Below are 57,671 nucleotides of genomic sequence, written 5' to 3' on the forward strand. Positions count from 1 at the left end.
ACCGCGTCGATCATCTACTTCGACGCGCGGATGATGCCGAACTATGGCCTCGACCCGGTGGCGCTGCTCAAGTCGCTGCTCTTCATTCCGACCCAGAACCCGGCCGGCTTCGGTTTCTATCCGATCCTTCCGGTGGGCTGGACGCTGAACTTCGAGATGATGTTCTACGCCCTGTTCGCGCTCTCGCTGCTCGCCGGGCGACGGCACCGGGTATGGATCACGACGCTGCTGGTGGTGCTGCTCGGCGGCTGGCTCGCCCACCAGCCATTCATCTCGAGCTTCTACACCAACCCGGTGATCTACGAGTTCCTGCTCGGCATCGGTCTCGCGTTGATCTACCGTCGTGGCTGGCTGCCCGCCCTGTCGGGCTGGGCCTTGCTGGTCCCCGCGGCGATCGCCGCGGGCGCTGTAGCGATGATCCTGCAGTTCGACGACCAGCATCCCTATCGCCTGTTGACCTGGGGCCTGCCCAGCGCCGCACTGGTCGCCGCCTTGATCAGCATGGAGAAGCTGTTCGACGGCAATCGCGTGCTCAAGCACCTCGGCGACTGGTCCTACTCGGTCTACCTGCTCCACGTCATCGTGCTCTGGTGCGGCGCTTACTTGCTCCACCGCCGGCTCGGCCTCGACCCTTACCTGACCCTGGCGCTGTGCCTGCCGGTGATCGCCGTCGGCTCCTGGCTCAGCTTCACCTACGTCGAGATGGCGCTGTCGCGCCGGCTCAAACGCAGCCTGGGGCTGTCACGGCGCCCGCCGCGGGCTGAAGAGCGGCTCGAGCCGAACACTTGAAGCGCGAGTCCCACCGATCGAGGGTCATTGAACGCGCGATCCGAGACGACCGCGGCACGGTGCATCGAACGCCAAAGCGCCCGGCGAAATCAGCCGGGCGCTTCAGTGCTACCGGGTCGGATCATCAGCCACAGTCGAGGCCGTTGATCACGCCCTTGTCGTCGGTGCGGATGTTGAGCCGGTCATCACGATAGTCCATGGTCGCCGCGGTGTGCGGCGCCAGTACGCGCTGCTGGCGCGCACCGCTGAGTGCGAGGAGCTCCGCGTAGAGCGCATCGCTACCGGTCTGGCCAACATAGCTCTCGACCCTGCCGGCATCGCACTGCTGGTCGGGCGCGCCGGTCTGCGTCTGCTGCGTATCGCTCGGCTGTGCGCCGCTGGCACCCGTGCCCTGGTGCTGGTTCGATGGGGAGAGATACTCGACGCCGGGAGGCGCGCCTGGTATCTCCTGCTCGGGGGTGGAAGAACAGGCGCTGAGCGCCATGGCCAGCACCACGCCACCTACGAGGGTTCCTTTCATTCCTTGCCTCCTTGTTCATGGCCGGGCGCTAATGGCGACACCGGCCGACCCTGCCCAGCTTAGCAGCGGATCACCAAACCAGCGCGATTCAGCGGCGCGCGGCGCGCACGCCCTCGGCGAGCTCACGGGTCAGCCGGCTGATCTCGGCCACCGCTGTGGCGGTGTCGACCGCGCCTTCGATGCAATCGACCAGGGCGGAGCCCACCACCACCGCATCGCTGAAGCGAGCGATCTCCTCGGCCTGTTGCGCTCGACGAATGCCGAAGCCCACCGCCACTGGCAGCTGGCTGTGCTCTTTGATTCGCCCTACCGCACGCTCGACATCGGCCGGCGTAGGGGCGCGAGCGCCGGTAACGCCTGCGACCGAGACGTAGTAAACGAAGCCCGAGGTGTTCTCGAGCACCTTCGGCAGCCGCTTGTCGTCGGTGGTCGGGGTGGCGAGGCGAATGAAGTCGATGCCCGCCTCCCGGGCCGGCAGGCAGAGCTCGGCATCATGCTCGGGCGGCAGGTCGACGACGATCAGGCCATCGACCCCGGCGGCCTTGGCATCGACCAGGAAGCGCTCGACGCCATAGCGGTAGATCGGGTTGTAGTAGCCCATCAGTACGATCGGCGTGGTGGTGTCGCGCTCACGGAAGCGCTTCACCATTTCGAGCGTCTTGATCTGGGTCTGGCCGGCGGCGAGCGCGCGCAGCGCGGCTTTCTGGATCGCCGGGCCGTCCGCCATCGGGTCGGTGAACGGCATGCCGAGCTCGATGATGTCCGCGCCGGCCCCGGGCAGCGCCTCGAGGATCGCAAGCGATGCATCGAAGCTCGGGTCACCAGCGGTGACGAAGGTCACCAAGGCGGCGCGGTTTTCCTGCTTGAGCGCGTCGAAGCGCGCAGTGATCCGCGAACTCATCAGTGCGTCTCCCCTTGGTTGGATCCCTGGCCGAACTGCAGGTCGTCGACATCGCGCGCGTCTTCGGCAGTATCGGGCAGCACCTCGGTGTCACCGCGCTTTTCGAGATAGGCAGCGACGCTCGCCATGTCCTTGTCGCCGCGCCCGCTGAGATTGATCACCATCAGGTGATCCCGCGGAAGCCGCGGTGCCAGCTTGACCGCATGGGCGATCGCGTGGGCCGATTCGAGCGCCGGGATGATGCCTTCGAGATGACAGCAGGTCTTGAACGCATCGACCGCTTCATCATCGGTGATCGAGACGTACTCGACCCGCCCGGAGGAGAAGAGGAAGGCGTGCTCCGGGCCGATGCCCGGGTAGTCGAGCCCGGCCGAGACCGAATGGGCGTCCTTGATCTGGCCGTCCTCGTCCTGCAGCAGATAGGTGCGATTGCCGTGCAGCACCCCCGGCACCCCACCGTTGAGGCTCGCCGCGTGCTCGCCGGTCTCGATGCCGTGGCCTCCCGCCTCCACGCCGATCATTCTGATCGCCTCGTCCTCGAGCATGGGGTGGAACAGGCCCATCGCGTTCGACCCGCCACCGATGCAGGCCACCAGCGAGTCGGGCAGGCGCCCCTCCTTGTCGATGATCTGCTCGCGGGTCTCGCGGCCGATCACCGCCTGGAAGTCGCGCACCATGGCGGGATAGGGATGAGGCCCGGCGACGGTGCCGATGATGTAGAAGGTGTCGTCGACGTTGGTGACCCAGTCACGCAGCGCCTCGTTCATTGCATCCTTGAGCGTGCCGGTGCCGGCGGTAACGGGGATCACCTGCGCACCGAGCAGCTTCATGCGGAACACGTTGGGCTGCTGGCGCTCGATGTCGGTGGCGCCCATGTAGACCACGCACTGCATGCCGAAGCGCGCGGCCACAGTGGCGGTGGCGACACCATGCATACCCGCACCGGTCTCGGCGATGATCCGCTGCTTGCCCATCTTCTTCGCCAGCAGGATCTGGCCGATGCAGTTGTTGATCTTGTGCGCACCGGTGTGATTGAGGTCTTCGCGCTTGAAGTAGATCTTCGCCCCACCGAGGGCTTCGCTCAGCCGCTCGGCGTGGTAGAGCGGGCTCGGACGGCCGACGTAGTCGCGCTGGAAGTAGGCCAGCTCGCGACGAAACTCAGGGTCCGTCTTCGACGCTTCATAGGCTTGCTCGAGCTGGAGAATCAGCGGCATCAGCGTCTCGGCGACGAATCGGCCACCGAAATCGCCGAAGAAACCGTCGGCGTCGGGGCCGGCGCCGCTGCGTACGGGCGTGGCGTTGGTGGTCATGGCGATTGCCTCTCGGAAGGGCTGCGCGAATACGCGCGAGCATGTCTCGACATACGCCCCGGCGATGGAAGCTCGGAGCGAAGAATGATCCCACCTTAGTGCAGCCGGGCGGCGATGAAAATCGATAAAAATGGGCGTGCTTGTGAGTTATGCTCACAAGCACGACCCGTATCGGTACCCCTTCGCTCGAGACGCTGCCACCATGCCCCGCGACGACCTTCCCTCGCTCACCGCCCTGCGCGCCTTCGAAGCCACCGCCCGCCTGGGCTCGGCGAGCGCGGCGGCACAGGCGCTCAACATCACCCATGGCGCGGTAAGCCGCCAGCTCAAGGCGCTCGAAAGCGAGCTCGACACGCAGTTGTTCATTCGTCGCGGCCGCAGGCTCGAGCTCACCGCCCAAGGCGAGACCTTCGCCTACGCCTGCTCCGATGCTTTCGAGCGGCTGCGCGAGGCGCGCCGGGCACTGGAGCGATCGCGCGCGCGTGCGCCCTTTGCCCTGGCCTGCCCCGGCAGCCTGCTCGCGCGCTGGCTGATCCCGCGCCTCGACCGGCTCAATCAGGCCCTGCCCGAGCTGCGCCTGCAGGTGGTATCGAGCGAGCATGGGTTGGAACCACTGGGGGATGGCGTCGATGCGAGCCTGCTGTTCGCCTCTCCCCCTTGGCCCTTCGAGACCGAAGCGCGAGTCCTCGCACCGGAGTGGATCGGCCCGGTGCTCGCCCCCGCCGGCGCAGAGCGCATCGGGATCGCTGCCGGGCAGCGGGCGCCGCTGGAGCGGCTGCTCGACCAGCCGCTGCTGCACACCGCCTCCCGGCCCCAGGCATGGCCGCAGTGGGCGGCGGCGGTCGGGCTCGATGCCGGGCGGCTGACCCTGGGGCAGGGCTTCGAGCATCTCTACTATCTGTTGGAAGCCGCCGAGGCCGGGCTCGGGATCGCTATCGCACCGCGGCTGCTGATCGAGGAGGCGTTAATCCAGAAGCGGCTACTCGCCCCCTGGGGGTTCGTCGCCACGGGGGCCAGCCTGGCGCTGTTCCAGCGGCGCGACGCCAGTGCAGCCGAGCACCGCAGGACGAGTGCGCTGGGGGATTGGTTGGAGGCTGCGCTGGGCGAAAACGGGTCACCGGCAAAGGATTGCAACCAAAGGTAACCGAAGGAATGCTCCCGGCCTGCTATGGTAAAGGGAGTCGTGCTGGAATCGCGACATTCACCAGAAAAAGGAGAATGGACCTCATGATCAAGAAATATCTCGCCCTCGCCTGCCTCACCCTGCTCGGCACCGGCGCACTGGCCGGCTGCAACACCATGGACGGTGCGGGACAGGACATCGAAAGGGGCGGAGAGGCTATCCAAGACGCCGCCCAATAAGGCTCACCGAGCCTTCGAAAAATGCGCCCCGGGGAATTTTCCCGGGGCGTTTTCGTTGCCGCCACGCTCAAGCGGGGCGCAGCGCCTGGCCTGCCGCCGCGAGGGAGAGATGCAGCTGCGCGCTGCGTTCCCGGCCACGATCCGCTTCGATCCATCCCTTCTCGGCCAGCGCAACGGCTGCGCGTAAGACCAGCGCGTGCTCCAGTTCGAGATCGCGTGAAATTCGACCGCTGGTCAATCCGCGCTCAGCGGTGAGCAGCCGGGCGAGCACCGCGGCTTCGAGCGGTGCCAGAGAATACGGCGGCTCGATGAGGCGGGCGAGCCAGGCATCGAGCGCGGCCTCGAACGAGGCATCGCTCATCCCAGCTCTCCGCTGAGCAGTACCAGCCTTTCGCCACGATGGCAGTGGATGAGCTGAAGCCCGCACAGACGCGCGGTCTCCACCGCCAGGTCGGAAGGCACCGAAAGCGTGGCGAGCGCGGGAATGCCCGCGCGCACCACCTTCTGCACCAGTTCGAGGCTGCAGCGGCTGGAGAGCATCACCAGGCTCGGCATCGGCCGCTGATCGAGCATTGCCTGGCCGATCAGCTTGTCGAGCGCGTTGTGGCGACCGATATCGACCCCGACGCCCAGGCGTTCGCCCCCAGCGCCGAGCCCGAGCGCCACGTGCAGCCCTGTCCTGCGCTCCTGCTCGAGCCATTCGAGCGCGGCCTCGAGCACCGCGACATCGGGAGCCACGCTCGGCGCCAGCCGGTGCAAGCCGAGCATCATCGACGCCTCGGAGGCGGAACCGCAGCGCCCGCAGCTGCTGGTCGAGGAGCCCACCCGGCGCTGCTCCTGGGCGCGCTGCTCGATCCGCCCGCCGACGGTAAGACGCACGAGAAGCCCGTGGCGCAGATGATCGATCTCGATCTTTTCGACTTGATCGCGGCGGTCGATCAGTCCCTCGCCATAGCTGAAGCCGAGCGCCCATGCCTCGAGCGACGTAGGCGTCGCCAGCACGCTGGCGTAGTCGATCGCGCCGAAGGCCAGGGTCACCGGCAGCTCGGCCGGCCCGGCGACCCGCGCGGTCGCCTCCTGGCTTCGGTCCTCGAGCCGTCTTCCAGCGTTCATCACTCGACCGTCCCCCCAAGCCGCTCACGCTCGATCCAGTCGAGCGCGGCGGGCAGGCCGTCGGCGATGAAGCTCGCCTCGCCGAAGTCGTGATCGCGGGAGTAGTCGTTGGGTATCGCCACCACCTCCAGCTCGGCGGCGTCCGCAGCCTGTACCCCATGGCAGGTATCCTCGATCGCGAGCGCCGCCGAGGCAGGCAGCCCGAGCAGCTCGAGGGCCCGCAGGTAGCTTTCGGGGTCGGGCTTGCTGTGCGCTACGTCATCGCGGGTCACCACGCATTCGAAGAACCCGGCGAGACCATGGTGATCGAGGGTAGGGGTGAGCTCGGCGCGAGCGGTGCCAGTCACCAGGGCGAGGCGCAGCCCACGGCCGCGCGCCCATTCGAGCGCCTCGCGCGCATGCGGCATCAGCTCGACCGGGACGCTCGCGAACACCTCGGCGGTCAGCCGGGTCTTGCGCTCGATCAGCTCGAGCTCGTCGACCGCGAGCCCCCGCGCCTTGCGGACCTTGTGCGCGCCAGCCGGCACTGGCAGTCCGGCATAGTCGCGCTTGTACTCCTGTTCACCCAGTTCGGTGCCGTAAGCGGCGAGAATTCGGTTCCAGACCCCGCGGTGCGCTTCCTCGGAGTTCGCCAGGGTGCCATCGAAATCGAACAAAATGGCCTTGAGCGTCATTCGCGGGCTCCTCGAAGCAGGCAGAAAATGAGGACGTATCGGGTCGATGAGGCGACTGATCCCCCGCACGTCGATCGGACTAGTCTATCAGCCAGGAGAAAGCCGCCGCGAGGTTTGAGTGGCGCGCTTTGATAAGCTTTCTCAACGATAGTACCCTACCTCCCCGCTCGGCCTCTCCCATCTCCCGGAGCCCTCTTGATGCAACACCTCCGTCGCCCTGCCGGCTCTCCGGCACCGCGCAAGAAACGCGCCCCCAGCATGTTCGAGGTGCTGCGCACCGAGCGATTGAGCCCGAGGATGATCCGCGTGGTGCTTGGCGGCGAGGGGGTCGATGCGTTCGACGAAAACGCCTACGCCGCCCACATCAAACTGATGCTGCCCCGTCCCGGCCAGCGCGAGCCCAGCCTGCCGACGCTCGGCGAGCAGGGGCCGGTCTGGCCGCCGGCCGACCAACGGCCGATCGTTCGCACCTACAGCGTGCGTGGCTGCGACCGGGAAAAAGGCGAGCTGGTCGTCGACTTCGTCGCCCACGGCGATGAAGGGCCCGCCTCGCGCTGGGCGCTCGCTGCGCGCCCAGGCGATCGGATCGGCATCGCGGGCCCGGGCGGGCCGATGCCGATGCTGAAGCCGGCCGATTGGACCCTGCTTGCGGGAGACATGACCGCGCTGCCGGCGATCGCGGCGATGCTGGAGCGACTGCCCGAAGACGCACGCGGCTGCGCGCTGATCGAGATCCCCGACCAGGCCGAGCGCCAGGAGCTGCGCCATCCCAGCGGCGTGGAGCTGCGCTGGCTGGTGCGCGCAGCCAAGAGCCCGAGCGAATCGCGCTTGCTGCTCGACGCGGCGATTGCGCTCGACATCCCATCGCAGGCGTCGCTGTTCGCCTGGGTCGGCGGCGAGAACGCAGCGGTGATCGCGCTGCGCGATCACCTACGCGATCGCCATGCGTTGAGCAAGCCGATGCTCTATGCCGTGCCCTACTGGAAGTACACCCTTGATGAGGAAACCTATCACCAGGAGCGACACCGGGTGATGGACGAACTCTGAGCCACTCCCCCGAGCCTCCCCTGCGGGTGACGGTTGTGGATGTTCGTTCGCGCGTACCGACTGGATCGCAAAAACTGATCGCGAGCAGCGGAATTTGATTGTTTATCCACCCCCTTCATTGCCCTAGCCTCGATAGCGATCCCCGCCGCTGCCCTTTCGGAGGCCACATGTTGAACCAAGCGCAGATCGATGCCTTTCATCGCGATGGCTATTTGATGGTCGAGAACGTACTGGACAGCGGCCAAATCGCTGAACTGCAGCGCGAGTTCTCGACCTGGGTCGAACAGAGCAGAGAGCACCAGGCTGCCTACGGCAGCACCCTGGACGGACGACCCCGCTTCGATCTCGAGCGCGATCACGCCTTCGATCACCCCTCGCTGCGCCGGGTCAGTTCGCCCACCGAGGTCTCGCCAGCCTATCTCACCGCCGCCTTCGACTCCCCCATGGCGGCGATGGTCGGCCAGCTGATCGGTGCGGGAGGGGTACGCTTCCATCACAGCAAGATCAATTCGAAGCTGCCACGAACCGCCACCGAGGTGAAATGGCACCAGGACTTCCTATTCACCCCGCACAGCAACGATGACCTGATCACGGCGCTGCTGATGATCAGCGAGGTCACCGCTGAGAACGGCCCGCTGCAAGTGATCCCGGGCAGCCATAACGGGCCGCTTCACTCCCACTGGCGGGGAGATCGCTTCACCGGCGCGGTGGATGAAGAGGTCATCGAACGAGAGTGCGCCTCGCCGGTCGAGTGCCTCGGTCCGGCGGGATCGGTCTGCTTCATGCACACCCGGCTGCTGCACGCCTCCAAGCCCAACGACTCCGACCTGCCACGCACGCTGTTCATCACGGTCTATGCCGCGGAGGATGCCTTGCCGTACGGGGAGAACCCACTGCCGAGCCAGCACCAGGGGGTGATCGTCAACGGCGAGGAGAGCGGCACGGTAAGGACCACGGCAAACGTGCTGAAGCTGCCGCAGAAACCGCGCGGCGCCTCGTTCTTCGTTCAGCAGGCGGGAAAGGACGTCGCCTCGGCCTGAACGACCGGCGGCTTACGGGAGCGCTTGGACGCTCGGTGGCAACGACGACGCCCAGGCCAAAGCCTGGGCGTCGTCGTTGCATCGGCCCGGGGGCCAGGCCAGCCGCGCTTAGAACTGATAGCGCAGCGAGGCGACCACGTTGCGAGGCGCGCCGTACATGTTGAAGGTGCCGAAACTACCGACCCGCTCGTAGTACTTGCGGTCGAACACGTTGTTGACGTTGAGCTGGCCGCGCAGGTTCGGGGTGAAGTCGTAGGCCGCCATGGTATCGACGGTGGCATAGCCGGGTGCATCGATGCCCTGGGACGAACTGAAGCTGCTGGCCGCGGTGACCCCGCCACCGAAGCTGAACTTATCGAGCATCCCGCCCTGGAAGGCGTACTGGGTCCAGAGGTTGACGGTATTCTTCGGCATCAGCAGGAAAATCGCATCGCTCGAACTGGCTTGCTTGATCTCGGTATCCATGTAGGTGTAGCCGGCGATCACCCCCCACTGCGCGGTAATGTCCCCAGAGACCTCGAGTTCCGCCCCCTGGATCCGGGTCTCGCCCGCCGCTGCGTTGCGATCGTCGACATCGGCGGAGGCGACCACGCGGTTACTGTCGTAGAGGCGGAACAGGCTGGCGCGCGCGTTGAGCCGGCCATTCATGTAGCTGCCCTTGATCCCGGTCTCGTACTGGTCACCCTCACGCGGCTCGACCAGCCGGCCGCTAGCGTCGAGATCGGTCTGCGGCTTGAACACCTGGGAGTAGCTTGCATACAGCGAGTGGTGATCGTCGAGATCGAGCACCGCTCCCGCGTAACCGGTGAACTTCGCATCATCGCCATAGGTATCGCCCTGCCCTAGCGTGCGTTCGTAGGCATGGACATCGTAGGAGCTGACCCGGCCACCGGCGATCAACGCCAGGCGCTGGATCGGCCGGAAGGTGATCTTGGAGTAGAGACCGTACTCTTCGACGGAAGAGCGCGTGTTGGTGTAGGTGTAGCCGCTGACGCCGTTGCGGCCATTGCCCAGGATATCGACGTAGGCAACATCGTTGATGCCATCCACGGAGACGTTGCTATAGAGCGCACGCGCAGCGGAGCGCTCGTAGTCCTGCTCGAAGCGCTTGTAGTCGGTACCGACGACGAACTCGCTGACGTTGCCCAAGGCCTCGAACGGCTGGCTGTAGCTTGCGTCGATCGCAAGCGAGCGTTCGTCCACCTTGGCGCCGAGGCCGGTGACGGTGATGGTGTCGCTGGCCGAGACCCCGCTGCCACCGTAGGCGTAGTTGAAGTCAGCGTTGCGCGTGGAGTAACGCGCGGCCACTCGGCCGTAGCCGCCATTGTCGAATTGGTGGGTCAACTCGGCGATCCAATCGTTGGACTGGCTCTGGAAAGCGTTCCAATCGGCGCCGAAGGCGGTATTACGGGAGTAGTCGAGCAGATTGCCGCTGGTATCGGTAGCGACCCCATTGTTGACGTCGATGTCATAGCTCTGACGCAGGAACGCCAGCGAAAGCTCGGTGGCTTCATCGAGGTCGATGTCCAGCGCGCCGTAGAAGCTGTTGGCTTCGTTGTCGTTGTTGTCGACGAAGCCGTCGGAGTCGGTGTTGGAGATCACCATCCGCCCGCGCACGCTGCCGGAGGCATTCAGCGGCCCGGAGATATCGCTTTCGAGATAGCGCTGGTTCCAGCTGCCGTAGCTGCCAGTGAAGCTGCCCTGGAAGTCAGGGGTCGGGCGCTTGCGCACCAGGTTGACGATCCCACCCATTTCGCTGGTGCTGTTGAATAGCCCCGAGGGACCACGCATCACTTCGACCCGGTCGAAAGCGCCGAGCTGCGGCACCGAGCCTACAATGCTCGCCATCGGCGCCGGCAGGCCATCGATGCTGTATTCGTCGTACTCGTAGCCGCGCGAGTAGATCGACGAACGCCCGTTGTCATTGTTGAGCACCCGCATCCCAGGCGTACGCCGCGCCATTTCGTCGAGGGTGTGGAAGTTCTGGTCCTCGATCGCCTCGCGGGTCACCACGCTGATCGACTGCGGGATGTCGCGCAGCGCCGCCGGGGTCTTGGTACCGACGGTGGCGGAATCGACCGCGTAGCCCTTGGTTTGCTCCGAGGGCGCCATGTGATAGAGACGGTTGCCCTGCACGGTGATGGTATCCAGCCGGCTGCCATTCTGGGGCGACGCGACCACCGCCCCGGACTGCTCCGCGGTGTCGCCATCGGCCTGCTGGGCCAGCACCAACGGCGAGGCGTGCATCACCATGAGGCCGAGTGCTACTCCCGATAACGCATGCCCCTTACCAAGACGTGAATCTCTCATTGCTCGCATTCCCTTGAGTCTCTTACCGGACAGAATCGATCGGCTGATCGTCGGACCAGGGCGCCGCCGCTATGCTGCGGCTTGTCATCCCCAAATGAAACTGAAGATGAATTAGACCGCAAATGATAAATCCTATCAATTTGATCCCGCCAAACCACGTTCTTTTCACAATGCGTTGGTCAGAATCCGAAAGGTGAACCCGCCTCCGGCCGGGTGAGCGACGCCACCAGCAGCAGCGAGCCGAGCAGGCAGAGCACCACGCCTCCCGCCATCGCAAGCCAATGGGAGAGCCGCAGCATGCGAGTGCCGTTACGCACGCCGAGGCGCAGCACCAGGTCACGGGCGTAGACGCTGAGGATCGCCAGTGCGGCAACGGTCAACCCGGTGCCGAGCCCCATCGCCAGTACAGCGAGAACACCCGCGAGCCACTGTCCCAGCAGCGCGGCGACGCCGAGCACCAGCAGCGCTCCGCTGCACGGGCGCAAACCGATCGCGAGTACCGCCGCGGCGTCGTCGCGCCAGTGCCCTTCGAGCCGGGCGGGATCGATGTGATGGCCTGCCCCACAGCAGGCGCACGCGTCGCCGTGCTTAGCGTGCGCCTGTGGCGCAAGCCCTATGCCGCTGCGTGCCGCAAGCGTCGGCGGGACGGGCTGGAAACCGGCGATATCGCCCAGCGGCTGCGGCTCGATGGCTTGGACCCGGGGCTTTGCGCGGTGCAACCGCCAGAGGCGAAGCCCCGCGCGAGCCGCAAGCCACGCACCGAGCGTCGCCACCATGGCGAAGCTCGCCGCCTCGAGGTAGCGGCTACTGGCCACCGCCTTCGAGGCCAGCCAGCCGAAACCGAACACCAGTACCGCGACGGTGATGATCGCCACCAGCGCCTGGGCGGCCGCCGCCAGCATCGAAAGCGCGATGCCGCGACCGAGCCGGGTACGCTGGGTCACCAGGTAGCTCGCGATCACCGCCTTGCCGTGCCCCGGGCCCGCGGCGTGGAAGATGCCGTAGGCCAGGCTCAGCGCCATCATGCCCCACACCATCTCGCCACTGGGCCGCTCGGCCAGCGAAGTGAAGGTCTCGACCAACTGACGGTGGAAGTCCCGCTGCCAGCCGAGGATCCACACGATCAGGCTGCCGTAGGCGCGTTCGAGCAGCGAAAGCCACCATGGCATGCCGATGACCAACGCCAGCAACAGCAAAGCCCAGGGGCTCAATCGGCGGAGCATAGGATCTCTCCGGTATCGGTGAAGAACCGGCCAAGCCCTTCGGGCGCCTGGCCATCGACGTCGATCATCGCGGCCTGGGCGACCAGCGAGGGGTCGGGATCGGCCGGAATTACCCGTGACTCGCAGCCCTCGGGTGCGTCGATCAGCGAGATCGCCACATCGTCGGGATCGTGGAGAAATTCGATGTAGTAGGAGCTATCGAAGATCTGATAGCGCAACGGCCGTTGCTCGGTCGGGCGCAGCGGCTCGGCGAGCGGGAGTTCGAAGCTGACCAGGATGCGGCTGCCCTCGCGCTCGACGTGGACCTCGTCGACCTCGCCCTGGCCAAGCTCCGGGCCCGCATCGACATCGCCGGCATAGAGATGGGTCAGGTAGCGCCCGGCGGCGAGGGTCTCGGTGATATCCTGGTCGAGTTTCAAGCGGCCGTCCTCGTCGGTGCCGGCAGCCTCCATCTCCTCGATCAGCGTCAAACTGTAGAACGGATCCATCCTCCACACCTCGCGCAGGGCCACCACTCTTCCCTGGTCGTCGAAGCGCACCTCGACACGGTAATCGACCCAGCCGTGGGGATGGGCCTGGACCACTTGGCTCAGTGCCAACAGCGCGGCCGCGAGCAATGCCGACCAAGCGGTGCGGCGGTACAGGGAAAGCGCTTGCGATGACAGCGGAAACACCCGAGAAACTCCTGGCGCGATACGCGACCGATGAACGAAGAGCGCGACATTGCGCCACTTTCAAACTCGTAGTCTTTTAACCACACTACGAAAACGGTTATACCTAGGGCCCAGCTCAGCCGGCCTGCGGGCGAATCATTCGCAAACAAGGAATCCGCTCATGCAAGTCACCGTCTTCAGTGCACACCCCTACGACCAGAATTCACTCGACACGGTGGCTCAGGAGCGACTCTCGCATCGGCAAGTCACGCTGGTCTACCAGACGGCGGCCCTGTCGCGCCAGACGGTCCCGCTCGCCGCCGGCAGCGACGCGGTCTGTGTGTTCGTCAACGACCAGCTCGACGCCGAGGTGCTCGAACAGCTCGCCGCCAGCGGCGTCAAGGCCGTGCTTTTGCGCTGCGCCGGATTCAACAACGTCGATATCGCCGCGGCCGAGCGCCTGGGGCTGTTCGTCGCACGGGTGCCGGCCTATTCCCCGGAGGCGGTCGCCGAGCACACCCTGGCACTGGTGATGACCCTCAATCGCCATACCCATCGCGCCTACAACCGGGTTCGCGAGGGCAACTTCATGCTCGACGGCCTGCTCGGTGCCACTCTGCACGGCAAGACCGTCGGCATCATCGGCACCGGCAAGATCGGCCTCGCCACCGCGCGGATCTTCAAGGGCCTGGGCTGCCGGGTGCTGGGCTACGATCCGTTTCCCGCCGACGCATTCCGTCAACTCGGCGAGCTGGTCGAGCTGGATCGGCTGCTCGCCGAGGCGCACGTGGTCAGCCTGCACTGCCCGTTGCTCGATGCCACTCACCACATGATCAATGCAGATTCGCTCGCCAAGATGAAGAAGGGCGCGATGCTGGTCAATACTTCACGCGGCGCACTGATCGACACCCGCGCGGTGATCAGCGCGCTGAAGCATCGCCACCTCGGCGCGCTGGCCATCGATGTCTACGAGCAGGAGGGGCCGCTGTTCTTCCAGGATCGCTCGGCGGAATTCATCGATGACGACGTGTTCGTGCGACTGATGACCTTTCCCAACGTACTGATCACCGGCCACCAGGGGTTCTTCACCCACGAGGCGCTGCGCGAGATCGCCGAGACCACTCTCGGCAATCTCGAGGACTTCCTCGACGGTCGCGAAAGCCCAAACGCGGTTAGAACCGGGCACTGAGCCCTGCGCTTCGACACGCTCCTCCGACAACCGGGACAAGGAACCTTCGCATGTGGCAGCATCTTTATGATCCCATCGGCAATGCTTATGTCTCGGCCCTGCTCGCCGCGATACCGATCATCTTCTTCCTCGCCAGTCTCACCTTGCTCAAGCTCAAGGGGCTCAATGCCGCGCTGCTGAGCCTCGGTCTTTCGGTGGTGGTCTCCATAGCGCTGTTCGGCATGCCGTTCGAGAAGATCGCCTCCGCCGCCTTCTTCGGCATCCTCAGCGGCATGTGGCCGATCGGCTGGATCGTGCTGATGGCGGTCTGGCTCTACAAGATCGCGGTCAAGAGCGGCAAGTTCGAGGTAATTCGCGGCAGTATCGCTTCGATCTCCAATGATCAGCGCGTCCAGGTGATCCTCATCGCCTTCTGCTTCGGCGCCTTCCTCGAGGGCGCCGCGGGCTTCGGCGTACCGATCGCGATCTGCGCGGCACTTTTGGTCGAACTCGGCTTCAAACCGCTCAAGGCGGCGATGCTCTGCCTGGTCGCCAACGCCGCTTCAGGCGCCTATGGCGCGATCGGTATCCCGGTGCTGGTCGGTGCCCAGCAAAGTGGCGTGCCGCTCGATGCCTTGGCACTGATGATGATCGCGATCATCCAGCTCAGCACCCTGTTCGTGCCGGCGCTGCTGATCGTGATCCTCGATGGCATGCGTGGCCTGCGCGAGACCTGGCCGATACTGCTGCTGATCGGCGTGCTGTTCAGCGCCAGCCAGTCTTTGATCCTCTATCTGCTCGGTCCCGAGCTGGTCGACGTGATTCCGCCGGTGCTGTCGATGGGAGCGCTTGCGCTGTTCATGCAGTACTGGACACCCCGGCGCATCTACCGCGAGGAAGGGGCGCCCGAGATCAGCGACAAGCGCTGGTCGCTGCCCGAGGTAATCCGCGCCTGGTCGCCTTTCTACATCCTCACCGCAGTGATCCTGACCTGGAGCCTGCCTGCATTCAGGGCGCTGTTCGCCGCCGGTGGTCCGCTCGCCTTCACCACCATCCCGTTCGCAATGCCGGCGCTGCACCTGCAGATCGAGGAGCTGCCGCCGATCGCCACCGCGGCGCGGGCGCTGCCGGCCATGTGGAACCTCAACCTGATCAGCGCCTCGGGCACCGCGATACTGATCAGCGCGCTTCTGACCACCGCTTTCTCGTCGTCGATCACCCTGCGCCAGAGCGCGGGCCAGCTGCGACAGGCGTTTCTCGAGCTGTGGAAGCCGTTGACCATGATCTGCCTGATCATGGCAGTGGCCTACATCGCCAACTTCTCCGGCGCCTCCTCGACCATGGGCTTGGCACTGGCGGAGTCGGGTCAGGTGTTCCCGCTGTTCTCGCCGGTGATCGGCTGGCTCGGGGTATTCATCACCGGTTCGGTGGTCAACAACAACACCCTGTTCGCCCACCTCCAAGCGGTCACCGCCCAGCAGATCGGCACCTCCCAGGCGCTGCTGGTCGCCGCCAACACAAGCGGCGGGGTCATGGCCAAGCTGATCTCTCCGCAGTCGATCGCGATCGCCGCGGCTGCGGTCAACCAGGTCGGCAAGGAGTCAGAGATCATGCGGATCACGCTCAAATACAGCCTGGGCCTGCTGGTCTACGTCTGTATCTGGACACTGATCCTGTCGTTCTTGCTCTGAACCGGCAGCAGCGTGGCAGGCGGCGAAAGGCGCCGCCTGCCACGCGCATTCTTAACCCTACCTTTACAAGCTTCCTTTCCCGCTGAATTATCACCACCCGCCGATTTCCGGCTACAGCGCCCGCCGTTGAGCCATCCCTACTACGCTTGAATCGATGCGCCGCGCCGGCACAGCAAAGAGGCGGGAATGACGTTGGCGTATCCGGCCCCTAGAATGATTCGGTTTTCGTCAATTCACCGAAGGTGGGGCGAACATTTACTTGGGCGGTCTCGCCATTAGATGCCGGTAGCACCGTCCAGGCTCCGTGCCCCGCTGGAATGCACAAGGAAAAGTGTATGGCCGATTCATCCTCACCCAGGAGTTCGATCAACCCACCCGTGTTCTACAGCTCCGCCCTGGTCATCCTCGCTTTCGTTCTCTTCGCAGTGATCGCGCCCGAGTTCGCGGGCAACGTGTTCGGTGCAGTGCAGAGTTGGATCACCGACACCATGGGCTGGTTCTACCTGCTGGCGATGGGCGTGTTCCTGATCTTCTGCTTCGTCGTCGCCTTCACCCGCTACGGCAAGGTCAAGATTGGTCTCGACCATGAAGAAGCCGAGTACAGCTATGGTTCCTGGTTCGCGATGCTGTTCGCCGCTGGGATGGGCATCGGGATCATGTACTTCGGTGTCGCCGAGCCGGTATCCCACTATCTCTCGCCGCCGACCGGCGAGGGCTCCACTCCCGCCGCGGCCCGGCTGGCGATGGAGTCGACTTTCTTCCACTGGGGGCTACATCCCTGGGCGGTCTACGCCGTGGTCGCGCTGGCACTCGGCTATTCGCACTTCCGCCATGGCTTGCCGCTGCGGATAAGCTCCGCGCTCTACCCGCTGATCGGCAACCGCATCTATGGCCCGATCGGCAATGCGGTCGACGTCTTCGCCGTATTCGGCACCATGTTCGGTCTCGCCACCTCGCTCGGCCTCGGGGTCCTGCAGATCAACTCGGGCCTCACCCACCTGTTCGACCTGCCCAACAGCCTGCTGATCCAGCTGGTGCTGATCGCGCTGATCACCGCCGCGGCGACCGCCTCGGTGGTTGCGGGGCTCGACAACGGCATACGCCGGCTCTCCGAGCTCAACCTATGGATGGCGATCGCGCTGCTGCTGTTCGTGCTGGTCACGGGTGCGACGATGTTCATGTTCCAGACTTTCGCCCAGAACGTCGGTAACTACCTTTCAAGCGTGGTCGAGCGCAGCTTCAACATGTACGCCTACGACCAGGATGCGACCTCCGAGGGCTGGCTGAGCGCCTGGACCATCTTCTACTGGGGCTGGTGGATCTCCTGGTCTCCGTTCGTCGGCATGTTCATCGCACGGGTGTCGCGCGGCCGTACCATTCGCCAGTTCATCATGGGGGTGCTGTTCGTTCCCACCGGGTTCAACTTCATCTGGATGACCGTATTCGGCGATGGCGCGCTGCACATGCTGATGGTCGATGGCTTCACCGACCTGGCCACCGCGGTGCAGACCGATACCTCGCTCGCGCTGTTCGCCTTCCTCGATCACCTGCCACTCTCGAGCGTCACCTCGATCGTTGCGCTGGTGCTGATCGCCACCTTCTTCGTCACCTCGGCCGATTCCGGCGCGCTGGTGATCGACATGCTGACCACCAAGCACGGTGAGGAGTCGCCGACCTGGCAGCGGATATTCTGGGCGGTCGGCGCTGGCGTGGTGGCGATGGCGCTGCTGGTCGCTGGCGGCTTGAGCGCGCTGCAGGCGGCCTCGATCGCAGCCGCCCTGCCGTTCACCATGATCCTGCTGGTGGTCTGCTACGGCGTGCTGCGAGCGCTGCAAATCGATGCCCACAAGCAGGACAGCCTTCATTTCCAGAGCGGTGTCGTCACCGCCAACTATGGCGTGCACAGATCCAAAGCGTGGCAGGGCCGGCTCGAGACCCTGGTGAGCACGCCGCGTCGCCAGCAGGTTCGCGAGTTCCTCAGCAAGGTCGTCACGCCGGCGATGGAAGAGGTCGGCCGTGCCTTCGAGGAACGGGGCCTCGACGTCAAGCTGACCCAGGAGGACGATCGCAGCTACATCAGGGTCCAGCACGGAGAAGAGGACGACTTCGTCTACGGCGTGCGCGCCCGCGCCTATGCCGCCCCCTCCTTCGGCTTCGGCGGCGTTCGCCGCGACGAGAAGCAGGAGGAGCGTCGTGAGTACAGAGCCGAGGTATTCCTGCGTGAAGGCGGCCAGGGCTACGACTTGATCGGCTACAGCAAGGAGCAGGTGATCAGCGATGTGCTCGATCAGTACGAGAAGCACCTGCACTATCTGCATCTGATCCGCTGAGCGCGCACTCGCCCAGGCCAAAAGCCCGCCGAACGCTCGGCGGGCTTTTGGCTTTCTCGCTCGTCCATCCGCCTCGCTTGCCCAAGGCCGCGGACCTCAGGAAAAGTCGGTCCGCATGACCGGTTTGCTGGTCGCGTTGGCATCGAAGGCACGCTGCGGCTTCATCGTGAAGGTGAGCAGCACCCCACAGGCGAGTACACCGATCGAGATCAGAAATGGCAGGCTCCAGTTGCCGGTCTGATCGATCAGATAGCCTGCCAGCACGGGACTGATGATCGTCGCCGTCGCGGCGGTACCGTTCATGATCCCACTGGCGGTACCGGCGCGGTCGTTGGCGATATCCATCGGCACCGCCCACATCGGCCCCACGATCATCTCGTTGAAGAACAGCGCCAGCCCGAGGAACACGAGCGAGTACATCGGCTCCTGGAACATCAGCACTGGAATCAGCGAAAGGCCGGTCAAGCCCATGCACACGGCGACGAGATAGCTGCGTGCCAGCTTGAGATTGCCGGTGCGGCGCAGAATCTTGTCGCTGAGCACCCCACCGAGCAAGTCACCGAGCACCCCGGCGAAGAACACCCCCGAGGTATAGAGCACCGCGTCTTTGATGTTCAGCTGGTAGTTGTGCATGAAGTACATCGGGATCCAGCTCAGCATCAGCCAGAGAATCCAGTTGTAGCAGAAGTAGACGCTGGAGACCGGCAGCATCCGGCGGAACAGCCTCATCCAGGTCCCCGGCGCATCGGGCCCACGCGCCGGCTTGGGCGGCGGCAGGCTGTCGAGCTCCTGCTGGGTGATCCGCGGATGATCGGCCGGCTTCTCGGTATAGGTCGCATACCAAAGCACGATCCAGCCGAAGCTCAATCCGCCGAGCAGGTAGAAAGAGAAGCGCCAGTCGTAGGCGGTCATCAGCGCGGCAACGATCATCGGCGCCATCGCGTTGCCCAATCGCGCGGCGGAGTGGGTAATGCCCTGAGCAAAGCCGCGCTTGTCCTTCGCCACCCAAGCGGACATAGCAGAGGTCGCGGCGGGAAAGGTCGCGCCCTCGCCCAACCCCAGCAGCATCCGCGCCGCCACCAGGCTGAGGAAGCCACCCGCCAGACCGGTGAGCACCGTCGCCGTGGCCCAGATGAAGGCACAGACGATCAAGGTGCGCTTGGCACCAAAACGGTCGCTGACCCAGCCGCCGATGAACTGGAACACCAGATAGGGATAGGCGAAGGCCGAGAAGATGAACCCAAGCTGTGTGTTGGTCAGTCCCAGCTCGGCACTGAACTGCCCGGCCGCGGTACTGACGTTGACGCGATCCACGTAAGTGATGAAGTACATCAGGCACAGCATCACTAGCACCATGCTGGTGGCTTTGACTTTGAACAACCTATTCATTGTTGCTGTCCTCGATCGTTTCGACCGTCCCCGCAGTGGCACGCGATGCAGTCATGGGGCAATTCCCGATGACGCTCGCGGTCCACCGAGGCGCGACGAATGAGTGCCGATTCGCCCTCTCGGGCGCGGTTGCGTCATGGATACTTCTCGATCCGGGGTCGCTTTCCGGTTCTCACGGCTCATGCAAGGCCGAGCCGCTCGGCGACGGCGGAGCGAAAGCGGCGTTGGAAAGCGCCCCGGAGGGGCGAAGTGGATGCGAAGCTTGGTCTAGACGGTGAGTCCTGCGCCCTTGAGCGCATCGTTGTCGTCGTTGGGAAGCCCGAGCTCGGCCAGCACCTCTTCGGTATGCTGGCCAAACAGGGGCGCGGGTCGTCGTACCTGTGCCGGCGTGGCTGAGAACTTGGCGGGGAAACCGAGCATCGACAGCTCGCCAAGCCGAGGATGGTCGACCTTGATCACCATCTCCCGCTCGCGGTAGTGCGGGTCTTCGAGCGCCTGGGAGAAGTCGTTGATCGGGCCGGCCGGCACGCCCGCCCGGTCGCAGCGCTCGAGCCACTGGGAGACGTCGCGGCTGGCGAATATCTCTTCGAGCTCGCGCTCCAGCGTCTCGACGTTGGCGCCGCGATCGCTGTTGGTGAGAAAGCGCGGATCGGCGATGAGTTCGGGCTGCTCGAGCACCTCTTCACAGAGCCGCTCCCAGGTGCGCTGATTGGCGCAACCGAGCATCAGATAGCCATCCCGCGCCTTGAGCGCCTGGTAAGGCGCGGAGACCCGATGGCGCCATCCGGTCGGCCCGGGCACCCGTCCCTCGGCGAAATAGGCCGCCGCCTCCCAGGTGAACCACGGCAATCCACATTCGGCGATCGCCACGTCGACCTGCTGTCCCTCGCCGGTGTTGAGCTTGTGCACGTAGGCGGCGAGGATCGAATAGACCGCAGTGATCCCGGCCCCGATGTCGTAGACCGCGATGCCGGTCTTGAGCGGGCGCCCACCGGGCTCGCCGGTCATCGACATCAGCCCGGTCATGCCCTGGGCGACCAGATCGAAGCCGCCCTTGCCTCGATAGGGACCGGTCTGGCCATAGCCGGAGATCGAGCAATAGATGATCCCCGGGTTGATCTTCTTCAGCGTGGCGTAGTCGATCTTGAGCCGGCCGGTCACCCCGGGGCGGTAGTTCTCGACCACCACGTCGGCCTCGCGAGCGAGCTGGTAGAACGCCTCGAGCGCCTGCGGGTCCTTAAGATCCAGCGCCACGCTTCGCTTGTTGCGGTTGATCTGCGCGAAACAGGTGGACTCACCATTGACGTAGGGCCCCATCTGGCGGCTGTCGTCGCCACCGTTGGCCTTCTCGATCTTGATCACCTCCGCACCCATGTCGCCCAGCACCATGGTGCAGTAGGGGCCGGCCATGATCTGCGAGACGTCGAGTACCTTCATTCCTTCGAGTGGCAGCATTTTGATCTCCTCGGCGCTCAGCGACCGCGCCATTGGTAGGGACGTTTTTCGACAAAGGCCGATACGGCGGCGGCGAAGTCTTCGCTGCCGTAGCACGCCTCGATCAGGTCGTCGCCGGCCTCGTGGCCGGGGCGGCGTGCGTCGAGCACCCGCTGGATCGCCAGCTTGCTGGCGCGCAGGGTCAGCGGCGCGTGGCGGCGCAGGCGCTCGATCCGCGCCGCCAGCGCAGCGTCGATCTCGTCGGACTCGAAGCGCTCGTTGATCACCCCGCAGGCCAGTGCCTCCTCGACATCGAGCAGCCGGGCCATCATCAGCACCTCCTTGCTGCGTGCCACGCCAAGCGCCTCGACCAGGCGAGCGACGTTGGTCACCGACAGGCAGTTGCCGAGGGTACGGGCGATCGGCACGCCGAACTTGAGCGCCGGATCGGCGTAGCGGAAGTCGCACGCCAGCGCGATTGCGGCACCTCCGCCGACGCAGAATCCCTCGAGCATGGCGATGGTCGGCTGTTCGATTCGCTCGACGGCCCCGACCACCGCATCGATCCGGCGCTCATAGGCGACGCCCGCGGCACCATCCTCGAAAGCTTCGAACTGGGCGATATCGGTGCCGGCGACGAAGGCAGCACCTCCCACGCCGCGCAGCACCACGACTTCCACCGCCGCATTGCGCCCGCAGTCGGCGCAGATCTCCTCGAGCTGGGCATACATCTCCCACGTCATCGCATTGCGCGCCTCGGGGCGGTCGAACTCGACCCAGGCCACCCCCTCCTCGTGCCGCACCCTGACGCTTCCCGACCGGTTCGATTGCATGGTCACTCCTCCTCCTGGTCGGCCAGCCGTCATCAGCTTGCCTTCAACACCCAGAGGATAATGAATTCAAAATTCAAAACGCGATCTAGACGATAGTTTGGGGGTAACGTCGACGAAAATAAGATCAACTACGAATCAACCAGTTGGATGACACCTCATACTTAATGCGTAATCCGAATGTCTGTGCAGCCAGACCCTCGCGCACTAGGATGGAAGGAGCCCATGCGAGCAACGGGCACCCAATGGCAACGAGAAGGAGAACGCAGTGGCTGGGTCGATCTATGAAATGGGTGACGAGCGGCCTCGTCTGGCGACCAACAGTTTCATCGCCGATGGGGCAAAACTGATTGGCGCAGTGACCATGGGTCCCGAGAGCAGCGCCTGGTTCAACGCGGTGCTGCGCGCGGACGCCGAACCCATCGCCATCGGTGCGCGCTCCAACGTGCAGGACAACTGTGTGATCCATGTCGACCCAGGCTTTCCGGTCACGCTTGGCGAGGACGTCACCATCGGCCATCTAGCGATGATCCACGGCTGCACCATCGGCAACCGCTGCATCATCGGCATGCATGCCACGCTGCTCAACGGCGCGGTGATCGGCGACGATTGCATCGTCGGTGCAGGCGCCGTGGTCACCGGCGGCAAGCACTTCGAACCCGGCGGGCTGATCCTTGGTGCTCCAGCGCGCCGGATCAGGGCGTTGAGCGAGGAGGAGCTCGCCGGCATCCGCCTCAACGCCGCCGCCTACGTCGAACGCGCGGCGAAATACCTGTCGGAACTCAGACGTGTCTGAGCCGCAGCCTGCCAGTGACGAGATCGCGAAAACGCTGCGTATTCGTGCAACCAGCCTGCATGCCCAGGTATCGGAACGGCTGCGGGTGATGATCGGAAGCGGCGAATTGGCTGCGGGAGAGAAGATCCAGGAGCGAGCGCTATGCGAACTGCTCGGTGTTTCTCGCACGCCGCTGCGCGAGGCGCTGAAGGCACTGGCCAATGAAGGGTTGATCGAGCTTTTGCCCAATCGTGGCTCCCGAGTCGCGGTGTTCACCCGCCAGCAGCTGCAAGAGGCCTTTGCGGTGATGGCCGCGCTGGAAGGGCTGGCGGGAGAAGAAGCCTGCGAGAGCGCTGATGAGACGGAGATCGTCGAAATCGAGGCGCTGCATCAGGAGCTGCTCGAGTACTACCGCGAGGGCAACGCAGGTGACTACTTCGCGATCAACCGTGCGATCCATGAGCGGATCGTGCTCGTTTCTCACAACGAAACGCTGATCGAAGTCTACCGAGGTCTCAACCACCGGGTACGGGCGATGCGCTTCGCGATGCGAATGGATCCGCAGCAGTGGCGCGAAGCGATCGAGGAGCACGAATCCATCCTGCGCCATCTCAAACGACGCGACGGTCGCGAACTCGGCGCCCTGCTGCGCTACCACTTGAGGAACAAGCTACGTGATGCACCCGCTTGAGCACTCGATCGACCACCTTTCAACCACCGGAGATGCCCCGCCATGCGCATCGTGATCGCCCCCGACAGTTTCAAGGATGCGCTTTCGGCGCAGCAGGCCGCCAAAGCGATCGGCACAGGCGCACGCGCCGCCTGCGCAGACGCAGAGCTGGTCGAGTGCCCGCTGGGAGATGGCGGCGAAGGCACGCTCGATGCGGTGCTCGCAGCCTCCGGCGCAGTGGAGCGCCGGGCATCGGTGCATGATCCTCTCGGACGCCCGATCGAGGCGCGTTGGGGGCTGATCGAGCGCGACGGCGAACGCAGTGCGATCGTCGAGCTCGCTGAAGCCAGCGGCCTGCAACGGCTGCTCCCGGCCGAGCGCGATGCGCGGGTGACCTCCACCTATGGTCTCGGCGAGCTGCTCATCGCCGCGCTCGACGAAGGCGTCGAGCACCTGGTACTGACCCTCGGCGGCAGTGCGACCAACGACGGCGGCAGCGGGATGCTCGCGGCCCTCGGCGCGCGCTTTCTCGACGCCCACGGCGAGCCGCTGCCGCCGGGCGGTGCGGCGCTGGCGAAGCTGGCACGGATCGAGCTCGACGGGCTCGACCCTCGCCTTGCCCGGGTACGCTTCGAAGCCGCGGTGGACGTCGACAACCCGCTTTGTGGCGAACGCGGCGCCAGCGCGGTATTCGGCCCGCAGAAGGGCGCCGACCCAGCGACGGTGGCCGAGCTCGATGCGGCCCTGATGAAGCTCGCCGAGGTCGCCGCCGACACCATCGGCGAGGACCACCGCGAACTGCCTGGCGCCGGGGCGGCGGGAGGCATGGGCTTCGCCGCCCGCGTCTTCCTCCAGGCGCAGCTGCGCCCGGGCATCGAACTGGTGATCGAGCAGCTCGGCTTCGAGGCGCTGCTCGAGGGGGCGGATTTGCTCTTCGTCGGCGAAGGCGGGCTCGACGCCCAGAGCCTCGGCGGCAAGACACCGATCGGCGCAGCGCGGGTCGCCAAGCGCCTCGGCATTCCCTGCATCGCCCTGGTCGGCAAGCTCGGCCCAGGTTGGCAAGGCGCGCACCAGCAAGGGGTCACCGCCGCCTTCGCCCTCGCCGACGGCCCAATGAGCCTCGAACAGGCACTGCCGCGCACCTTCGAAGCGCTGGCCGCACGTACGGAGGAAGTGGTGCGGCTATGGCAGGCGGCTCGGGGCTGATCAGCTCTGCCGCTCGGGTGCGACCAGGATCTCTTCGATCGATGCGCCGACCTGTTCGAGCAACGTCTCGCTAGGGCTCGCCTCGTCCATGTCCTGAGTGCAGGCGATCACTACGATCGCGCGCTCGGGATCGGATGGGTCGATGACCCCTGCGTGGCAGGCGCGCTCACGCTGGGTTCCGGTCTTGTGGATGAATTCAGTGGTCTCGTCGAGGCCACCCTCCAGCCGATAGGCCTCATAACGGTCGATCTTCATCAGCCGATACAGCAGCGCCCTATGCTCGGAATTCAGCAGTTCGCCCTCCACCAGGCCTTCGAAAAGACGTGCGACATCGGCCAGCGCGGCGCTGTTGTCCCCTTGAGCGTAGTAATCGGCATAGGCCGCATCGATGTCGTCCAGCTCGAGCTCGGCGCGCTCGACCCCCAGGGCGCGGGCCACGGCGTCGACCCGCCGCGGGCCGATCGCAGCGGCGGCGATCTCGGCGAGCTGCTGGCGATCGAGCCCGGCCGCGTCGGGATGCAGGCGCCGATAGACCTGGTAGCGAACCTCGGCGAGCGTAGTGATCGGGCCGAATCCCGGAGCCCCGATGCCAAGCCGATCGCCGATCGTCGAGAGACGCTGATTGAGTCGCTCGACACCGATGCGACTGATCAGCATGTCGGCGGCGGTATTGTCGCTGTGGGTCACCATCCGCTCGAGCAGATCGCCGACATCGTAGCGCCCGCCGGTCTGCTGCCAGATCAGTTCGCCGGCGCCATCCACCCGCACGTCGTCTTGCAGTACCAGCGCTTCGTCGAGGGTGATCTCCCCCTCCTCGACCAGCTCGAGCAGAACGATCGCCACCGGCACCTTGACCGTGGAAGCGAGATACCAGCGCTGCTCGGCACCGATCGACACCGCCTCCTCCTCGCGCACCCGTTTGACGTAAACCCCCAGCTCACCGGGCGCCTCGCCCGCCAGCACACGCAGCCGCTGGTCGAGAAGCGCCTGCCAGCGATCGGGATCCTCCTGCTCGGCGCAGGCGCTGGTGACAAGCAGCCAAGGCAGCAGTAGATACCACCAAAAACGTTGCAGCGGACGGTTCGCGTACATTGGGCATCCTTGATCTCGATTTAGCGCAAGACAGGGTCTCGCCGGGCAAGCAAGTGGGGCGGTACTGGTCACTCACCTTTCGCTGCGCCGCCCTGGCTCAGTCGAAGGCCCCTGCGCGCCAGGCCGCGGCGCCGAGCTCACGCATCGCACGCTCGGCATCGGCAAGCGAAAGCGAGCCTCGGGTACAGGCCACCACCACCAGCCGGCGCGTGCTTTCACCCACCGTGCGACTCGCGATGCCGCCATCGCAGAAGCGCCCGCGCTGGGTGCCGGTCTTGTGGGCGAACCCGACCGAATCGGGCCAGCCGGCCTTGAGCCGATGCTCGCCGGTGACCACCCTCGACATCACCCCGAGCAAATGCACGGTCGATGGGGTCGACAAAGCCTCGAGGCGCTGCAGTCGTTCGAGCAGCAGCGCATGGGCATCGAGCCGGCCTGAATTCGCCCCGGTAGCGTAATAGGCTTCGAATGCGCTGGAGAGGTCGTTCACCGCGAAGCTGTCGCGCGCGACACCGATCCGCTCGGCGATCCGCGCCAGCCGCGCGGGTTCATCCTGCTCACGGCGAATCTCGATGAAGTCGCGCCCCGAAAGAGACGAGGCCCTGGGATGGAACTCTGCGTAGGCACGTCGGCGGACGTCGGCGAGCGTGGTGATCTCGCCAAAGCCGTGCGCTACCAGCTCGGCGCGGCGTGCGTTGACCCGCTCGATGCCGATCCGGCGGATCAGCATGTCGGTCGCGGTATTGTCGCTGCGGATGATCATCTGCTCGAGCAGCCAACCCAGCCTGAGCCGGGTACCGGGACCATGCCAGTTGGTCTCGCCGGCGCCATCGACATAGTCCGAGGCGTTGAGCGTCATGCGCTCATCGAGGCTGGCCTCGCCACGGTCGACCATGTCGAGCAGCGCCAATGCCACCGGCAGCTTGACCATCGAAGCCAGGTACCACTGCTCTTGCGCGCGCAGCGAAAAGTACTCGCCGCTGTCCAGATCACGCAGATAGAACCCGAGCTCGCCTGGGAACTCCTCATCGATCTGGGCGACCAGCGGAGCCAATCGCTCTGGCCAGCCCTGGCCCAGGCTCCTTCCGGCCTCGCCCGCTGAATCAGCGCAGGCGAAGGAGGCGCCGGCGAGCCAAAGCGGCAGTGCGAGCAGGATCTTGAGTACCTTCGAGGGGGTGAGGGAAACCAGCGCTGATGCAACGGCGATAGGCATGGCGAACCTTGTTGGACGAGGCCGGCGCGATCACACCGGAACACGACTTCCAGCCTAGTCGGTCAGGCCGGGGAGCTGGGCCGCCATGCGGATACTTTCAAGATCAGTTCAGCCCCCTGCCTAAGGCTCGGGCTTTCCGCTCGTCTCGTCCTCGTCCGCGCCGTCCTCTCCGTCGGGCAGGGGTTTTCTGCTCCGCACGCCGAGCCGATTGAGCGCGCGGGCCTGGCTGACCAGACTGCCCTGCCCCTCTGAAAGCCGCTTCAACGCCTGCCGATGGCTAGCGCCGGCACGCTCGAGATGAGTACCGACATCGTTGAGGCTGTCGACGAAGCCGATGAACTTGTCGAGCAGCTTCTCGCCGCGCTCGACGATCAGCTTGGCATTCTCGTTATGCCGCTCGAGCCGCCAGAGGTTGGCCACGGTGCGCAGGCTGGCGAGCAAGGTGGTGGGCGTGACGATCACCACATGGCGCGCGAAGGCGTCTTGGAACAGCCGCTCGTCGTGTTCGAAAGCCAGTGCGAAGGCCGGCTCGATCGGCATGAACATGAACACCATGTCCGGGGAGTTGAGCCCGGGCAGTCGCGGATAGTCGCGGGCCGCCAGCCCCTCAAGGTGGCTGCGCAGCGAGCGCAGGTGCTGGCGCAGCGCCTGCGCTCGGGTAACATCGTCCTCGGCGGCGAGATAATCGCTGTAGGCGACCAGCGAGACCTTGGCGTCGACCACCAAGTGACGCCCCTCCGGCAGTTGGATCACCGCGTCGGGGCGGCGCAGTCCATCCTCGGCGCGAATCGCGACCTCGCGACGATATTCGATGCCCTTGCGCAGTCCGGAGCGCTCGAGCACGGTCTCGAGCATCAGTTCGCCCCAGTTGCCCTGCAGCTTGCGATCCCCTTTCAACGCCCGGGTCAAGTTGCTGGCGTCCTCGCTCATCTGGCGGTTCAGCGCACAAAGCTGGTCGAGCTGGGCGCGCAGCGCGGACTGGCGCTGAACATCCTGGTCGTTGATCCCATCGAGACGGCTGCGGAACTCCTGCAGCTGCTGGCGCAGCGGGCCGAGCAGCGCCTGGAGATCGTCTCGGCTCTGCACCGAAAAGCGCTGGCTGCGCTCCTCGAAGATCTTGCCAGCCAAGCGCTCGAACTCGCCCTTGAGCTGGTCACGGGCCTGCTCCAGCAGCGCCAGCCGCTCGTGGTGGTGGCGTTGGTCGCGCTCCATCCCGGTCTCGAGCTCGGCACAGCGGGTACGCAGCCGGGCGCACTCCTGCTCGAGGCGCTGGTGTCGCACGCTGAGCGCCTCGCCCTGGTCACGCTCGCGCTCGAGCAGCGCCTCGCGCTCGGCGAGCAGACGCTCGGCTTCGTGGTGGGCCTCGCGACTCTGCTCCAGCGCCTCTTCCAACCGCGCCGACCGCTCGCGCGCCTCCAAAAGCTCACGCCTGGGCGCCGCGCGTCCGAGCCAGGCACCGACGATGGCGCCACCGAGCGCGGCCAGCGCCACCGCGGCGAACGCCAGAGCAATCAAGGGGGTAGACATCCAACTCTCCTTACACCACGCCTTCGCGCGATCCCCGGGACCGCGTCCGCCCCGAGTCTACACGCCCGGGAGGGCATTTCGACCCTGCGCGCGCGAGCTTTGCATCGTGATGCAGCAAACCTGATCGGGCCTGGACAGACTCGTCGGTCGATGTTCGCGTCCTAATGGATATGCTCCTACGCTGAGAAGCCAAGGACGCGCCGGGAGCGCGCGTCCTGACGGAGGTTGATCGTCAACGCCGAACGGCAACAACTAAGGAGCGGTTGTGATGAGTGATGAAAACGTACGTGTCGCAATACTGGCCACCGATGGCTTCGAGGAGGTCGAGCTGACCTCGCCGAAGAAGGCGCTGGAAGACGAGGGCTTCCAGGTCGAGGTAGTAGCACCGAAGAGCGGCACCATTCGGGCCTGGGCCGAGACCGACTGGGGCGCCGACTATCCGGTCGATCGCACCCTCGACGAAGCCAGGCCCGAGGAGTACGACGCGCTGGTGCTACCCGGCGGGGTGATCAATCCGGACAGTCTGCGCACCAACCAGGAGGCGCTCAGCTTCGTGCGGGCGTTCTTCGAGGCCGGCAAGCCGGTATCGGCGATCTGCCATGCCCCCTGGACACTGATCAACGCAGGCGTGGTCGACGGCCGCCAGATGACCTCGGTCGCGTCAGTCGCGCAGGATCTGAAGAATGCGGGCGCACTGTGGGAAGACAGTGAGGTGGTGTGCGAAAACGCGCTGGTCACCAGCCGCACGCCCAAGGACCTGCCCGCGTTCAACGCCAAGACCATCGAAGAAATTCACGAGGGCCGGCATCGCAAGCAGCATGCCTGAGCCCCTCTCCAGCGTACCGCGCCTTCTCGATTCCACCGAGGGGGCGCTTTCGTCGATATCCTCCCCTCGCGTGATAAGCTTAATCGCTGTTTAATGGTGCCGGTCGCCATGCCCGGTCATGGCCCTCTTCCCTCGCACAAGATTCGACATCCGCTAAGTAATGGAAACCGTTTCCCTCGTTCTCATCCTGCTGTTCGTCGCTTCGGCCACTGGGGTCGCGGCACGCTTTCTACCCTCGCTGCCTACCCCGCTGGTGCAAGTCGCCTTCGGTGCCGCGCTGGCCTGGCCGGCCGAAGGTATCCACGTCAGCCTCGAGCCAGAGCTGTTCCTCCTGCTCTTCATCGCCCCGCTGCTCTACTCGGATGCCCGGCGCTTCCCCCAGCGCGAATTGATGGCGCTGCGCGGGCCGATTCTCGCCCTTGCCTTCGGCCTGGTACTGTTCACCGTGCTCGGGGTCGGCTACCTGATCCACTGGATGCTGCCGGTGATCTCGCTGCCGATCGCCTTCGCCCTCGCCGCCGTGCTTTCGCCTACCGACGCGGTTGCGGTCTCGGCGATCTCGGGACGCCTGCCCGTGCCGCCAAAGCTCATGCGCGTGCTCGAGGGCGAGTCGCTGATGAACGACGCTTCAGGGTTGGTGGCGTTCAAGTTCGCGGTGGCGGCGGCCTTGACCGGCGCATTCTCGCTCAGCGAGGTATCGACCAGTTTCTTGTTCATCGCTTTTGGCGGCCTGCTGTTCGGCGGGGCCTGCGCTTGGCTGTTCAGCGTGATCCGCACCCGGCTGATCGATCGGCACGGCGGCGAGCAATCGGCGACCCAGATCGTGCTTTTGCAGTTGCTACTGCCGTTCGCGGTCTACTTCCTCGCCGAACACTTCGGCATGTCGGGCATCCTCGCCGCAGTGGCGGCAGGGCTCGTGGTCAACTACACCGACCTCAAGCGCCAGGATCAGATCCAGACCCGGCTCAAGACCCGCAGCATGTGGGAAATGATCGAGTTCGTGCTCAACTCGCTGGTGTTCCTGCTGCTCGGCTTCCAGCTCCCCGACATCATCGGCGGCGCCTTCAACCATTCGATCCACGATGGCAGCCAGTTCGAACTGCTACGCCTGTGCGGCTATGTGTTCATCATCACCACGGCCCTGATGGTGCTGCGCTTCATCTGGGTGTTCGGCGCACTTTGGACCTCGAGGCTCGCGGCCAGGATCCGTCAGCGCAAGATCCAGCCGTTCCCCGCACGACTGATGCTGGTCACCACTATCTCCGGCATTCGCGGCACCATCACGCTCGCCGCCGCGCTCTCCTTTCCCCAGACGATGCTCGATGGCACTCCCTTCCCTGGGCGCGAGCTGCTGGTCTTCATCGCCACCGGTGTGATCCTGCTTACCCTGCTCAGCGGCAGCATCGGCCTACCGCTGCTACTCAAGGACCTCGATCTGCCGCGCGATACCCGGCTCGACGAGGAGGAAGCCAGGGCGCGCAAGCGTGCCTCGGAAGCGGCGATCCGGCGCGTCGAGGAGTATCGCCACGCCCGGGTCGAGGCGCTGACCACCGAGCACTCCGACACCAACGGCGCAACCAATTCGGACAACGCCGCAGAGCCGGTGGAAAAGGACGACCGCATCCTGATCTACGCCGAGCAGAGCACCCAGCTGATGAATCTCTATCGTGAGCGCGTGACGATCGACGATACCGAATCGGCCAGCAGGCGTGCCGAGTACGAGCGCAAGGTGTGGCGCGAGCTGCTCCAGCAAGCGCTGCAAGCCGAGCGTGCCGAGTACTACCGGCTACGCAGCCGTAACCGGATCAACGACGATCTGCTGCGCAAGCTGGTGCGCGAGGTCGACCTCAGCGAGACCGCGCTGATCGCGGGCCAGGAAGAGAGCGGTGGCGGGCACCACTGAGGCACCTTCGCACGGGCCCGGCGGGGCCCGTACTTCGCTCTCCGCCGGCTCGAACCAGCCGACGAAATTGCCTACCATGCGCGCATCAACAGCAGGAGCATCCATGTCGACCACCTCCCCTTTCTGCCCCTGCGGCAGCGGCCTCGTCTATGACACCTGCTGCAGGCCGCTGCACCAGGGTGAACGCGAGGCCGAAAGCGCCGAGGCGCTGATGCGCTCGCGCTATGCGGCTTTCGCCCTCGGTGGACTCGGTGACTATCTGCTCGCTACCTGGCACGACGATTCACCGGCCAAGGCCGGGCTCGATGCGGCTGCGCTTTCACGGCGCGAGCTCGACTGGCGGCGCCTCGAGGTGCTCGCGGTCGACGAGCAAGGCGCGCGCGCGACGGTGGAGTTTCGCGCCACCTTCTCGCCCCCTGCGCCGCTCGGTGCCAAAGCGGTCGAGGAGTCGCTGCACGAGCGCTCGCGCTTCGTGCGCGAAGAGGGGCGCTGGCGCTATCTCGACGGTGAGATATTCAATCCCGCCCAAGCGGTCAAGCAGGGGCGCAACGCCCCTTGCCTCTGCGGCAGCGGACGCAAGTACAAGCACTGCTGCGCCCAGCGCTGAACATGCCCGCGCGACCTCGCGCAGCGAGAGGACGTCTCCCGCAGCGGTAGCGGCGAGCATCGTCGCCAAACTGCCGGCGCTGTATCGAGCCGAACCGCTTGGCACACACATGCATTTCCAGCCACCACTCCGATCGCCAGCAACCATTCGAGCCGGAAAGATCTGACGCTATCCAGCTAAAAAACCTCTCAATACCTTCGTTCATTTAGCGGAAATAAAAAACTCAATCAAATCATATAAACAGGATCGACAGCGCAAATCTCAAGCTTAAACAGCCTAAAAAAAGAGCGTTAAAACCAGCACCTATAGAACAAAAGTATAATAAATATCGCTTAATACTTTGGTCCTCGCCCAATTGACAGCCAGCCTTGGCAAGAACTAAATACATAATGACAACGATAACATTTTTCTCAATACCCTACTTTTGGATAGATAGGCACTTTCACACCGAGTGCCAACAACCAAGGTTATTTGGCGTAATTCACTGAATTATCGAAAAACGAACTCTCTTCGTAACTCGGATTTTTCGCACACGATGAGAAAAAAGAGGAACCGGCATGCAACAGCGCACCTCCTTCACTCTCTCTGGCCGTCTCGCCCGAACGCTCGCTTGCGGCGTCTTCTGCGCCACAGCGCTGGCGAGCGTCAACACCCAGGCCCAGGACACCCCGGTCACCGTCGGGATGTCTTTCCAGGAGCTCAACAACGTCTACTTCGTCACCATGCAACGGGCGCTGGAAGCCAGAGCGCAGGCCAACAACGCCACCCTGGTGATCTTTGATGCTCGCCACGACGTGGCCAAGCAGATCAACGATGTCGAGGACATGCTGCAGCGTGGTATCGATGTCCTGCTACTCAACCCTACCGATTCGGTCGGCATCCAATCAGCCGTACTGTCCGCCGAGGAGGCCGGCGTCCCGGTGATCGCGGTCGATGCACAGGCCGAAGGTCCAATCACCGCGTTCGTCGGCTCGAAGAACCGTGACGCTGGCTACCAGGCCTGCTACTACCTCGCCGAGCAGCTCGGCGGTGAGGGCAAGGTGGCGATCCTCGATGGCATCCCGGTGGTGCCGATCCTCCAACGAGTCGAAGGCTGCGAAGCGGCCTTGGGTGAGTTCGATGGTATCCAGGTCGTGACCAAGCAGAACGGTCGCCAGGATCGCACCCAGGCAATGACCGTGACCGAGAACATCCTCCAGTCGCATCCCGACCTCAACGGCATGTTCAGCGTCAACGACGTCGGCTCGCTCGGCGCTTTGACCGCGATCCAGGCCAGCGGGCTGGAGGTCAAGCTCGCCAGCGTCGACGGCAATCCCGAGGCGGTGCGGGCGATGCAGGAGGCCGATTCGCCATTGATCGCGATCGCCGCCCAGCACCCACGCCAGATGGTCGAGCAGGCCTTCGACCTGGCACTGGCCGTGCACCGCGGCGAAACGGTGCCCGCCGAAGTACCGATCGATATCGAGCTGGTGACCCGGGACAACGCTGCCGACTTCAGCTGGTAGACGAGGACTTCGCCATGTCGCTGCTCAGCCTCGAAGGCATCAGCAAATCGTTCAACGGCGTTGCCGCCCTCAGCGAAGTGAGCCTGACACTGGAGGCGGGCGAGGTGCTGGCGCTGCTCGGCGAGAACGGTGCCGGCAAGTCGACGCTGATGAAGATCCTCTGCGGTATCCATCGCCCGGACGCGGGAGAGGTTCGCCTCGATGACACCCGGGTGGAATTTCGCAACTACCGCGAGGCCTCCGCCGCCGGGGTCGGCATCGTGTTCCAGGAGTTCAGCCTGGTGCCGTGGCTCACCGCGGTCGAGAACATCTTCCTCGGCCGCGAGCCGCGCAGCGCCTTCGGCCTGATCCAGCGCTCGCGAATGCGCATCGACGCCGAGCGGCTGGTCGAACGGCTCGGCATCGAGCTCGATCTCGACACCCCGGTCGCCGCGCTCAGCGTGGCGGACCAGCAGTTCGTCGAGATCATGAAGGCGCTGTCGCTCGACGCCCGGGTGCTGGTACTCGACGAACCGACCGCGCCGCTGACCCCGAGCGAGGTCGAGCGGCTGTTCGCGATCGTGCGCGCACTCAAGCGCGAGGGCGTGGGGATGATCTTCATCTCCCACCACATGGAGGAAATCTTCGAGATCTGCGACCGGGTCACGGTACTACGCGACGGCGGCTACATCGGTACCCGCGAGGTCTCCGCGAGCGATGCCTCGACCCTGGTGGAGATGATGGTCGGGCGCCGGGTCGACACCGTGTTCCCACCGCGCCCACCGCTCGCAGCCGGTGCACCGCTGGTGCTCGAGGCCGGGATAACCGCGCCGGGAAGCACCCAGACCGATCGGGTACGGCTCAGGCCCGGCGAGATTCTCGGCTTCGCCGGGCTGGTCGGCTCAGGGCGCAGCGAACTGGCGCTGAGGCTGATCGGTGCGCTGCCGGCGAGCCGCCAGATCAGGGTGGACGGCAAGCAGGTGAAGATCCGCGCGCCCGCCGACGCCCTGGCCCTCGGCATCGGTCTGCTGCCCGAGAGCCGCAAACAGCAGGGCCTGATCCTGCCATTCAGCTGCCTCGACAACATCACCCTCAACCAGCTCGGCCGCTTTCGCCGCGCAGGCATACTGATCGATCGCAGCCGTGAGCACGCCGAGGTCGAGCGGCTGATGGACCAGGTGCGGGTCAAGGCGCCTGGAGCCGACAGCGTGGTCGGCGAGTTGAGCGGCGGCAACCAGCAGAAGGTGGTGATCTCGCGCTGGCTCGGCCGGGTCGAAGATGCCGAGCGCGGCATGCGGGTGCTGATCTTCGATGAGCCGACCCGTGGCATCGACGTCGGCGCCAAGACCGAGATCTACGCCTTGATTCGCGCGCTCACCGAGCGCGGCGTCTCGATCCTGCTGATCTCCTCCGAACTGCCCGAAATCATCGGCCTCAGCGATCGCGTCGCGGTGTTTCGCAAGGGCCACGTCGTCGCCGAGCTCGAAGGTGAGGAGATCGATGCACCCACCATCATGGCCCATGCCACAGGGGGCGCCCAATGACCACCACCCACACCGCTACCACACCCAGACGCGGCCGCTCGCGGTTCTCACGCCTGCTGCGCTCGCCGGTGTTCTATCCGCTGATTGGCTTCGTCATCGTGTTCGCGCTGATGGCGCTGATCAACGACAACTTCCTCTCCACCGCCAACCTGACCAACGTCGCCCGCCAGGGCGCGATCATCGGCATCATCGCGGTGGGAATGAGCTTCGTGATCTTCACCGGCGGCATCGATCTGTCGGTCGGCCCGGTAATGGCGCTGACCGGCACGGTGATGGCCGGGCTGATGGTGATGGGGCTGCCGATGGGCCTGGCGATCGCCGGCGGCCTGGGCCTGGGGCTTTCGATCGGGGCGTTCAACGGTGCCTGCGTGGCCTTCGCGCGAATGCCGCCGATCATCGTCACGCTGGCGACGATGGGGATCTGCAAGGGTCTGGCGCTGATCTACACCGGTGGCTACCCGATCTCAGGCCTGCCCGCCGGCTTTTCATTCTTCGGGCGTGCCACTCTGCTCGGCATCCAGGTGCCGATCCTGATCATGCTGGCGGTCTACGCCATCGCCTGGGTGGTGCTGCACCACACCCCCGCGGGTCGCTACGTCTACGCGATCGGCGGCAACGAGGAAGCGACCCGGCTGACCGGGATCCGGGTCTCCCGCTACAAGCTGATGGTCTACTCCATCAGCGGTCTCACCGCGGCGCTGGCCGGGCTGGTGCTGGCCTCGCGGCTGATGAGCGGCCAGCCCAACGCGGGTACCGGCTTCGAGCTCGACGCGATCGCCGCGGTAGTGCTCGGCGGTGCGGCGATCAGCGGCGGACGAGGCGTCATTCTCGGCACCCTGGTCGGCGCGATGCTGCTGGCGATTCTCAACAACGGTCTCAACCTGCTCGGCGTCTCTCCCTACCTCCAGGACGTGGTCAAGGGCGCGATCATCCTGCTCGCGATCCTGATCCAGCGCGGGCGTGCAAGCTGAGCGGGCCTCCCCTTTCAATCATACGATCATGAGGTCACGAGATGAGTTCGAACACCGTATCACTGCCGGCTGGAGAGCTCCCGGAACGGATGGAGGCCGTGGTCTGCCACGGTCCCGAAGACTATCGGCTGGAGCGCATTGCGCGTCCCAAGGCCGGCCCACGGGAGATGATATTGAGGATCAGTGCCTGCGGTATCTGTGCCAGCGACGTCAAATGCAAAAGCGGTGCGGCGATGTTCTGGGGCGACGGGGACAAGCAGCCGAGTTGGGTCAAGGCGCCAGTGGTGGCGGGTCACGAGTTCTTCGGCGAGGTGGTCGAGCTCGGCGAAGGCGCGTTCGAGCATTTCGGCTTCGACCTCGGCGAACGCGCGATCGCCGAGCAGATCGTGCCGTGTGAGAAATGCCGCTACTGCCGCGGCGGTCACTACTGGATGTGCGAGGTGCACGACATCCTCGGTTTCCAGCAAGGCGTCGCTGAGGGCGGCATGGCCGAATATCTCAAGGTGCCGGCCAACGCCCGGGTGCACCGCATTCCCGATTCGCTCAGCCTCGAGCAGGCGGCATTCATCGAGCCGCTGGCCTGCGGCATCCACGCGGTCAACCGCGGAGATATCCAGCTCGACGACGTCGTAGTGATCGCCGGCGCAGGGCCGATCGGGCTGGCCATGGTGCAGGTAGCACGGCTCAAGACGCCAAAGAAACTGATCGTGGTCGATATGCTCGACGCGCGGCTCGAACTCGCCCGCGGCTATGGTGCCGATGTGGTGCTCAACCCCTCGCGCGACGACGTCGGCGGCGAGATTCGTGCACTCACCGAGGGTTACGGCTGCGACGTCTACATCGAGGCGACCGGCGCGCCGAGCGGGGTGATCCAGGGGCTCGACGTGATCAGGAAACTCGGTCGTTTCGTCGAATTCAGCGTGTTCGGCAAGCCGACCACGGTCGACTGGTCGATCATCGGCGATCGCAAGGAGCTCGACGTGCGCGGTGCCCATCTGTCGCCGGCGACCTTCCCAGTGGCGATCGATCTGCTCGCCCGGGGCCTGGTGACCACCGAGGGGATCGTCACCCACCGCATGCCACTGGCCGAATTCGAGCGGGGCTTCACGATGGCCGCAGCGGCTGAGTCGGTCAAGGTGCTGCTCGAGCCATGAACATCGACCTCAGGGGACGACGCATCCTGGTCACCGGGGCAACCAGCGGCATCGGCCTTGCCACCGTAGAGGCGCTGCTCGAGGCCGGCGCGCGGGTCGCCGCGCTGGGCCGAAATCGCGACGCGCTCGACCGGCTCGACGCGCTCGGCTGCACGGCGCGGCGGGTGGAGCTCACCGACAGCGCGCGGCTCGAGGCACAGATCGATTTGCTCGGGCCTTTCGACGGCCTTGTCAACGGCGCCGGAATCACTCGGCTTGGTGATGTCTTTTCCTTCGCCGCCGAGGACCTCGATGCGCTGTTCGCCGCCAATGCCCGCGCGTCGGCGGTGGCCGCCCGCGCGGTGGCGCGCGGGATGCGTGAAGCCGGCATCGGAGGCAGCATCGTCAACGTCTCGAGCCAGGGCAGTCTGGTCGGGCTGGCGGAGCACCTCGGCTACTGCGCCTCGAAAGGCGCACTCGATGCGATCACCCAGGTGCTGTGCATCGAGCTCGGCCCGCATGGCATCCGGGTCAACGCGGTCAACCCGACGGTGACGCTGACGCCGATGGCGCAGCAGGCCTGGAGCGACCCGGCCAAGGCCGCGCCGATGCTGGCCCAGATCCCACTGGGCCGCTTCGCCAGGCCCGAGGAGGTGGCGGCGCCGATCCTCTTCCTGCTCTCCGACGCGGCGAGCATGATCAGCGGCGTCAGGCTTCCGATCGACGGCGGCTATACCTGCCGTTGACGAGGCCGTGGTTTGAGGCGTTTGCGAGCGCCCTGAACGAACGTGGTCCGAGCATCTCAAGCAAGCAGCGCATCGAGAGACAAGAACCGGGGAACCTGGCCTCAGCGCCACCCCCCAACCGTTCGTCCCGAGCGGCGTCCCGCGCCAAGCTCGGAATCCGGCGTGACAAACACGGACGCCTGTCGAGAGGCAGGTTTTTGCAGCAAGCTCTCAGTCGACCAGCTCGCCTACGACGGTCACCGTGCGGCTCGGTGCACGCGGCGATTCGAGCCGCTCGAACAGCAGTGCCAGCGCTTCGAGCCCGGCCTGGTGGCCATCGTGGACGATGCTCGGCACGCGCAGATCGAAGATGTCGAGATAGGGCAGCCGGTCGATGCATACCAGCGGCAGGTCATCGTGGGCATAACCGTAGGCCTTGAGCGCCTGCAGTGCGCCGAAGGTGATCAGCTGGTTGAAGCAGAACACCGCCTGCGGCCTCGCCCCTCCGGCCAGATAGGCATCGACCGCCTCGCGAGCGGGCTCGAGGGTGTAGTCGCTCTCGACCACGTCGAGCACGATCTCGCGGCCGCTCTGCTCGATCGCCCGACGGATCCCTGCCAGCCGCTCGAGGGTGATCCGCGACCGGGCAGGCCCCCCCACCGCCAGCAGCAGATCACCGTCGGCGAGCCGCTCGAGCAGGTAGTGCCCGGCCCGCCAGCCCGCTTCATGGTTGTCGAGCACCACCGCATCGAACGGCGTACGCGCCAGGGCGCGGTCCAGATGCACCACCGCGACCTGGCTCGCGACCAGCGCGTCGAGATACTCCGGGCGATAGTCGAGGGCATCCGAGACCGGCGAAAGGATGATGCCGGCGACCCGATAGCTGAGCAAAGTCTCGATCGCGGTGGCCTCGAGCCGCTCCTCGCCATCGGTGTCGAACAGCATGATCGCGTAGCCGCGCCGCTTGGCCTCCTTGCCGATGGTCTTGATCATCTCGATGTAGAAAGGGTTGTCGATGCTCGCAGCGACGATCCCGATCAGCCGGCTGTCGCTCTGCTTCAATCCGCGGGCGAAGGCGTTGGGTACGTAGCCGAGCTCGCGGGCGGCCGAGAGGATTCGCTCGCGGGTCGAAGCCTTGACCAGCTCCGGCTTGGACAGCGCCCGGGAGACGGTAATCGACGTCAGCCCGACCCGCTCGGCGATGTCGGCGATGGTGGCATTGCGCTGTCTGGCCATGGGCGCTGGGGATTCCTCGCGATCTTGATCTAGGGCCCGCCGACACCGCTGCAGTGACCGCGACGGCAGTGGCACTGATGGGCCCTGGCACTCGAGTCGAACCCGCCCAGCATCTCACCGACGCCGGGAGGAGTCATCCTTCACTCGCTGGTCAGCAAAACGGGGCCGGCGCATGCGCACCGACCCCGTCTCATTTCACTACATTACTGCACCACCAGATCACTAAAGCTTTAGCGCTTCACCGATGAGAAGCCCTCTGGCTCACACCACCCGCGCGATCCGGCTCAGACCGCCTTGTGGGTGACCAGCTTGGTGACGAGGTAGGCGTCGATCGCCTCGCTGCCACCCTCGGAGCCATAGCCTGAATCCTTGACCCCACCGAAGGGCAGCTCGGGCAGCGCCAGACCGACATGGTTGATCGTCAGCATCCCGGTCTCGACCTCGCGGGAAAGACGCATCGCGTTGGCCGACCCGCGAGTGTAGGCATAGGCCGCGAGTCCGTAGGGCAGCCGGTTGGCCTCCTCGATCGCCTCATCCAGGCTCGACACCCGGTTGATCAGCGCCAGCGGCCCGAACGGCTCCTCGCTCATTACCCGTGCGGTGAGCGGCACCTCGCCAAGCACGGTGGGTGCGAAGAAGTAGCCCTTGCCCGGCAGCCGTTCGCCACCGGCGAGCAGCTTGGCGCCGTGTTCGCGCGCGTCCTGGATCAGCGACTCGAGCGCCGGAATGCGACGCTCGTTGGCCAGCGGCCCGACGGTCACCCCTTCGGCGTCGCCGCGACCGACCTTGAGCTTTTCGACCACCTCGAGGAAGCGCGCAACGAAGGTGTCGTACACCGCATCCTCGACCAGGAAGCGGGTCGGCGAGATACACACCTGGCCGCAGTTGCGGAACTTGGCGGTGGCCATCTCACGGGCGGCGAGTTCGACATCGGCGTCGGCGCAGACGATCACCGGCGCATGGCCGCCAAGCTCCATGGTCGCGCGCTTCATGTGGCTGCCCGCCAGCGCGGCGAGCTGCTTGCCGATCGCGGTGGAGCCGGTGAACGATATCTTGCGAATGGCCGGATGCGGGATCAGGTACTCGGAGATCTCGGCCGGTACACCATAGACCAGGTTGACCACGCCAGCGGGAACCCCCGCGTCAGCGAAAGCGCGAATCAGTTCGGCAGGCGCGGCAGGAGTCTCCTCCGGTGCCTTGACGATGATCGAGCAGCCGACGGCCAGGGCGGCGGAGAGCTTGCGTACCACCTGGTTGATCGGGAAGTTCCAGGGGGTGAAGGCCGCGACAGGGCCGACCGGCTGCTTGACCGCCAGCTGCTGGACGCTGGGATCGCGCGAGGGGATCACCTGGCCATAGGCGCGCCGCCCTTCTTCGGCGAACCAATCGATCACATCGGCGCCTGCCAGCACTTCGCCCTTGGCCTGATCGACCGGCTTGCCCTGCTCGAGGGTCATGACCGCGGCGATCTTGTCGGCGCGCTCGCGCAGCAGCTGCGCGGCGCGGCGCATCACCTGATAACGGGTCATTACCGAGGTGTCTCGCCACTCCTTGAAGCCCTTGCTCGCCGCTTCGATCGCGAGATCGAGATCTCCGCGCTCGGCGTGGCTGATGCGTCCGATCACCTCTTCGCTGGCGGGATCGACCACATCGATGGTCTTGCCGCTTTGCGCGTCACGCCATTCGCCATCGATGAACAGCTGAATATCGGGGTACATAAGACCTCCAGTAATGGGATGGGATCATTGCGGAAGCGCCACTCATCTCTCCAAGATGGAGGCCATCGCGGCGGGTTGCAATCCCGCTCTCGCCTTCATAGCCGCAAAGGCTCGACCTGCCAGATCCGCTCGGCATACTCGGCCACCGCTCGATCCGAGGAGAAATAGCCGATCCGGGCGATGTTGAGCGCCGCCTTGCGGGCCCAGGCGGCCGGGTCGCGATAGAGCACGTCGACCTGCTCCTGGGTTTCGACGTAGCTCCTGAAATCGGCGAGCAGCTGGTAGTTGTCGTTGAGATCGAAGCAGTCCCGGTAGCGCCCGGGCTCCGTCGGACTGAAGGTGCCGCCGATGACCTGGTTGAGCAGGCGGAAGAGTTCGGGATCCTTTACATAGTAGTCGCGCGGGTTGTAGCCGTTGCGCCTGAGCTCCTCGACCTGCTCGGCGGTGTTGCCGAAGATGAACATATTCTCCTCGCCGATACGCTCTCGCATCTCGACGTTGGCCCCATCGAGCGTGCCGATGGTAAGCGCCCCGTTGAGCGCGAACTTCATGTTGCCGGTTCCCGAGGCCTCGGTACCGGCAAGCGAAATCTGCTCGGAAAGGTCAGCGGCCGGAATCAGCAGCTGGGCCAGGCTGACCCCGTAGTTGGGTATGAAAACCACCTTGAGCAGCTTGTTGGCGCGAGGATCGGCGTTGATCACCGTGGCGACGTCATTGATCAGCCGGATCACTTGCTTGGCCGCATGGTAGGCCGAAGCCGCCTTGCCGGCGAAGATCACCGTGCGCGGTACCCAATCGCCGTCCGGATCGTCGAGGATGCGGTTGTAGCGCGCCAGCACGTGGAGCAAGTTGAGCAGCTGGCGTTTGTACTCGTGGATGCGTTTGACCTGGACATCGAACATCGAGTCGGGGTCGATCTCGATCCCGAGCTCGCTTTTGACGTAGTCGGCGAGGCGCTGCTTGTTGGTCCGCTTGATTTCACGCAGGTGGTCGATGAAATCGTGCACCTCCACCGCCGGCTCGAGTCCGACCAAAAGCTCCAGGTCGAGCCGCCAGCGCTTGCCGATCCGGCTGTCGACCAGCCGGCTAAGACCAGGGTTGGCGCAGTCGAGCCAGCGCCGGGGAGTGACGCCGTTGGTGACGTTGACGAAGCGGGTGGGAAAGAGCTTGGCGAAATCGGCGAACAGCGACTCGACCATCAATTTCGAGTGCAGCTCCGAGACCCCGTTGACCTTCTGGCTGGCGACCACCGCCAACCAGGCCATCCGTACTCTGCGACCGTTACCCTCGTCGATCAGCGAGACCCGCGAAGCGAACCCATCGTCGCCCGGCACCTGCGCGCGCACCTGTTCGAGGAAATGCTCGTTGATCTCGAAAATCAGCTGCAGGTGACGCGGCAGGATGCGCCCGAGCATATCGACCGGCCAGGTCTCCAATGCCTCGTTCATCAGCGTGTGGTTGGTGTAGGAGAATATCCGCTCGGTCGCGGCCCAGGCATCGTTCCAGGCGAAGCCGTGCTCGTCGATCAAAAGCCGCATCAGTTCAGGGATCGCCAGCACCGGATGGGTGTCGTTCAAGTGGATCGCGATCTTGTCGGCGAGGTTGTCGTAGCGCTGGTGGTAGAGGAAGTGGCGCTGGAGGATGTCCTGCATCGTCGCCGAGACCAGGAAGTACTCCTGGCGCAGCCGCAGCTCGCGCCCGGAGCTGGTGGTGTCGTCGGGATAGAGCACCCGGGAGACGTTCTCCGACTGGTTCTTGTCGGCCACTGCGGCGAAGTAATCGCCCTGGTTGAACTTGCCGAGGTTGATCTCGTTGCTGGCGCGCGCCGACCAAAGCCTCAGGGTGTTGGTGGCGCTGGTGTCGTATCCGGGGATCACCTGATCGAAGGCGCGGGCGATGATCACCTCGTCCTCCATCCAGCGCGCGCGGGCACCCTCGAACTGCAGGCGGCCACCGAAGCGCACCTTGAAACGCACGTTGTCGCGCGGGAACTCCCAGGAGTTGCCGTACTCGAGCCAGTTGTCAGGCACCTCGGCCTGCTGGCCATCGACGATCCGCTGGCGGAACATACCGTACTCGTAGCGGATCCCGTAGCCACGCGCGGGCAGGCTGAGGGTCGCCATCGAATCGAGGAAACAGGCGGCGAGCCGGCCCAGGCCACCGTTGCCGAGCCCTGGGTCGGGCTCCTCCTCGGCGAGCTTGTCGATATCCAGGTTGAGCCCCGCGAGGGCCTCCTTGACCTCGTCGTACAAGCCAAGCGAGACCAGCGCGTTGATCAGCGTGCGCCCGATCAAGAACTCCATCGACAGGTAGTAGACCTGCCTGGTCTCCAGGTTGGACTCGGCCCGGTTCGAGCGCAGCCAGCGCTCGACCATCCGGTCGCGGGTCGCCAGCAGGGTCGCCTCGAGCCATTCGAGAGAATTGGCACTCACCGGGTCGCGTCCGATCGAGAACGCAAGCTTGTAGGCGATCGAACGTCGCAGCGCGTCCACCGCTAGTGATGGGGGTTGATAATCGAAGTCGTTCATACCCGCCGCCCTCTTCATGGTTCGGATGGAGAAACTCAAAGCCAAGCAGCGCCACTTCAGTCGATCGAGAGCAGCACTACCACTGCACGCGGCGGCACCCGCCACGCGTCATCTTCGTCCTCGAGCAGCGCCTCGCAGGCGCTCGCCATGCGCCAACGGCGCGCTTGCCACATCGGCGGCACCATCAGCGGGATGGACGCCACGCCACGATGGAAGATCAGCAGCGCCCGCTCGCCCAGGCTCAGCTGCAGGGTCTCGCCGGCCGGGTCCCGCCAGGCCTCGGCACTCATCGCGCGCCCGTCGCCATCGAACCAGGCGACCTGGTCGGGATGCCACCAATCGCGCCCCCGCGCATCGACCAGCTCGCCGCGCAGCCGCACCATCGCCGCGAGCCAATCGATCAGCGCAGGCGGCCGCTCGGGCCAATCCAGCCAGCCGATCGGGTTGTCCTGACAGTAGGCGTTGTTGTTGCCACTCTGGCCATTGGCGAACTCGTCCCCACCGAGCAGCATCGGCGTGCCGTGGGCGAGCAGCAGGGTGGAGAGCAGCGCGCGACGGGAGCGATCCCGCGCCTCGGCTGTCGTCGCGTCAGCGGTGTAGCCCTCGATCCCATGATTGGCGGAGAAGTTATCGCCGTGGCCATCCCGCCCTTGCTCTCCATTGTCCTGGTTGTGGCGCTGGTCGAAACAGAGCAGGTCGTGGAGCGTGAACCCGTCATGACTGGTGAGCAGGTTGATCGAGGTCCAGGGAGCCCGACCATGATGATCGAAGAAGTCGCTGGAACCCGCCAGCCGGGTGGCGAACTCGTCGCGGGCGATATCGCCGGTGAGCCAGAACCGCCGCACCGCGTCGCGAAAGCGGTCGTTCCATTCACCGAATGGAAAAGGGAAGCCGCCGAGGCGATAGCCATCGGGGCCCAGGTCCCAAGGCTCAGTGATCAGCTTGCAGGCCGAAAGCACAGGATCCTGGCGAATCGCGCTGAGCAGCGGCGCCTGGGCGGTGAATCCGGGCGTGCGTCCAAGGGCGACGCCCAGGTCGAAGCGAAAACCGTCGACGTGGCAGAGCTCGACCCAGCTGCGCAGGCACTCCATCACCCAGCGCACCGCCTCCCCGTGATCGAGCCGCAGGGCATTGCCACAGCCGCTCCAATCGCATGGCGCTGCGCGCTGGCCGAGCCAATAGGCATGGCGATTGTCGATGCCGCGCAGCGATAGCGTCGGCCCCTCGGCATCGAGCTCGGCGCTATGGTTGAACACCACATCGAGGATCACCTCGATCCCCGCCGCGTGAAGCGCGCGCACCGCCAGCCGGAACTCATCGAGCGGCGACAGGCCGTCTCGTCCACTGGCGTGCCGGGGGTCGAGCGCGAACGGGGCGAGCACGTTGTAGCCCCAGTAGTTGGATAATCCCAAACGGCGTAGCCGGGGCTCGTCGGTGCCATGCTGGACCGGCAGCAGCTCGAGGGTGGTGACGCCGAGACGCTTGAGGTGAGCAATCACCGCCGCCTCGCCGAGCGCAGCGTAGCTGCCGCACAGCTTAGGCTCGACGCCAGGGAAGGATTGGGTCAGGCCACGGACGTGGGCCTCGTAGATCAGCGTATCGGACCACGGCACCCGAGGGGCGCGATCACTCCCCCAGTCGAAACCGGTATCGACCACCAGGCAGCGCGGCACGCAGGGCGCGCTGTCGCGAGGATCGGGGGATGCGGCGCCATCTTCGAGGCGCGGATCATCGAGCACCTCGCCGACGAGCGCCAGCGCGCAGGGGTCGATCAATAGCTTGGCGGGATTGAAGCGCAGCCCTTGATCGGGCGCCCATCGGCCATGGACGCGAAAAGCGTAACGCTGCCCCGGCGCCACGCCTGCAAGATAGCCATGGTGGCAAGCGCCGCTGCGTCCCGGCAAGCGGTGCCGGGTTTCGACTCCTTCGGCGTCGAACAGGCAAAGCTCGACCCAGTCGGCGTCGGGCGCTTGCAAGACGAAATTGGTGCCGCGGCCATCGAAACGTGCACCGAGACGCCTGTCACTCCCCCACTCGATGACGGCTAAGCTCACAGACCCTCCTCTGACCGCAGGGGCGACCAAGGTCGTGGAGCCGAGCATAACCAATGTGATGGAGCCTAACCAGCGCATCTCCCTGACCTATCCTTTGGTCTAAACAACCAGCGATTCATCCCATCTCCAGCGTCCGAAGGATTGCTAATCTTTACGACTTTGCCGGCCACGATTGTCGACAATCACTACGAAACCCGCCGATACGCTGTTAAAGCAACCAACGATGGCCGGTAACTCATTGATAGTTTAATTTTAGACGGCAAAATTTACGTTTTCGGAAATCGTTTTTATTTTATGAATCGATCATATAGGCTCCATTTGTCGACAACCCCGGGTGAAAGAAAGACCGGACCTGGAAGAGAACAGGGATGAATAACGCCGATATCAGCGTACCTGCTGGAAAATTGGCGATATCGCCGAGACTCACCTCCTCCTCTCAACGGTGCGGATGATCGACCCACCCTGGGCATGAAAAATTAAACGGAAACAATTTCCATAAAACGGAAATAAACGATCCACACGGGAGACCGACGGATGACCGACACACTCCAGCAGCAGATCGATAAGCTCCAGCAGAGCTGGGACACTCCCCGTTGGCAGGACATTCAACGCCCGTTCGACGCCGCCAAGGTGATCGAGCTGCGTGGTTCGGTGGTACCTGCCTGCACCCTCGCAAACCGTGGCGCCGAGCGCCTCTGGACCGCCCTCCATGGAGATTCGCGCAAAGGCTACATCAATGCCCTCGGCGCACTCACCGGCGGCCAGGCGCTGCAGCAGGCCAAGGCTGGTATCGAGGCGATCTATCTCTCCGGTTGGCAGGTCGCCGCCGATGCCAACCTGGCCGGTGAAATGTATCCGGACCAATCCCTCTACCCGGCCAACTCGGTGCCCGCGGTGGTCGACAAGATCAACCGCACCTTCCGCCGCGCCGACCAGATCCAATGGGCCAGCGGCAAGCGCCCGGGAGACGAAGGCTACATCGACTACTTCCTGCCGATCGTCGCCGATGCGGAGGCCGGCTTCGGCGGGGTGCTCAATGCCTTCGAACTGATGAAGTCGATGATCGAGGCCGGCGCTGCCGCCGTGCACTTCGAGGACCAGCTGGCAGCGGTGAAGAAATGCGGCCACATGGGCGGCAAAGTGCTGGTACCGACCCAGGAAGCGGTGCAGAAGCTCGTGGCCGCCCGCCTCGCCGCCGATGTGCTCGGCACCAGTACGCTGGTCATCGCCCGTACCGATGCCGACGCGGCGGACCTGCTGACCTCGGACTGCGACCCCAACGACAGCCCGTTTCTCACCGGTGAGCGCACCGCCGAGGGCTTCTTCCGCACCGAGGCCGGCATCGATCAGGCGATCAGCCGCGGGCTGGCCTACGCCCCCTATGCCGACCTGGTCTGGTGCGAGACCTCGAAGCCTGATCTCGACCAGGCGCAGCGCTTCGCCGAGGCGATCCACGCCAAGTTCCCCGGTAAGCTGCTGGCCTACAACTGCTCGCCCTCGTTCAACTGGAAGCGCAACCTGGACGACGCCACCATCGCCCGCTTCCAGGCGGCGCTTGCCGAGATGGGCTATCGCTTCCAGTTCATCACCCTCGCCGGCATCCACAGCATGTGGTTCAACATGTTCGATCTCGCCCATGCCTATGCGCGCGGCGAGGGGATGAAGCACTACGTGGAGAAGGTCCAGCAGCCGGAGTTTGCCGCCCAACCGCTCGGCTACAGCTTCGTCTCCCACCAGCAGGAGGTAGGCACCGGCTACTTCGACAAGCTCACCAACCTGATCCAAGGGGGCAGCTCCTCGGTGACCGCGCTCGATCGGTCGACCGAAGCCGAACAGTTCTAGGTTTCGCCCACTGGATCGACGGGCGAAGGTGGGACAAGGCCAGGGCTCCTGTACGAACGCCGCCCCTTCATCGGGCCGGCGTTCGCCGATGCGTTCAGGGAGGACGAGGAATGCAGCTGGAACACTTGATCGCGCAGACCATCCTGCAAGGGTTCGATGCCCAGTACGGACGCTTCCTCGAAGTGACCGCCGGTGCCCAGCGCCGCTTCGAGTCGCGCGACTGGCACGCAGTACAGGCGGCGATGAAAAAGCGCATCCATCTCTACGACCATCACGTCGGCCTGGTGGTCGAGCAGCTGCGCCGGATCATGCGCGGCAAGTGCGTGCCGCTTTCGCGCATGCCAAGGATCAAGAAGCTCTATACCGAACTGCTGCCGGACTATCCCCGCTTCGAGATCGCCGAGAGCTTCTTCAACTCGGTGCACTGTCGGCTGTTCGACCACCGCGAGCTGGACCAGACCCACATGTTCCTCGAGAGCTCCCAGCCCCGCGTGCGCTTCGAGGAATTCCCCCGTCCGCTGGCCCGAGAGCTGCCCGTCGGCGACGCTTTGCAACAAACCCTGCGCGGGCTGCTCGAGGGGCTCGCATTGCGCAAGCCCTGGGAGGATCTAGAACGCGATGCGGGGCTTGTGGCCGAGATGCTGGCCGAGCGCTTCGGCGAATCACTCATCGGTGCCCGGATCGAGGCATGCAACGAGCTTTTCTTCCGCAACAAGGCCGCCTGGCTGATCGCCAAGCTGAGGCTCGGCAATGGCGAGACCCATCCGCTGCTACTGCCGATCCACATCGATCCCGAGAGCAGGCTCTCGGTCGACGCCTGCCTCACCGATAGCGCCCAGGCCAGCATCGTATTCGGCTTCGCCCGTGCCTATTTCATGGTCTATGCGCCGCTGCCGGCGGCACTGGTCGCTTGGCTGCGCGAGATCCTGCCGAGCAAGACCACCGCCGAACTCTACTCGGCGATCGGCTGCCAGAAGCACGGCAAGACCGAGTGCTATCGCGAGTACCTGGCCGCCGTCGCCAGCAGCGAGGAGCATTTCGAACTGGCCCCCGGCACCGCGGGGATGGTGATGCTGGTCTTCGTGCTGCCAGGCTACGAACGGGTGTTCAAGGTGATACGCGACCGCTTCGCCCCACCCAAGGAGGTCACCCCCGCACGCGTCAGGGAATGCTATCGGCTGGTCAAGGAGCACGACCGCGTTGGCCGGATGGCGGATACCCAGGAGTACGAACATTTCGTCTTCGACAAGCGCAGGCTTTCACCGGCGCTGCTCGAGGAGCTGCGCCGGGAGACTCCAAGCAAACTGGAGGAAAGCGGTGATCAGGTGGTGATCTCCCATCTCTATATCGAACGCAGGATGACCCCTCTGAATCTCTATCTTCGCGATGCCAACCCAGGCCAGGCGCTGGGGGCGGTGGAGGAGTACGGCCTGGCGATCAAGCAGCTCGCCGCGGCGAACATCTTCCCGGGCGACATGCTGACCAAGAACTTCGGCGTCACGCGTCATGGCCGGGTGGTGTTCTACGACTATGACGAGATTCGCTACATGACCGAGATCAACTTCCGCGAGATCCCACCGCCGCGCTACCCGGAGGACGAGTTCGCCAGCGAGCCCTGGTACAGCGTCGGTGCCGATGACGTCTTCCCCGAAGAGTTCCGCCACTTCCTGCTCACCACCCCGGCGTTCAAGGCCCACTTCGAGCGCCTCCATGGCGAGCTGTTCCGAGCCGACTACTGGCGCGGACTGCAGCAGCGCATCGAACAGGGCCACATCGAGGATGTCTTCGCCTACCCGCAGGCGCAGCGCCTGCGACATCGCCATCCGCCCGCGCTTGCAGCGCAGGCGGAGCTCTAAGCGCGCTCCAGAGCCAAGTCGCCCTGGCCGGTTCCAGCTGGGTCGAGCGGATATAAGAAGGTAAATAGCATATGGAATTTCATTCTTAGTCCTTTCGCGAAGGGGACGTTAGAGTGCCGCCCATTCATGCCAGACTGGCAAGTCCCCAATTCCCGTTGGAACGAAGAGAGAATCCCATCGATGAGACTGCGCCACATTGCCGCCGTGCTCGCCATGACCGCGAGTGCGGCCCTGCTCGCTCCCACCGCCCAGGCCGAGACCATCCGGGTCGGCATGTCGGGAGGCTACTATCCGTTCACCTTCGTGCGCCAGGACCAGCTCCAAGGCTTCGAGATCGACGTAATGAACGCGGTCGGCGAAAAACTCGGCGACGAGGTGCAGTTCGTCACCGCCAGCTTCTCAGGCCTAGCCGGCATGCTCGACAGCGGGCGGATCGATACCATCGCCAACCAGATCACCATCACGCCCGAGCGCGAAGCCAAGTACCTGTTCACCCAGCCCTATGTCTATGACGGCGCCCAGCTGGGCGTGCGCGAGGGCAACGATTCGATCCACGGCCCGGAAGATCTCGACGGCAAGCGCGTAGCGGTCAACCTCGGTTCGAACTACGAGCAGCTGCTGCGCCAGCTCCCCAACGCCGACCAAATCGACATCCGTACCTACGACAGCGGGATCGAGCAGGATGTCGCACTCGGCCGGGTCGATGCCTTCGTGATGGATCGCTCGAGCATCAGCGAGCTGATCAAATCCTCGCCGCTACCGCTCGAGCTCGCCGGCGAGCCTTTCTCCCGGATCGAGAATGCACTGCCGTTTCGTAACGACGACGAGGGCCGTGCGCTGCGCGACCGAGTCGATCAGGCGCTGAGCGAGCTGCGCGAGGACGGTACGCTCAAGGAGATCTCCGAGCGCTGGATCGGCATCGACATCACCCAGGCGCCCTGACCGGTGTCGCTCGACTTCGACTACATGCTGGTGCTGGCGCCGATCCTGCTCGGCTACCTGCCGCTGACCCTGCAGATGGCGACCATCGCCATGGCGCTGGCGCTGGTACTGGCTTCGCTGCTGGCGGTGGTGCGGGTGCTGCGTACCCCGGTGCTCTACCAGGCGACGGGCCTGTTCATCTCGTTCTTCCGCGGCACGCCGCTGCTGGTGCAGCTGTTCTTGTTCTACTACGGGCTGCCCCAGGTGCTCTCCTTCATGACCCGGATCGACGGCGTGACCGCGGCGGTAATGGGGCTGACCCTGCACTTCTCGGCCTACATGGCGGAATCGATCCGTGCCGCGATCGTCGGCGTCGACAGGAGCCAGACCGACGCGGCGCTGTCGATCGGCATGACCCAGGCGCAGATGATGCGTCGGATCGTGCTGCCCCAAGCGGTGCGGGTGGCGCTGCCGACGCTGGTCAACTACTTCATCGACATGATCAAGTCGACCTCGCTCGCTTTCACCCTGGGCGTCACCGAAATGATGGGCGCGACCCAGAAGGAAGCCGCCAGCAGCTTTCTCTATTTCGAGGCCTTCCTCACCGTGGCGGTGATCTATTGGGTGGTAGTCGAGGCGCTCTCGTTCGTCCAGCGCCGTCTCGAGCGCTGGCTCGGCCGCGCCTACCATCGCTGACCGAGGCATGATCCAGTGAATGAGAGCCTCACATGATCGAACTTCGCGGGCTGACCAAGCGCTTCGGCGCCAACACCGTACTCGACGGCATCGACCTGGATATCGCCGAGGGCGAGATCGTGGTGGTGATCGGCCCTTCCGGGACCGGTAAATCCACCCTGCTACGCTGCTTCAACCTGCTCGAACGCCCCGACGCAGGGCGACTTACGATCGACGGACTGACCCTCGATCTGGCCCACTGCGACCGCCGGCAAGCCCTCGCGCTGCGACGGCGCACCGCCTTCGTGTTCCAGAACTATGCGCTGTTCGCCAACAAGAACGCGCTCGACAACATCGCCGAGCGGCTGATCATCGTCGACCGCCTGCCCAAGCGCGAGGCCCACGCCCGCGCCAGGGAGATTCTCGCCAGGGTCGGGCTGGCCAACCGCGAGACGAGCTATCCGAGCTCGCTTTCGGGCGGCCAGCAGCAGCGCATCGGCATCGGTCGCGCAATGGCCGCCAATGCGGCACTGATGCTGTTCGACGAGCCGACCTCGGCGCTCGACCCAGAGTGGGTCGATGAAGTGCTGGCGGTGATGAAGGACCTGGCACTGGCGCGCCAGACCATGCTGGTGGTGACCCACGAGATGCGCTTCGCTCGCGATCTGGCCGATCGAGTGATCTTCATGGAGGGAGGGCGGATCGTCGAACAGGGCCCGCCGAGCGAGCTGTTCACCCGACCGGCGGACCCGCGCACCCGTGCCTTCCTGCGCAAGGTGCTGCCGGATGCCGAGGTTTGAGCGCAGCCAGGTTTCTGCGATGAGCGCGGCCTAGGACGAGTGCAGCGCGACCCGCGCCTCGGGAGCGCCGCCGCCCCAGGCCCGGGTCAGCTCCTTGGCGGTCTGGATGGCCAGCGCCCCGATCTCGATCACCCGGTCGTCGGTGATACGCGACACCGGCCCAGAGATGGAGATCGCCGCGAACGGCTCGCGATACTCATTGAACAAGCAGGCGGCGACGCAGCGCAGGCCGAGCGCGTGCTCCTCATCGTCGAACGAGAAGCCCTGCTTGCGGATCATCGACAGGTTGGCCTTGAGCGTCTTCGGCGTGGTCAGCGTGTGCGGGGTGTAGGCGTGCATGCCCTTGCGATGGAGCAGCTGGGTGAGACGCTCGTCGTCAAGCGTCGAGAGCAGCGCCTTGCCCGCTCCGGAGGCATGCATCGGCAGCTTGCCGCCGATCGAGGCGGACATCCGCATCAACTGGTTGCACTGCACCTGATCGATGATGATCGCATCGAAATTGACCCGATCGAGCACCGCCAGGTTGACCGTCTCGCCCGAGCGCTCCATCAGCGTGCGCAGCTTCGGATGGACCATCGCCAGCAGGTTGCGGCTATCGAGGAAGCTGGCGCCGACGATGAACGCACGGGGCCCAATCGCCCACAGGCCAAGGTCACCCACCTGCCTGACGAACTCCTGCTGGGCCAGGGTGGTGAGCAGCCGATGGGTAGTCGAATTGGCCAGTCCGGCGCGCTGGGCGAGCTCGGTCAACGCGATGCTGCCGTTCGCCTCGGCGATGTACTCGAGCAGTTTCATGCCGCGCGACAGCGACTGCACCTGGCCGACTGGAGCGGCGGTAGCAGCGGCGGCGCGAGGCTTCTTGCCGCGCTTCGAGGTAGGAGTTGTCACCAAGGCAGGTCCTGCACACAGGGAATGAACGCGCGAGCCCCCATGATAGCGCCTCGCGCCGCCGGATTCGACCGGGGCACGCAGCTCGCGGCGACTCCCCAGAACGGACAGCCCCGGCGATCTGCCTCAATACGCGTAACACTCACCCGGGATTTCGCCGACTAAGACAAGGGCGGCGGGGACAAGGTGCGAGCCGTCTGGCATGGCAGGCCCATGGAAACCGCGCGCAACCAAGTCTCGTTTTTCACCGCCCCCTCTGGGTCGCGATCGAACGGCTAGAGGTTTTCCAGCGGGCCAGCGGGCAGTTCGATGCTGCGTTCCTCGCTGATGTGCTGCGCCGACCGCGACAGGGAGATGCGAAACTCGCCTCCCTCGAGGCGCCAATGCCGGGTGTCGCTGTCGAAGCGGGCGAGCTGGCGTGGGTCGATCTCCACGCTCAGTTCACGCCGTTCCCCCGGCTCGAGCGATACGCTCTGCCAGCCGGCCAGGCGCGCCGGAGAACCATCCGGGGCACGCACGTAAAGCTGCGGTACGGTACGGCCTTGCCGCTCGCCGGTGTTGGTCACGGTGAAACGTGCGCGTACGACCTGGCCGTCACGCTCGAGCTCGAGCCCGCTCTGGTCGAACTCCGTGTAGGAGAGCCCAAAGCCGAAGGGGTAGAGCGGTGCTTCCTGCCCGCGCTCGAACCAGCGATAGCCGACATCGGCGCCTTCGATGTCGTAGTCGACATCGAAGAATTCACTGTTGCCGACGGTGATACCGGGAATGTTCGGGCGCGGCAGCTGCTGCGTGCTCCGCGGGAAGGTTACCGGCAGCCGGCCGGCCGGATTCTTGACCCCGAACAGCACGTTGGCGATGGCCTCTCCACCACGCTGCCCCGGATACCAGGCCGCAACGATACCGTTGACGCGATCATGCCACGGCATCGCCACCGGCCCGCCGGTCTGCAGCACGACGACCGTGTTGGGATTGGCCTGGGCCACCGCTTCGATCAGTTCGTCCTGATGACCGTCGAGCGACAAGGAAGCCATGTCGAAGGTCTCGGCGGTCCACTGCTCGACGAACACCACCGCGACATCGCTGTCACGGGCTAGCGCCACGGCTTGATCGATATCGTCGCCGGCAGCGAATTCGATCCGCGCATTCGGGGCGTGACGCTCGATCGCCGCCAAAGGAGGCGAGCGTGGATAGAGACGTTGAGTGTTCACTCCTTCCGGCGGCACCAGTTCCGGCACGGCATCGCCGCCGACCGGGTTGACCGCCGCCGAACCACCACCGGCGACGACACCTTTGTCCGCATGCCCGCCAATCACGACGATATGGCGATCGCGCTCTGCATCGAGCGGTAGCTGCCGCTGCTCGTTTCGCAGCAGCACCATGGCGTTTTCCGCGACCTCCTGTGCGACCCGAGCATTGGCTTCGACATCGATCGGTTCATCGCCAGGAGGATTGTCCACCAGGCCCGTGGCGAAATAGCTGCGCAGGATCCTGTAGACCATGTCATCGATGCGCTCGGAACTGACCGCGCCGCTGTCCACCGCCTTTTCCAATGGTGCGCCGAAATGCACGATGCCATCGAACGCCTCAGCGGCGGACTGCTGATCGAGACCGGCGTTGGCTGCTTCGACGCTGGTATAGACCGCTCCCCAGTCGGACATGACGAAACCGGGATACCCCCACTCGCCCTTGAGCACCTGATGGAGGAGATAGTCGTTCTCGCAGGCGTAATCGCCATTGACGCGGTTGTAGCCGCACATCACCGCTCCCGGCTCCCCGCCCTCGATCGCATACTGGAACGAGAGCAGATCCGACTCCTGGAGCGCCTGGTCGCCGATCTCCGCACTCAACTTATGGCGGCCCGTCTCCTGGGCATTGACGGCATAGTGCTTGACCGTCGACATCACATCCTGGCGCTGGATGCCTTCGACCTTGGCCGCCGCCATCTTGCCGGAAAGAAGCGGATCTTCGCCCGGCATTTCGAAATTGCGCCCGGCACGTGGATCGCGTATCAACCCGGCGGTACCGGCAAGCAGTACGTTGAACCCGAAGTGGCGGGCTTCCTTGGCGATCATCTCGCCCCCCAGGCGCGACAGCTCCGGCTGCCAGGTCGCGGCGGTAGCCAGCACCGAGGGCAAGGTAGTCGCTTCGCGGCCAGGATCGATCAAGCCTGGGTTGGTGACGCCAAGGTCGGCGTCGGTCTGCTGCTGAGCGGGAATCCCCAATCGCGGTATACCGGGTACATAGCCAGCCGAACCGATGGCTCGATGATCTTTTTCCGTGAGGTCCATGGGGGCGGCGAACTCCCCATAGAGCAGACGCATCTTTTCCACCATGGTCATTTCAGCGAGCGCATCATGGGCGCGCTGATCCGCCGAGCGTGAAGCGTCCATCCAAGGAGCCCGCGCGATGGCTTCCTCGCGGGCCTGCTCCGCCATAGCCAAGCGTTGCGGTCGTTGATCCAGCACGGGGGGCAACTGCGCGGCGGCAATAGACGCCCATGGGAAAATCAGCGGTGTGATAGCAGTCAATAGAAGACGTAGGCACATCGTGTCGCGTCTCTTCTTGTCGATGTGGTTCCTGCCCCTGGAAGGGGATGAACGCACCACCTTAGTATTATTCGCCTTATCACTTCGCATCGAAATGTTATCGCCGAGTAGTCTCCGTGCGTAGATACGTAGTTGGTCACGATGCGGAGTCGTGCTCGGCTGCGCCGATCAGATTCCCAGATGCCGGGCGACCAGTTCGTCGCTGAGCGACTCGATCGGCCCCTCGGCAACGTTGCGACCGCGATCGATCAGCGCAAAGCGATCGGCATAGCGGCGGGCGAACGGAAGCTTCTGTTCGACCAGCAGCACGGTGAGCCCGTCCTCGTCGATCAGCCGACGCAGTACCCGACCGATCTCGGTGACGATGTTCGGCTGGATGCCCTCTCCCGGCTCGTCGAGGATCAGCAGCCGGGGCGCCAGGGTCAGGGCGCGGGCGATCGCCAGCTGCTGCTGCTGGCCGCCGGAGAGATCGCCACCGCGCCGCCCGCGCATCTCGAGCAACACCGGGAAGAGCTCGTAGATCCGCTCGGGAATCCGCTTGCTTCGCCCGATGCCCAGCCCCGTGCGCAGGTTCTCCTCGACGCTGAGCAGCGGAAATATCTGCCGCCCCTGGGGCACGTAGCCAATACCGAGACGCGGGCGCGCCTCGATCGGCAACCGAGAGATGTCGGTGCCGTCGAACAAAAGCTTCCCGCCGCGAATCGGCACCTCGCCCATCACCGCTTTCAGCATCGTGGTCTTGCCCACCCCATTGCGGCCGAGCACGCAGGTGCACTGCCGCTGCGCCACCTCGAGCTCGAGCCCCCAGAGGGTGTGGCTCTCGCCGTAGAACTGGTCGATCTTGTCGATCGATAGCAACGCAGGCGAACTCATCGTACGAGCTCCTCTTCAGGGGCACCGAGATAGACTTCCGCCACCCTGGAATCCTTGGACACCTGATCCATCGTTCCCTCCGCCAATACCCTCCCCTGGTGAAGCACGGTGACCTTGTTCGCGATCGAGCGCACGAAGCCCATGTCGTGTTCGACCACCACCACCGAATGGCGCCCGGCCAAGCCACGCAGCAGCTCGGCGGTACGCGCCATCTCGCGCTCGGTCATTCCCGCCACCGGCTCGTCGACCAGCAAAAGGCGCGGGCGCTGCATCAGCAGCATGCCGATCTCGAGCCACTGCTTCTGCCCGTGGGAGAGTACGCCAGCGGCGCGATCGCGCTGCTCGGTGAGCTGGATCAGCTCCAGCGTCTCCTCGATCCGCTCGCGCGCTTGGGCATCGAGCCGCGCGAATAGGCTCGGCCACAGCCGCTTGTCGCTGGCACCCGCGAGTTCGAGGTTCTCGAACACACTGAGCGCCTCGAATACGGTGGGCTTTTGGAACTTGCGGCCGATACCGAGCGTTGCGATCTGCGGCTCGTCGAGGCGCAGCAGGTCGTGACGGGTGCCAAACCAGACCTCGCCACTGTCCGGACGGGTCTTGCCGGTGATGATGTCCATCATCGTGGTCTTGCCCGCACCGTTGGGACCGATGATGCAGCGCAGTTCGCCGTCGTCGATGGTCAGTGACAGGCGGTCGATCGCCTTGAACCCATCGAAGCTGACGCTGACCTCGTCGAGATAGAGGATCGGCCCATGACGCACATCGACCGGCGACTCGCGGGGCTTGAGGAAATCGAACACCCGGTCACGCTGGATCAGTGAGGAGAGCGGCTTCATGTCAACGCCTCCCGGTCCTCGTCCCGTTTGGCGCTCTTGCGCCTGCGCAGCTGTGCGAGCAGCCCAGCGATCCCTTGGGGCAGCAGCAAAGTGGCAGCGACGAACAGCCCACCGAGGACGAACAGCCAGGCATCCGGCATCGCGGAGGTCAACCAGGTCTTGGCGTAGTTGACCACGAGCGCGCCGATCACAGCGCCATAGAGAGTCGCGCGACCGCCGAGCGCGACCCACACCACCAGTTCGATCGAGAACAGTGGAGAGAACTCGTTGGGGTTGATGATCCCCACCTGGGGCACGTAGAGGGCGCCGGCAAGCCCGGCCAGCATCGCCGAAACGACGAACACGTAGAGCTGCACGCGTTCGACTCGGTAACCGAGAAAGCGCACCCGGTTCGAGGCGTCGCGAACCGCCATCCCGACGCGCCCGAGACGGCTGGAGATCAGCGCGCGACAGACCAGGTAGCCGAACATCAGCGCGACTCCGGAGGCGATGAACAGCCCCAGCCGGGTCGACCCCTGGCGCAGGTCGAAACCGAGCAGCTCGCGGAAGTCGGTGAGCCCGTTGTTGCCACCGAAGCCCATTTCGTTGCGCAGGAAGGCGAGCATCAGCGCAAAGGTCAGCGCCTGGGTGATGATCGAGAGATAGACCCCCGAGACCCTCGAACGAAAGGCGAAGTAACCGAACGCAAAGGCCAGAAGCCCAGGCACCAGCAGCGCCATGACCAGGGCGAACCAGAACATGTCGAAGCCATGCCAGTACCACGGCAACCGGTCCCAGTTGAGGAACACCATGAAGTCCGGCAGCTCCGGGTTGCCATAGACGCCCCGCTCGCCGATACCACGCATCAGGTACATCCCCATCGCGTAGCCGCCGAGGGCGAAGAACGCCCCGTGCCCGAGGCTCAGTACCCCGAGATAGCCCCACACCAGGTCCAGGGCGACGGCGAGCAGCGCATAGCAGAGATACTTGCCGAGCAGGTTCACGGTGTAGGCGGAGACGTGCAGCGGATGGCCCGCCGGCAGCGCCAGGTGGAGCAAGGTCACCAGCGCCAGCGCCGCGCAGACGCTGAACAGGAACACCTGGGTGGAACGCTCATGCCAGGGGCGCACCAGCCAGCCATGGGCCATGCCGGCCCGCTTGGCGGCGAAATCTTCCGACATCGGTCAACCCTCCGCGGCGCGGCCCTTCTGCGGGAAGAGTCCGCGCGGGCGTTTCTGGATGAAAAGGATGATGAACACCAGCACCGCGATCTTCGCCAGCACCGCACCGACCCAAGGTTCGAGCCACTGGTTGACGATCCCGAGCGAGAGCCCGGCGACCAGCGTGCCCCAGAGATTCCCCACCCCACCGAACACCACCACCATGAAGGAATCGATGATGTAGTTCTGGCCCATGCTCGGGCCTACGTTGGTGAGCTGCGACAGCGCCACTCCGGCGA

General features: G+C 65.0%; 49 protein-coding genes (2 of these 49 running past the window's edge). 24 read left to right on the forward strand and 25 right to left on the reverse strand.

The features are described from left to right. On the forward strand, window positions 1–789 hold the 3' portion of the coding sequence (locus A5892_RS18385) for an acyltransferase family protein (RefSeq protein WP_064124027.1). Its footprint begins 267 nt before the window's first position; 789 of the gene's 1,056 nt are visible here — the last part of the coding sequence; its start codon lies beyond the left edge, outside the window; it ends in the stop codon at window positions 787–789. 124 nt (window positions 790–913) lie between these two features. Here the strand turns inward: A5892_RS18385 and A5892_RS18390 are convergent, their stop codons facing one another. The 3 genes from A5892_RS18390 to trpB all read right to left on the reverse strand — a co-directional run bounded on the left by A5892_RS18390 (window position 914) and on the right by trpB (window position 3,520). Next, window positions 914–1,309 (reverse strand): I78 family peptidase inhibitor, encoded by a 396-nt coding sequence (locus A5892_RS18390; protein ID WP_064124028.1) that lies wholly within the window; start codon window positions 1,307–1,309, stop codon window positions 914–916. An 88-nt stretch (window positions 1,310–1,397) separates the two neighbouring features. Next, a complete protein-coding gene (gene trpA / locus A5892_RS18395) occupies window positions 1,398–2,210 on the reverse strand; it encodes a tryptophan synthase subunit alpha (RefSeq protein ID WP_064124029.1) in 813 nt (270 codons plus the stop codon). Continuing rightward, the gene (trpB, locus tag A5892_RS18400) at window positions 2,210–3,520 is read right to left on the reverse strand and encodes a tryptophan synthase subunit beta (RefSeq protein WP_064124030.1); all 1,311 of its coding nucleotides are present in this window, start codon (window positions 3,518–3,520) and stop codon (window positions 2,210–2,212) included. Before trpB ends, trpA begins: the two co-directional genes overlap by 1 nt. Window positions 3,521–3,722: 202 nt before the next feature. Between trpB and A5892_RS18405 the strand changes: the two genes are divergently transcribed. Continuing rightward, a complete protein-coding gene (locus A5892_RS18405) occupies window positions 3,723–4,664 on the forward strand; it encodes a LysR family transcriptional regulator (RefSeq protein ID WP_082890556.1) in 942 nt (313 codons plus the stop codon). A gap of 86 nt (window positions 4,665–4,750) precedes the next feature. Beyond that, window positions 4,751–4,882 carry an entericidin A/B family lipoprotein gene (locus tag A5892_RS18410; protein WP_223302897.1) on the forward strand — a complete coding sequence of 44 codons (132 nt, stop codon included), beginning with the start codon at window positions 4,751–4,753 and terminating at the stop codon, window positions 4,880–4,882. A gap of 67 nt (window positions 4,883–4,949) precedes the next feature. Here the strand turns inward: A5892_RS18410 and A5892_RS18415 are convergent, their stop codons facing one another. Genes A5892_RS18415 through A5892_RS18425 form a run of 3 tightly spaced genes read right to left on the reverse strand, consistent with a single transcriptional unit; the run spans window position 4,950 to window position 6,669 of the window. Next, on the reverse strand, window positions 4,950–5,243 hold the full coding sequence (locus A5892_RS18415) for a MarR family transcriptional regulator (protein ID WP_064124032.1): 294 nt from the start codon (window positions 5,241–5,243) through the stop codon (window positions 4,950–4,952). Further along, the gene (locus A5892_RS18420) at window positions 5,240–5,995 is read right to left on the reverse strand and encodes a formate dehydrogenase accessory sulfurtransferase FdhD (protein WP_064124033.1); all 756 of its coding nucleotides are present in this window, start codon (window positions 5,993–5,995) and stop codon (window positions 5,240–5,242) included. Before A5892_RS18420 ends, A5892_RS18415 begins: the two co-directional genes overlap by 4 nt. Then, entirely contained in the window at window positions 5,995–6,669 is a 675-nt protein-coding gene (locus tag A5892_RS18425) for an HAD family hydrolase (RefSeq protein WP_064124034.1), read from the reverse strand. The genes A5892_RS18420 and A5892_RS18425 overlap by 1 nt, the downstream gene beginning before the upstream one ends. Before the next feature lie 198 nt (window positions 6,670–6,867). Between A5892_RS18425 and A5892_RS18430 the strand changes: the two genes are divergently transcribed. Both A5892_RS18430 and A5892_RS18435 read left to right on the forward strand, forming a co-directional pair. Then, window positions 6,868–7,716, forward strand: a complete 849-nt coding sequence (locus A5892_RS18430; protein WP_064124035.1) for a siderophore-interacting protein — start codon at window positions 6,868–6,870, stop codon at window positions 7,714–7,716. A 167-nt stretch (window positions 7,717–7,883) separates the two neighbouring features. Beyond that, a complete protein-coding gene (locus tag A5892_RS18435; protein ID WP_064124036.1) occupies window positions 7,884–8,756 on the forward strand; it encodes a phytanoyl-CoA dioxygenase family protein in 873 nt (290 codons plus the stop codon). A gap of 108 nt (window positions 8,757–8,864) precedes the next feature. On the opposite strand, the gene A5892_RS18440 is transcribed toward A5892_RS18435, so the two are convergent. The 3 genes from A5892_RS18440 to A5892_RS18450 all read right to left on the reverse strand — a co-directional run bounded on the left by A5892_RS18440 (window position 8,865) and on the right by A5892_RS18450 (window position 12,963). Next, a complete protein-coding gene (locus tag A5892_RS18440; RefSeq protein ID WP_082890557.1) occupies window positions 8,865–11,066 on the reverse strand; it encodes a TonB-dependent siderophore receptor in 2,202 nt (733 codons plus the stop codon). A 179-nt stretch (window positions 11,067–11,245) separates the two neighbouring features. Then, a complete protein-coding gene (locus A5892_RS18445) occupies window positions 11,246–12,289 on the reverse strand; it encodes a nickel/cobalt transporter (RefSeq protein ID WP_082890558.1) in 1,044 nt (347 codons plus the stop codon). Beyond that, window positions 12,274–12,963: a DUF1007 family protein gene (locus A5892_RS18450; protein ID WP_223302732.1), complete on the reverse strand. Its 690-nt coding sequence runs from the start codon at window positions 12,961–12,963 to the stop codon at window positions 12,274–12,276. Before A5892_RS18450 ends, A5892_RS18445 begins: the two co-directional genes overlap by 16 nt. A 160-nt stretch (window positions 12,964–13,123) precedes the next feature. On the opposite strand from A5892_RS18450, the gene A5892_RS18455 reads away from it, so the two are divergent. The 3 genes from A5892_RS18455 (at window position 13,124) to A5892_RS18465 (ending at window position 18,131) form a co-directional block, all read left to right on the forward strand. Continuing rightward, window positions 13,124–14,131: a 2-hydroxyacid dehydrogenase gene (locus A5892_RS18455; RefSeq protein WP_064124038.1), complete on the forward strand. Its 1,008-nt coding sequence runs from the start codon at window positions 13,124–13,126 to the stop codon at window positions 14,129–14,131. A 50-nt stretch (window positions 14,132–14,181) separates the two neighbouring features. Continuing rightward, window positions 14,182–15,801 (forward strand): L-lactate permease, encoded by a 1,620-nt coding sequence (locus tag A5892_RS18460; protein WP_064124039.1) that lies wholly within the window; start codon window positions 14,182–14,184, stop codon window positions 15,799–15,801. Between the two features lie 335 nt (window positions 15,802–16,136). Further along, a complete protein-coding gene (locus A5892_RS18465; protein ID WP_064124040.1) occupies window positions 16,137–18,131 on the forward strand; it encodes a BCCT family transporter in 1,995 nt (664 codons plus the stop codon). A 96-nt stretch (window positions 18,132–18,227) separates the two neighbouring features. Here A5892_RS18465 and A5892_RS18470 read toward each other — a convergent pair whose 3' ends face one another. From A5892_RS18470 to A5892_RS18480, 3 genes are all read right to left on the reverse strand, one after another. Continuing rightward, window positions 18,228–19,520, reverse strand: a complete 1,293-nt coding sequence (locus tag A5892_RS18470) for an MFS transporter (protein ID WP_064124041.1) — start codon at window positions 19,518–19,520, stop codon at window positions 18,228–18,230. Between the two features lie 267 nt (window positions 19,521–19,787). After that, on the reverse strand, window positions 19,788–20,975 hold the full coding sequence (locus A5892_RS18475; RefSeq protein ID WP_082890642.1) for a CaiB/BaiF CoA transferase family protein: 1,188 nt from the start codon (window positions 20,973–20,975) through the stop codon (window positions 19,788–19,790). Between the two features lie 17 nt (window positions 20,976–20,992). Next, on the reverse strand, window positions 20,993–21,787 hold the full coding sequence (locus A5892_RS18480; protein WP_064124043.1) for an enoyl-CoA hydratase: 795 nt from the start codon (window positions 21,785–21,787) through the stop codon (window positions 20,993–20,995). A gap of 265 nt (window positions 21,788–22,052) precedes the next feature. On the opposite strand from A5892_RS18480, the gene A5892_RS18485 reads away from it, so the two are divergent. The 3 genes from A5892_RS18485 to A5892_RS18495 are packed head-to-tail and all read left to right on the forward strand — an operon-like array spanning window position 22,053 to window position 24,435. Beyond that, a complete protein-coding gene (locus A5892_RS18485) occupies window positions 22,053–22,580 on the forward strand; it encodes a gamma carbonic anhydrase family protein (RefSeq protein ID WP_064124044.1) in 528 nt (175 codons plus the stop codon). After that, window positions 22,573–23,250 carry a GntR family transcriptional regulator gene (locus A5892_RS18490; RefSeq protein ID WP_223302733.1) on the forward strand — a complete coding sequence of 226 codons (678 nt, stop codon included), beginning with the start codon at window positions 22,573–22,575 and terminating at the stop codon, window positions 23,248–23,250. The genes A5892_RS18485 and A5892_RS18490 overlap by 8 nt, the downstream gene beginning before the upstream one ends. 42 nt (window positions 23,251–23,292) lie before the next feature. Further along, window positions 23,293–24,435, forward strand: a complete 1,143-nt coding sequence (locus A5892_RS18495; protein WP_064124045.1) for a glycerate kinase — start codon at window positions 23,293–23,295, stop codon at window positions 24,433–24,435. On the opposite strand, the gene A5892_RS18500 is transcribed toward A5892_RS18495, so the two are convergent. The 3 genes from A5892_RS18500 to rmuC all read right to left on the reverse strand — a co-directional run bounded on the left by A5892_RS18500 (window position 24,436) and on the right by rmuC (window position 28,267). Beyond that, the gene (locus A5892_RS18500; protein ID WP_082890559.1) at window positions 24,436–25,527 is read right to left on the reverse strand and encodes a serine hydrolase; all 1,092 of its coding nucleotides are present in this window, start codon (window positions 25,525–25,527) and stop codon (window positions 24,436–24,438) included. A 97-nt stretch (window positions 25,528–25,624) separates the two neighbouring features. Beyond that, window positions 25,625–26,740, reverse strand: a complete 1,116-nt coding sequence (locus A5892_RS18505; RefSeq protein ID WP_064124046.1) for a serine hydrolase — start codon at window positions 26,738–26,740, stop codon at window positions 25,625–25,627. A gap of 120 nt (window positions 26,741–26,860) precedes the next feature. Further along, window positions 26,861–28,267, reverse strand: a complete 1,407-nt coding sequence (gene rmuC, locus A5892_RS18510) for a DNA recombination protein RmuC (RefSeq protein WP_064124047.1) — start codon at window positions 28,265–28,267, stop codon at window positions 26,861–26,863. A 268-nt stretch (window positions 28,268–28,535) separates the two neighbouring features. Between rmuC and A5892_RS18515 the strand changes: the two genes are divergently transcribed. The 8 genes from A5892_RS18515 (at window position 28,536) to A5892_RS18550 (ending at window position 37,481) form a co-directional block, all read left to right on the forward strand. Continuing rightward, on the forward strand, window positions 28,536–29,093 hold the full coding sequence (locus tag A5892_RS18515; RefSeq protein WP_064124048.1) for a type 1 glutamine amidotransferase domain-containing protein: 558 nt from the start codon (window positions 28,536–28,538) through the stop codon (window positions 29,091–29,093). Between the two features lie 160 nt (window positions 29,094–29,253). Then, on the forward strand, window positions 29,254–30,996 hold the full coding sequence (locus tag A5892_RS18520; RefSeq protein WP_064124049.1) for a Na+/H+ antiporter: 1,743 nt from the start codon (window positions 29,254–29,256) through the stop codon (window positions 30,994–30,996). Between the two features lie 103 nt (window positions 30,997–31,099). Further along, window positions 31,100–31,603, forward strand: a complete 504-nt coding sequence (locus A5892_RS18525) for a YchJ family protein (RefSeq protein WP_064124050.1) — start codon at window positions 31,100–31,102, stop codon at window positions 31,601–31,603. Window positions 31,604–32,160: 557 nt separating this feature from the next. Continuing rightward, window positions 32,161–33,108, forward strand: coding sequence for an ABC transporter substrate-binding protein (locus A5892_RS18530; protein WP_082890560.1), 948 nt, complete (start codon window positions 32,161–32,163; stop codon window positions 33,106–33,108). A gap of 14 nt (window positions 33,109–33,122) precedes the next feature. Continuing rightward, the gene (locus tag A5892_RS18535; RefSeq protein WP_064124051.1) at window positions 33,123–34,631 is read left to right on the forward strand and encodes a sugar ABC transporter ATP-binding protein; all 1,509 of its coding nucleotides are present in this window, start codon (window positions 33,123–33,125) and stop codon (window positions 34,629–34,631) included. Next, window positions 34,628–35,602, forward strand: coding sequence for an ABC transporter permease (locus tag A5892_RS18540; RefSeq protein ID WP_064124052.1), 975 nt, complete (start codon window positions 34,628–34,630; stop codon window positions 35,600–35,602). Before A5892_RS18535 ends, A5892_RS18540 begins: the two co-directional genes overlap by 4 nt. Before the next feature lie 41 nt (window positions 35,603–35,643). Next, window positions 35,644–36,756, forward strand: coding sequence for a zinc-binding dehydrogenase (locus A5892_RS18545; RefSeq protein ID WP_064124053.1), 1,113 nt, complete (start codon window positions 35,644–35,646; stop codon window positions 36,754–36,756). Then, entirely contained in the window at window positions 36,753–37,481 is a 729-nt protein-coding gene (locus tag A5892_RS18550; RefSeq protein WP_064124054.1) for an SDR family oxidoreductase, read from the forward strand. The genes A5892_RS18545 and A5892_RS18550 overlap by 4 nt, the downstream gene beginning before the upstream one ends. Before the next feature lie 210 nt (window positions 37,482–37,691). Here the strand turns inward: A5892_RS18550 and A5892_RS18555 are convergent, their stop codons facing one another. From A5892_RS18555 to glgX, 4 genes are all read right to left on the reverse strand, one after another. Next, entirely contained in the window at window positions 37,692–38,696 is a 1,005-nt protein-coding gene (locus A5892_RS18555; RefSeq protein ID WP_064124055.1) for a LacI family DNA-binding transcriptional regulator, read from the reverse strand. Window positions 38,697–38,980: 284 nt separating this feature from the next. Beyond that, window positions 38,981–40,414, reverse strand: a complete 1,434-nt coding sequence (locus A5892_RS18560; RefSeq protein WP_064124056.1) for an NAD-dependent succinate-semialdehyde dehydrogenase — start codon at window positions 40,412–40,414, stop codon at window positions 38,981–38,983. Window positions 40,415–40,509: 95 nt separating this feature from the next. After that, window positions 40,510–42,942: a glycogen/starch/alpha-glucan family phosphorylase gene (gene glgP / locus A5892_RS18565; RefSeq protein WP_064124057.1), complete on the reverse strand. Its 2,433-nt coding sequence runs from the start codon at window positions 42,940–42,942 to the stop codon at window positions 40,510–40,512. A 56-nt stretch (window positions 42,943–42,998) separates the two neighbouring features. Further along, window positions 42,999–44,996 (reverse strand): glycogen debranching protein GlgX, encoded by a 1,998-nt coding sequence (gene glgX, locus A5892_RS18570; RefSeq protein WP_223302734.1) that lies wholly within the window; start codon window positions 44,994–44,996, stop codon window positions 42,999–43,001. A gap of 534 nt (window positions 44,997–45,530) precedes the next feature. Here glgX and aceA point away from each other — a divergent pair. From aceA to A5892_RS18595, 5 genes are all read left to right on the forward strand, one after another. Next, window positions 45,531–46,838 (forward strand): isocitrate lyase, encoded by a 1,308-nt coding sequence (gene aceA / locus A5892_RS18575; protein ID WP_064124058.1) that lies wholly within the window; start codon window positions 45,531–45,533, stop codon window positions 46,836–46,838. 110 nt (window positions 46,839–46,948) lie between these two features. Next, on the forward strand, window positions 46,949–48,694 hold the full coding sequence (gene aceK, locus A5892_RS18580) for a bifunctional isocitrate dehydrogenase kinase/phosphatase (RefSeq protein WP_064124059.1): 1,746 nt from the start codon (window positions 46,949–46,951) through the stop codon (window positions 48,692–48,694). Window positions 48,695–48,874: 180 nt separating this feature from the next. Next, the gene (locus A5892_RS18585) at window positions 48,875–49,636 is read left to right on the forward strand and encodes an amino acid ABC transporter substrate-binding protein (RefSeq protein ID WP_064124060.1); all 762 of its coding nucleotides are present in this window, start codon (window positions 48,875–48,877) and stop codon (window positions 49,634–49,636) included. Window positions 49,637–49,660: 24 nt separating this feature from the next. Further along, window positions 49,661–50,311, forward strand: a complete 651-nt coding sequence (locus tag A5892_RS18590) for an amino acid ABC transporter permease (protein ID WP_064124621.1) — start codon at window positions 49,661–49,663, stop codon at window positions 50,309–50,311. A gap of 32 nt (window positions 50,312–50,343) precedes the next feature. Continuing rightward, window positions 50,344–51,090: an amino acid ABC transporter ATP-binding protein gene (locus tag A5892_RS18595; protein ID WP_064124061.1), complete on the forward strand. Its 747-nt coding sequence runs from the start codon at window positions 50,344–50,346 to the stop codon at window positions 51,088–51,090. A 30-nt stretch (window positions 51,091–51,120) separates the two neighbouring features. Here A5892_RS18595 and iclR read toward each other — a convergent pair whose 3' ends face one another. The 6 genes from iclR to urtB form a co-directional block, all read right to left on the reverse strand. Further along, on the reverse strand, window positions 51,121–51,978 hold the full coding sequence (gene iclR / locus A5892_RS18600) for a glyoxylate bypass operon transcriptional repressor IclR (RefSeq protein WP_064124622.1): 858 nt from the start codon (window positions 51,976–51,978) through the stop codon (window positions 51,121–51,123). Window positions 51,979–52,253: 275 nt separating this feature from the next. Next, a complete protein-coding gene (locus A5892_RS18605; RefSeq protein ID WP_223302735.1) occupies window positions 52,254–54,368 on the reverse strand; it encodes a beta-glucosidase family protein in 2,115 nt (704 codons plus the stop codon). A 324-nt stretch (window positions 54,369–54,692) separates the two neighbouring features. Beyond that, window positions 54,693–55,382, reverse strand: coding sequence for an urea ABC transporter ATP-binding subunit UrtE (gene urtE / locus A5892_RS18610; protein WP_064124623.1), 690 nt, complete (start codon window positions 55,380–55,382; stop codon window positions 54,693–54,695). 11 nt (window positions 55,383–55,393) lie between these two features. After that, window positions 55,394–56,233: an urea ABC transporter ATP-binding protein UrtD gene (urtD, locus tag A5892_RS18615; protein WP_064124063.1), complete on the reverse strand. Its 840-nt coding sequence runs from the start codon at window positions 56,231–56,233 to the stop codon at window positions 55,394–55,396. Further along, window positions 56,230–57,393, reverse strand: coding sequence for an urea ABC transporter permease subunit UrtC (gene urtC, locus A5892_RS18620; protein WP_223302736.1), 1,164 nt, complete (start codon window positions 57,391–57,393; stop codon window positions 56,230–56,232). The genes urtD and urtC overlap by 4 nt, the downstream gene beginning before the upstream one ends. 3 nt (window positions 57,394–57,396) lie before the next feature. Next, window positions 57,397–57,671, reverse strand: the final stretch of a protein-coding gene (gene urtB / locus A5892_RS18625) for an urea ABC transporter permease subunit UrtB (RefSeq protein WP_064124064.1). It continues 1,357 nt past the right edge of the window; only the last 275 of its 1,632 coding nucleotides appear in the window; its start codon lies beyond the right edge, outside the window; its stop codon occupies window positions 57,397–57,399.

The organism is Halotalea alkalilenta (assembly GCF_001648175.1).
In the GTDB taxonomy this organism is placed as follows: Bacteria; Pseudomonadota; Gammaproteobacteria; order Pseudomonadales; family Halomonadaceae; genus Halotalea; species Halotalea alkalilenta_A.

Excerpts from the sequence above, each read along its gene's own strand:
- A5892_RS18525 (WP_064124050.1), top strand. The coding sequence starts at position 31,100 with ATGTCGACCACCTCCCCTTTCTGCCCCTGCGGCAGCGGCCTCGTCTAT.
- A5892_RS18520 (WP_064124049.1), top strand. The coding sequence starts at position 29,254 with ATGGAAACCGTTTCCCTCGTTCTCATCCTGCTGTTCGTCGCTTCGGCC.
- A5892_RS18430 (WP_064124035.1), top strand. The coding sequence starts at position 6,868 with ATGCAACACCTCCGTCGCCCTGCCGGCTCTCCGGCACCGCGCAAGAAA.
- A5892_RS18535 (WP_064124051.1), top strand. The coding sequence starts at position 33,123 with ATGTCGCTGCTCAGCCTCGAAGGCATCAGCAAATCGTTCAACGGCGTT.
- rmuC (WP_064124047.1), bottom strand. The coding sequence starts at position 28,267 with ATGTCTACCCCCTTGATTGCTCTGGCGTTCGCCGCGGTGGCGCTGGCC.
- A5892_RS18405 (WP_082890556.1), top strand. The coding sequence starts at position 3,723 with ATGCCCCGCGACGACCTTCCCTCGCTCACCGCCCTGCGCGCCTTCGAA.
- A5892_RS18445 (WP_082890558.1), bottom strand. The coding sequence starts at position 12,289 with ATGCTCCGCCGATTGAGCCCCTGGGCTTTGCTGTTGCTGGCGTTGGTC.
- A5892_RS18500 (WP_082890559.1), bottom strand. The coding sequence starts at position 25,527 with ATGTACGCGAACCGTCCGCTGCAACGTTTTTGGTGGTATCTACTGCTG.
- A5892_RS18455 (WP_064124038.1), top strand. The coding sequence starts at position 13,124 with ATGCAAGTCACCGTCTTCAGTGCACACCCCTACGACCAGAATTCACTC.
- A5892_RS18495 (WP_064124045.1), top strand. The coding sequence starts at position 23,293 with ATGCGCATCGTGATCGCCCCCGACAGTTTCAAGGATGCGCTTTCGGCG.
- A5892_RS18425 (WP_064124034.1), bottom strand. The coding sequence starts at position 6,669 with ATGACGCTCAAGGCCATTTTGTTCGATTTCGATGGCACCCTGGCGAAC.
- A5892_RS18590 (WP_064124621.1), top strand. The coding sequence starts at position 49,661 with ATGCTGGTGCTGGCGCCGATCCTGCTCGGCTACCTGCCGCTGACCCTG.
- urtD (WP_064124063.1), bottom strand. The coding sequence starts at position 56,233 with ATGAAGCCGCTCTCCTCACTGATCCAGCGTGACCGGGTGTTCGATTTC.
- A5892_RS18540 (WP_064124052.1), top strand. The coding sequence starts at position 34,628 with ATGACCACCACCCACACCGCTACCACACCCAGACGCGGCCGCTCGCGG.
- A5892_RS18480 (WP_064124043.1), bottom strand. The coding sequence starts at position 21,787 with ATGCAATCGAACCGGTCGGGAAGCGTCAGGGTGCGGCACGAGGAGGGG.
- trpA (WP_064124029.1), bottom strand. The coding sequence starts at position 2,210 with ATGAGTTCGCGGATCACTGCGCGCTTCGACGCGCTCAAGCAGGAAAAC.
- aceA (WP_064124058.1), top strand. The coding sequence starts at position 45,531 with ATGACCGACACACTCCAGCAGCAGATCGATAAGCTCCAGCAGAGCTGG.
- A5892_RS18530 (WP_082890560.1), top strand. The coding sequence starts at position 32,161 with ATGCAACAGCGCACCTCCTTCACTCTCTCTGGCCGTCTCGCCCGAACG.
- urtC (WP_223302736.1), bottom strand. The coding sequence starts at position 57,393 with ATGTCGGAAGATTTCGCCGCCAAGCGGGCCGGCATGGCCCATGGCTGG.
- A5892_RS18550 (WP_064124054.1), top strand. The coding sequence starts at position 36,753 with ATGAACATCGACCTCAGGGGACGACGCATCCTGGTCACCGGGGCAACC.
- A5892_RS18460 (WP_064124039.1), top strand. The coding sequence starts at position 14,182 with ATGTGGCAGCATCTTTATGATCCCATCGGCAATGCTTATGTCTCGGCC.
- aceK (WP_064124059.1), top strand. The coding sequence starts at position 46,949 with ATGCAGCTGGAACACTTGATCGCGCAGACCATCCTGCAAGGGTTCGAT.
- A5892_RS18605 (WP_223302735.1), bottom strand. The coding sequence starts at position 54,368 with ATGGACGCTTCACGCTCGGCGGATCAGCGCGCCCATGATGCGCTCGCT.
- trpB (WP_064124030.1), bottom strand. The coding sequence starts at position 3,520 with ATGACCACCAACGCCACGCCCGTACGCAGCGGCGCCGGCCCCGACGCC.
- A5892_RS18585 (WP_064124060.1), top strand. The coding sequence starts at position 48,875 with ATGAGACTGCGCCACATTGCCGCCGTGCTCGCCATGACCGCGAGTGCG.
- A5892_RS18505 (WP_064124046.1), bottom strand. The coding sequence starts at position 26,740 with ATGCCTATCGCCGTTGCATCAGCGCTGGTTTCCCTCACCCCCTCGAAG.
- A5892_RS18390 (WP_064124028.1), bottom strand. The coding sequence starts at position 1,309 with ATGAAAGGAACCCTCGTAGGTGGCGTGGTGCTGGCCATGGCGCTCAGC.
- A5892_RS18435 (WP_064124036.1), top strand. The coding sequence starts at position 7,884 with ATGTTGAACCAAGCGCAGATCGATGCCTTTCATCGCGATGGCTATTTG.
- A5892_RS18470 (WP_064124041.1), bottom strand. The coding sequence starts at position 19,520 with ATGAATAGGTTGTTCAAAGTCAAAGCCACCAGCATGGTGCTAGTGATG.
- A5892_RS18515 (WP_064124048.1), top strand. The coding sequence starts at position 28,536 with ATGAGTGATGAAAACGTACGTGTCGCAATACTGGCCACCGATGGCTTC.
- A5892_RS18415 (WP_064124032.1), bottom strand. The coding sequence starts at position 5,243 with ATGAGCGATGCCTCGTTCGAGGCCGCGCTCGATGCCTGGCTCGCCCGC.
- glgP (WP_064124057.1), bottom strand. The coding sequence starts at position 42,942 with ATGAACGACTTCGATTATCAACCCCCATCACTAGCGGTGGACGCGCTG.
- A5892_RS18465 (WP_064124040.1), top strand. The coding sequence starts at position 16,137 with ATGGCCGATTCATCCTCACCCAGGAGTTCGATCAACCCACCCGTGTTC.
- A5892_RS18555 (WP_064124055.1), bottom strand. The coding sequence starts at position 38,696 with ATGGCCAGACAGCGCAATGCCACCATCGCCGACATCGCCGAGCGGGTC.
- A5892_RS18560 (WP_064124056.1), bottom strand. The coding sequence starts at position 40,414 with ATGTACCCCGATATTCAGCTGTTCATCGATGGCGAATGGCGTGACGCG.
- A5892_RS18545 (WP_064124053.1), top strand. The coding sequence starts at position 35,644 with ATGAGTTCGAACACCGTATCACTGCCGGCTGGAGAGCTCCCGGAACGG.
- A5892_RS18595 (WP_064124061.1), top strand. The coding sequence starts at position 50,344 with ATGATCGAACTTCGCGGGCTGACCAAGCGCTTCGGCGCCAACACCGTA.
- A5892_RS18475 (WP_082890642.1), bottom strand. The coding sequence starts at position 20,975 with ATGCTGCCACTCGAAGGAATGAAGGTACTCGACGTCTCGCAGATCATG.
- A5892_RS18420 (WP_064124033.1), bottom strand. The coding sequence starts at position 5,995 with ATGAACGCTGGAAGACGGCTCGAGGACCGAAGCCAGGAGGCGACCGCG.
- A5892_RS18440 (WP_082890557.1), bottom strand. The coding sequence starts at position 11,066 with ATGAGAGATTCACGTCTTGGTAAGGGGCATGCGTTATCGGGAGTAGCA.